Genomic DNA, 40,429 nt, shown 5'->3' on the forward strand with positions numbered 1-40,429 from the left:
ACCAGGGCATCCGGCAATTCCTGGACATCGGTTCGGGGATGCCGACGGTCGGGCACGTGCACGAAGTCGCCCAAGCCGTCGACGCCAACGCGCGCGTCGTCTACGTCGACAACGAGCCGGTCGCCGTCGCGCACAGCGAGATCGTCCTGGAGGACAACGACAACGCGGCCATGGTGCACGCCGACGCCGAGTTCCCTGACGACGTCCTCGAGCACGACATCACCGAGATGATGCTCGACCTGGACCAGCCGGTGATGGTCGTGATGGCGCTGTTCGTGCACTTCATCCCGGACGAGCGCAACCCGGCCGGGCTGATCGCCGCCTACCGCGACGCGCTCGCGCCCGGCAGCTACCTCGCGCTGTCGTCCGCCACCTACGAGCAGCAGAGCGACGACACGGCCCGTGCGGTCGCGATGTACCAGAAGAGCGCGAACCCGGTGACCCCGCGCTCGGCCGACGAGCTCCGGACGCTGGTCGACGGCTTCGAAATCGTCGACCCGGGCATCGTGTTCATCCCCGAGTGGCGGCCGGACAACCCCGCGGAAATGCCCCCCGACCCCACGGAATGCGGTGGACTGGCCCTGGTGGCCCGCAAGAACTAGACGGCGACCAGCTCCGGCGCGGTCCGCGTCCGCGGGACCAGCGCCGCGAGCAGCGCCCCCGCCAGCGCGGCGAACGCGGCCACGGCGAACGTGGCGCGGAAGCCGAACAGCGACGGCACCGGCAGCCCGCCGACGGTGATGGTCAGCTGGGCCAGCATCGCCGCCATCACCGCGCTGGAGACGGCCGTGCCGACCCCGCGCATCAGGGAGTTCAGGCCGTTCGCCGACGCCGTTTCGGTGATCGGCACCGAACCCATGATCAGCGCGGGCATCGCCGCGTACGCGATGCCGACGCCGGCCCCGATGATCACCGACGCCGTGATCAGCTCGGCGGCGTTGTCCATGAGCACGATGGCGAACGCGTACCCGGCGGCGATCACCAGCGAGCCGCTGATCAGCGTCGGGCGCGGGCCGAACCGGGCGATGAGCCGTGCCGAAACCGGCGAGAGCAGCATCATCACCAGGCCGTTCGGGGCCAGCGTGAGGCCGGACTCGACCAGCGTCTGACCCAGCCCGTAGCCGGTCGACGCCGGCGCCTGCAGCAGCTGCGGGAACGACAACGCCATGGCGTACAGGGCGAAGCCGACCATGATCGACGCGAGGTTCGTGAACAACACCGGGCGGCGCGCGGACACCCGCAGGTCGACCAACGGATCCCGGCGGCGCAGCTGGTAGGCGCCCCAACCGAGCAGGACGACCACGGCGGCCGCGGCCAGCCCGAGCGTCGGGGCGCTGGTCCAGCCCCAGGTGCCGCCCTTGACCACCGGCAGCAGCAGGCAGAGCAGCCCGGCGGCCAGGCCGAAGGCGCCGAAGTAGTCGAACGGCGCCGGCGTCCGCACCGGCGACTCGGGCACCACGGTGAGGATCAGCAGCGCGCAGGCCAGCCCGAGCCCGGCGGCGGTCCAGAAGAGCACGTGCCAGTCGGCGTTCTCGGCGACCACGGCCGCGACCGGCAGCCCGATGGCGCCGCCGACCCCGAGCGTCGCGCTCATCAGCGAGATCGCGCCGCCGACGCGTTCGGGCGGCAGTTCGTCGCGCATGATGCTGATGCCGAGCGGGATGACGCCCATCGCGCAGCCCTGCAGCCCGCGGCCGAGGATCTGGAAGGCGAGCGCGCTGGTCGTCGCGGACACGACCGAGCCGGCGATGAGCAGCCCGAGGCTGACGAGGATCATCCGCCGTTTGCCGTAGAGGTCGCCGAGCCGCCCGCTGACGGGGGTGACGACGGACGCGGCCAGCAGCGTCACGGTGACCACCCAGGAGGCATCGGCCGGGGACGCGTGCAGCAGCCGCGGGAAAACCGGGATCAGCGGCACGACCAGCGTCTGCATGAAGGACGCAACGAGCCCGCACGAGGCGAGCACCACGACGATCGCCCGGCCGGAACGGGACACCACCACACCCCCAGTGTGTGTTTAGTACGCGTCATGCAACTTCATGCACTGTACCTACGGGGTGACGGGTTTCCGTACGAGTGGCGGTTTCGTCACAGCCAGGTGCGGACGCCTCCATGGCCGGAGCAGGTGCCCGAGCGGTGCTGGCTGTAGCTGTAGGTGCCGTCCTTGCAGAGGGCCGTGGCGCCGGCCGGGTTGTCACTGGGCCGGTGGACGCAGTTGCCGTCCGAGTTCCGGTAGTAGTCGGCACCGCACTCGGCCGGCTTCGGGGCGGCCTGCGCGGTGGTGCGCGGGGCGGTGGTCCGCGGCGTGGTCGCCTTCGGAGCGGTCACCTTGGGTGCGACCGTCTTCGGCGCCTCCGGGGTCGTGGTGGCCACCGGCGCTTCGGACGTCGTCGGCGCCGACGTCGACGTCTCCGTCGGCGCCGAATACGCCGGGATCGAATACGCCGACGTGGTGGGGGCGACCACCCCGAGGTTCCCGGCGTCCTTGGGCGGCACGGTGCCGGCCCCGCAGCCCGCGACCAGCACACCCGCGACCAGCACCGCACCGAACTTCATCCGCATGCCGACTCCCTTAGCATCACGAAGCAATGCCGAAGAGTCGATCGAACGCGCCCGGTTGTTACGCCGATTCTCCTAAACTCGCCGTATGTCCTGGTTGCGCCGGTTCGCAGTGGAGCTCACGGTCACCGTGACCGTGCTCGCCGGCTCGCTCTTCGCCGTGCTGGGGGACCGTCCAGAGCCCCCGCGCCACGCCGCGCTCGGCTGGGTGCTCACCGTCCTCGCCTGTGCTGCCCTCTTCTTCCGCCGCCCCTTCCCCCTGACCGTCGCCGCGGTCACGCTCGGCTGTTGCGCCCTCTACTACCCGCTCACCGATCCCGACGGCCTCGTCCTGCTCGCCTTCGCCTACGCCCTCTACAACGCCGCCGCGGCCGGGCGGATTCGCGGGGCCGCGCTGCTCGTCGTCGCCGCGATGGCCGGGGTCACCGCCGGGGAAATCGCCTCGCGGACCGGGCGGCACGTCGACAACTTCGCCTTCTTCCTGATGACCGGCTGGTTCGTCGCCCTGGTCGCGGGCGGCGCCGTCGCGCACTACCGCGCCGAAGCCGAGCGCACCAAGGAGGCCGAGGCCCGGGCCCGCGCCACCGACGAACGCCTGCGCATCGCCCGCGAGCTGCACGACGTCCTCGGCCACCACCTCGCGCTGATCAACGTCCAGGCCGGCGCCGCGCTGCACCGCCGTGACCCCGGGCAGGCCGAGGAAGCGCTCGGCGCCATCAAGGACGCCAGCAAGACCGCACTCCAGGAGTTGCGCACGACGCTCGGCATGCTCCGCGCCACCGACGGGCCGAGCCTCCAGCGGGTCGCGGAGCTGGCCGAATCGGTCGGCGCCTCCGGGCTGACCGTGCGCACCGAGATCGACGGGGTCGCCCGGGATCTGCCGCCGGACGTCGAGCACGCCGCGTTCCGGGTGGTCCAGGAGGCGCTGACGAACGTCGCCAAGCACGCCGGCGCGAAGACCGTCGTCGTCCGGCTCGGCTACGGCGCCGACGAGCTGTCCGTGCAGGTCGACGACGACGGCCGCGGCGGCGCGGCGCCGGCGGGCAACGGCATCCACGGGATGGCCGAACGCGCGCGGGCCCTCGGCGGCGAGCTGACCGCGGCGCCGCGCGAAGACGGCGGTTACCGCGTGCGCGCCCGGCTGCCGGTGCGATGATGGGCCGATGATCCGGGTCCTGATCGTCGACGACCAGCGGCTCGTCCGCGCCGGCTTCCGGTCCATTTTGGACGGGGAGGACGACATCTCCGTCGTCGCCGAGGCCGCGGACGGACGCGAGGCATTGCAGGCCGCGCACGACCACCACCCCGACGTCGTGCTGATGGACATCCGGATGCCGGTGCTCGACGGCCTCGCCGCCACCCGGCACCTCCTCGAAGACCCGGGCGTGCGGACCAAGGTCGTCATCCTCACGACGTTCGACCTCGACGAGGACGTCTACGGCGCGCTGCGGGCGGGCGCGAGCGGGTTCCTGGTCAAGGACACCGAGCCCGAGGAGCTGATCCACGCCGTGCGCGTGGTCGCCCGCGGCGACGCGCTGCTGGCGCCGTCGATCACCCGGCGGCTGATCGCGGAGTTCGCCGCACGCGGCACCCGGCCGGCGCCGTCCCCGGCGCTCGACCGGCTCACCGACCGCGAGCGCGAGGTGCTGTCCCTGGTCGCGGCCGGGCTGTCGAACGACGACATCGCGCGCGAGCTCACGCTGAGCCCGGCCACAGCGAAAACGCACGTCAGCCGCATCATGACCAAGACCGGCACGCACGATCGCGCGCAACTGGTCGTCCTCGCCTACGAGTCCGGCGCGGTGACGCCGCGGTGGCTGGCGCCCTGACCCGTACTCCCCCGGGTGTACGGGACCGGCCTTAGGGGACACCGCCGGGAGCACGTGAAGTGTCCTCCGCTGCGCGACGCGCGGTAGGGCCCTGCTCGCGAATCCTTGTCCACCATGGACACCATCACTCGTACCTCCGGGGGCGGCCTGGCGCGGCTGGCCGGCTGGGCGCAGCGCCACCGGTGGCTCGCCGTCGCGCTCTGGGCGCTGGTCCTCATCGGCGTCACGTTCACCTCGCAGCTGGCCGGCAGCGCGTTCCACGACGACAACTCGTTGCCCGGCACCGAATCCCAGCAGGTCGTGGACCTGCTCGAGAACTCCGCGCAGTCCGGCGCGAGCGCGCAGATCGTGCTGAAAGCCGACAGCGGGCTCGCCGCCAACCGGGCGTCGATCGACACCATGCTCGGCGAAGTCCGGTCCCTGCCGCACGTGCGGTCGGTGACCGAGACGACGCTCTCGCCCGACGGACGGATCGGTTACGCCACCGTCACTTTCGACGCGGCGTCGACCGATCTCCCCTACGACGACATCGTGAAGTTCGCCGACACCGCCAAGCGGGCCGGGCCGGTCGAGGTCGCGCTCGCCGGGGACCCGATCGAGCGGATCTCCGGAGGCGGCGGTCCCGCGGAGGGGGTCGGCTTGCTCGCCGCGCTGGTCATCCTCGTGTTCCTGTTTCGCTCGCTGCTCGCGGCCGGGCTACCGGTCATCACCGCGGTGTTCGCGGTCGGCAGCACGCTGGGCGTGATCACGGTCGTCTCGCACTTCGTCGACATCGCGAGCTACACCTCGCCGCTGATGATGCTGGTCGGGTTCGGCGTCGGCGTCGACTACGCGCTGCTCATCTTTTCCCGCTACCGCACGGAAATCCTCGCCGGCCACGACCGCGAGCCGGCGGCCCGGCGAGCCCTCGACACGGCCGGCCGCTCGGTCCTGTTCGCCGGGACGACGGTGATCATCGCCCTGCTCGGCCTCCTCGCGCTGGGACTCGGCGGGCTGCGCGGGGTCGCGTTGTCCGTCGCGCTGACGGTCCTGATGACGATGCTCGCGTCCGTGACGCTCCTGCCCGCGCTGCTGTCGTTGTTCGGCAAGCGGCTCGAGCGCGGGATCCGCCGGCAGGCTCTTCGGAAGGAGCCCGGCAAGGCGTGGCGACGGCTCGCCGACAGCGTCCAACGGCGTCCGCTGGCGCCACTGGCGCTCGGCTTGATCGTCCTCATCGGACTGTCCATTCCGGCCGCCGGCATGCGGCTCGGGTTCGCCGACGCGAGCACCGACCCGGCCGGTTCCACCACGCGCAAGGCCTACGACCTGCTGGCCGAGGGCTTCGGCCCGGGCTTCACCGGCCCGCTCGCGATCGTGACCGAAGACGGCGACACCGGTGCGCTGCAGCAGAAACTGGCGTCGACACCGGGCATCGCCCAGGTCCTGCCGCCGATGGGCCGGACGGTTCTGGTGTTCCCGACGACGTCACCCCAGGACGAGGCCACCGCCGATCTGGTGACGCGGCTGCGTACCGAAGTCCTCCCGACGCTGCCGGGCCACTACCTCGTCGGCGGTTCGGTCGCGGCGGCGACGGACTTCGCGGACGCCGTCGCGGACCGGCTGCCGCTGTTCGTGCTGGTCGTCGTCGGGTTGTCGGCGTTGCTGCTGATGGTGGTGTTCCGCTCGGTGCTGATCCCGCTCAAGGCGGCGCTGCTGAACTTGCTGAGCATCGGCGCTTCGCTCGGCGTGATGACCTTGGTGTTCGGCGACGGCTGGTTCGGCGCGCAGCCGGGCCCGATCGAGGCGTTCGTCCCGGTGATGATCTTCGCGATCGTCTTCGGGCTGTCGATGGACTACGAGGTGTTCCTGGTGTCCCGCATGCACGAGGAGTGGCGCCGCACGGGCAACGCCCAGTTGGCGGTGCGCGAAGGCCTGGCCTCGACGGGGGCGGTGATCACCGCCGCGGGCGCGATCATGGTCCTGGTGTTCGGAGCGTTCCTGCTCGACCCATCCCGCATGCTGGCCCAGTTCGGCCTCGGCCTGGCGGTCGCGGTCCTGCTGGACGCACTGGTGATCCGCTGCTTGGTCGTCCCGGCGATCATGCGGCTGCTGGGTGCCCGCGCGTGGTGGCTGCCGAAGTGGCTGGATCGGCGGCTGCCGCACTTCGCGCTGGAGCCGTGACGTGGCGCCCCGGCGCCCGGCAATGCGCTCAACAGCTTCGGCCGAACATCTCAAAGATCACTCACAGTGAGTTTACCTTTACGGTGAACAACCGGTTGAGCGGCAGACAACATCGTGCGCCGTCGGGTGAATTGGAGTGGAGGGACGTCCAGGACGAACGGGGAGGGACACCCGCGATGCTCGAAGATCCGTTGGAACAGCTCCGGCAGCAGGCTCACGTGACGATCGAATCCACCCAGGATCTCGCCTGGCGAGTCGAGCGAGCCGCGCACAAGGTGGCCGAAAAGCGGGCTGAGGAAGAGAAGGAGGCGGTTCCCCGCAAACCCGCACTGACGCCGCTTTCGCCTGTTCTGCACCACCGCGGGATGGTCGCCACGCCGTGGGAACTGCTTCACACGCTCGGACGCGCGACCGTACTCGCCGGGCAGACCCCTTCTCGTGGCCTGTCCCAGCATTGGAACTACCTCCGGTATCTGACGACCCTGCAAGCCGACCACCACGGTCGCATGGAGCTCTCCGCCAACGGGAAGCTTCAGCGTTACCACCGCAAAACCGTCCAGGCGCAAGATCTCGGAGCGGCGTTCGCCCTCCGGGCAGCGCGGGAAATCCTCTCCCGGCAGCACCCCGGCCACCACTTCGAAGTCGTCGACGCGGAAGTCGCGCTGGAGGCGGGCTGGGCCCTCCGCGGCAAGGAATCGAAAGGCAGGTACCTCACCCAGACCCGGCCCGGCTACTTCCTCATCGGGAAGAAGCCGGGCAGCCCGCTCCGGCTCGTCGTCGTCGAGTGCCGGGGCACGCACGGCAAGGCTGGTATGCAGCACGACCAGCTGGCTCGGGCCGCGGAACGGGTGCAGGCCTTCGCGCTCGACGGTGCACCGGCGCCCAGCCTGCTGATGTCGACGGCGCTTGCCGGGGACGGCGGTATCGGGCTGGGACTGCTCGACCCACCCGGTGACGGAGTGCTCCAGGAGCCTGGCGCCGGGCTCCCGGATCCGACCGGGCCGGCGGAGCAGCTGAATCTGTTCCCACAGATTCCTCAGGTCATGGAAGACGACACCGCCGGTACTCGGCCGGGGTTCAACGTCCGTGCGGTCGATTACGAATGGTTCTCCCGCGTACTGGTGAGGACCGCGGCAGCCGCGGTCCTCACCTTCGTCGGCGACCGGGAGAGCGCCGCTCACTACCTGACCCCGCGGCAGCAGATCCGGCTTGGTGACGACTACTCCCAGCACGCCACGAACGCCGAATGCGATGTCCGCGTCGACCTCGGCGGTGTGGAGCTCGTCGGCACCGACCACGTCTTCCGCCTCGATCGACGGCGGGTCGAAGTCTTCTCGGGCATCCCCGAGGTGCTTCACACGCTCCTCGCCCGGGACAAGGATCTGGGGTCCTACCTCGTGGAAGCTCCGCGGATGTTCGCGCGGTGGGCCGGGCGTTCCGCCGCTGCGGAAGGGGACTGGGGCGGAGTCGTCTCGATGGACGGAGACGGCACCGTCTTGGCGCTCCGCTGGCTCGGCGAAGGGCGGCGAGAACTCCGATCCACCTGACCCCGGACACGTTGAAGGGCCGCCACCGGAATCCGATGGCGGCCCTCTCCACGTCAGCCGTTATTCGTAGATCTCGCCCTTGGCGGCCTTCTCCACCAGCGACGCCGGCGGCTCGAAGTGGTCGCCGTACCGGGCGGCCAGCTCACGGGCTCGGTCGACGAAGCCCTGCAGGCCACCCTCGTACTGGTTGATGTACTGGATGACGCCACCGGTCCAGGCCGGGAAGCCGATGCCGAAGATCGAGCCGATGTTGGCGTCGGCCACCGATGTCAGCACGCCCTCGTCGAAGCACTTCACCGTCTCGAGGGCCTCGGCGAAGAGCATCCGCTCCTTGAGGTCCTCGAACGGCACCTCGGCCGAGCCCGACTTGAACGCGTCACGCAGCCCCGGCCACAGGCCGACGCGCTTGCCTTCGGCGTCGTACTCGTAGAAGCCCGCGCCGGTCGAACGGCCCTTGCGGTCGAACTCCTCGACCATCCGGTCGATCACGGTCTCCGACGCGTGCGCCTTCCATGTGCCGCCCGCGGCCTCGACCGCTTCGCGAGTCTCCTTGCGGATCTTGCGCGGCAGGGTCAGCGTCAGCTCGTCCATCAGCTGCAGCGGCGGCGCCGGGTAGCCGGCCTGCGAACCCGCCTGCTCGATCGACGCCGGCTCGACGCCCTCGCCCAGCGCGGCGACGGCCTCGTTGATGAACGTGCCGATCACGCGCGAGGTGAAGAAGCCGCGGCTGTCGTTGACGACGATCGGGGTCTTCTTGATCTGCAGCGTGTAGTCGAAGACCTTGGCCAGCGTCGCCGGCGACGTCTTCTCGCCGCAGATGATCTCGACCAGCGGCATCTTGTCCACCGGCGAGAAGAAGTGGATCCCGATGAAGTCCTCGGTGCGCTGCACGCCCTCGGCGAGGGTGGTGATCGGCAGCGTCGAGGTGTTCGAGCCCAGCACGGCGTCGGCGTTGACGATGCCCTCGATCTCGCCGAACACCTTGTGCTTCAGCTCGACGCTCTCGAACACGGCCTCGATGACGAAGTCGACGCCCGCGAAGTCGGCCGGGTCGGCGGTCGGCTTGATCTTGGCCAGCAGCGCGTCCGACTTCTCCTGCGTGGTCTTGCCGCGCGAGAGGGCCTTCTGCTCCAGTTTCTCCGCGTAACCCTTGCCCTTTTCGGCCGCCTCCTGCGAGACGTCCTTGAGGACGACGTCGATGCCGGCCTTCGCCGACACGTACGCGATCGCGGCGCCCATCATGCCCGCGCCCAGGACGCCCACCTTGCGAGCCGTGTACTTCTCGAAGCCGTCCGGCCGCGAGCCGCCGGAGTTGATGGTCTGCAGGTCGAAGAAGAACGCCTTCGTCATGTTCTTCGAGACCTGGCCGGTGGCGAGGTGGATGAAGTAGCGCGTCTCGATCTGGATCGCGGTGTCGAAGTCGACCTGCGCGCCCTCGATCGCGGCGGCCAGGATCGCCCGCGGCGCCGGCATGTTCGCGCCCTTGATCTGCTTGCGCAGGTTCGCCGGGAACGCCGGGAGGTTGGCCGCGAAGCTCGGGTTCGACGGGGTGCCGCCCGGGATCTTGTAGCCCTTGACGTCCCACGGCTGCACGCCGCCCTCGGGGTTCGCCTTGATCCACGCCTTCGCGGCGGGGACGAGCTCCTCGACCGTGCCGACGAGCTCGTGCACCAGGCCAAGCTCCAGCGCCTTGGCCGGCCGGTGCCGCTGGCCCTGGAGCAGGACGTTCAGCAGCGCGCTCTGGATGCCGAGCAGGCGCACGGTGCGGACCACGCCACCGCCGCCGGGCAGCAGGCCCAGCGTCACCTCGGGCAGGCCGATCTGGCTGCCCTTGACGTCGGCGGCGATGCGGTGGTGCGTCGCCAGCGCGATCTCCAGGCCGCCGCCGAGCGCGGCGCCGTTGATCGCCGCGACGACCGGCTTGCCGAGCTGCTCGATGCGGCGCATCTGCCCCTTCATCAGGGTGCTGCCCTCGGTCAGCTCGACGGCGTGCTCGGGCTTGGCCTGGATGAGGTCGTTGAGGTCGCCGCCGGCGAAGAACGTCTTCTTGGCGGACGTGATGACAACACCGGTGATGTTGTCCTTCTCCGTTTCGAGGCGGTCGACCGTGACACCGAGCGACTCGCGGAAGTCGGCGTTCATCGTGTTCGCCGACTGGTTCGGGTCGTCCAGGGTCAGGGTGACGATGCCGTCTTCGTCCTGCTCCCAGCGGATGGTCTTGCTTTCAGCCATTTCGGTCCTCACACCCGCTCGATGATGGTCGCGACGCCCATGCCGCCGCCGATGCACAGGGTCACCAGGGCGCGGCGCGCCTGGCGGCGTTCCAGCTCGTCGACCACGGTGCCGACCAGCATCGCGCCGGTGGCGCCGAGCGGGTGGCCCATGGCGATCGCGCCGCCGTTGACGTTGACCTTCTCCTCGTCGAGGTGCAGGTCCTTGATCCACTTGAGCACGACGGAGGCGAACGCCTCGTTGAGCTCCCACAGGTCGATGTCCTCGGGCTTGAGACCCGCGGTCTTCAGCACCTTCTCGGTGGCCGGGGTGGGCCCGGTGAGCATGATCGTCGGCTCGGAGCCGATCGACGCGGTGGCCACGATCCGGGCGCGCGGGGTCAGCCCGAAGGTCTTGCCGACCTGCTCGGAGCCGACGAGCACCAGCGCGGCGCCGTCGACGATGCCGGAGGAGTTGCCGCCGGTGTGGACGTGGTTGATCTTCTCGACCGAGTGGTACTTCTGCAGCGCGACGGCGTCGAAGCCGCCCAGCTCGCCGATGCCGGCGAAGGCGGGCTTGAGCTTGCCGAGGCTCTCGACGGTGGAGCCGGGACGGCGGTGCTCGTCGTGGTCGAGGACGGTGACGCCGTTGATGTCCTTGACCGGCACGACGGACTTCGCGAAGTAGCCGCCGGACCAGGCGGCCTCGGCGCGGTCCTGCGAGCGGACGGCCCAGCGGTCGACGTCCTCGCGGGAGAAGCCCTCGATGGTCGCGATCAGGTCGGCGCCGGTGCCCTGCGGGACGATGTAGTTGTCGTAGGCGGTGGCCGGGTCCATGAACAGCGCGCCGCCGTCGGAACCCATCGGCACGCGCGACATCGACTCGACGCCGCCGGCGATGATCAGGTTGTCCCAGCCGGAGCGCACCTTCTGCGCGGCGGTGTTGGTGGCCTCGAGGCCGGAGGCGCAGAAGCGGTTGAGCTGCACGCCGGCGACGGTCTCGGGCAGGCCCGCGTTGAGGGCGGCGGTGCGCGCGATGACGGCGCCCTGCTCACCGACGGGCGAGACGACGCCGAGGACGATGTCGTCGATCGCCTGCGGATCGAGGTTCGGGTGGCGGACCTTGAGTTCGTTGATCAGGCCGACCACCAGGTCGACCGGCTTGGTGCCGTGCAGGGCACCGCCCTTGTTCTTGCCGCGAGGCGTGCGGATCGCCTCGTAGATGTAGGCCTCGCTACTCACAGAACAACTCCTCGCGAGCGTGTGGACGTCGTCGTGCCATGGCCGATGATACCGGCCAGTAGGGCTAATGGCCATTAACATATCGCCGGATAACCCCATGGTGTCAATGGGTTGCAGGTGTGCCGTTAACCGCTATCGTTCACTCACCATGACCGACTCAGTGCGTAGCGCGCGCCCCCGCGACCGCAAGGCCCAGCTGGCCGCGGTGGCGGCGGAGCTGTTCCGCGCCCGGGGCTTCCCCGGAGTCGGCATCAAGGACATAGCGGACGCGGCGGGCGTAACGGGGCCGGCGTTGTACCGCCACTTCGCGGACAAGCAGGCAATCCTGGCGTACGTGGTCCTGAGCGGCTTCGACGACATGGAAGCGGCGACGGCGGAGGCCCTGTCGGACTCGGTCCCCCCGGCTGACCAGCTCCATTCCCTCCTCGACCGGCTCGCCGCCCAGGCGGTCGAGCGGCGCGAGATCGCGGCCTTGTGGCGCTGGGAGGGCCGTCACCTGCCGAAGGAGGACCAGCGCGAGATCGCCCGCCGATCAGCGCTGGCCTTGGCGGCGTGGTCGAAGGCCCTCCAGGCCCAGCGTCCGGAGCTGCCGGCCGAGGACGCCGAGCTCCTGTGCTGGGCGGCCCTGTCGGTGTTCGGCAGCGTGTCGGTCCACCACACATCAGTGGCGCGTCGCCGCTTCGCTGCGTTGTTGGTCGAGCTGGCCTGGGATGTGCTGAACACCACACTCCCCGAACCGTCGTCTCCTCCTCCCGCGGTCGCATCGAGCCTGGGCAAGCCCTCCCGCCGCGAGCAGGTGTTGGCGGAGGCAACGGCCCTGTTCGCCCAGAGGGGCTTCCACGACGTGAGCATGGAGGACATCGGAGCGGCGGCGGGCATAGCGGGGCCTAGCGTGTACCGCCACTTCCCCAGCAAGGCGGCTTTGATGGTGGCAATCGGCCACCGAGCGGCGGACAGGCTGGCCCTGGCGGCGGAGCTGGCGTTGCAGACTTCGGACGAGCGCTCGGCCTTGCGCCGCCTGGCGGCGTCGTATGTACACACGATCTTGCACACGCCGGAGCTGCTGGTGTCGTTCTCGGCGGACCGCGTGACGATGCCAGACCGGGACAAGGTTGACCTCCTGCGGGTGCAGCGGGACTACGTGGCCCAGTGGGTGACGCTGCTGTCAGCGGTGCGGCCGGAGCTGCCGCCGAGGGAAGCAAAGATCACGGTCCACGCGGCGCTGACCATTGCCAACGACCTGGCACGCACCCGCCGGGTGGCGTCGAGGCCGAGCTTCGAGCCGGAGCTGACCGCATTGCTCCACACCGTTCTCGGTGTCCCCTGATCGGCGCACAGCATCGGTCCCTGTCGCAACCGCCGGAAATGCGGGACAATCAAGCCGGGCCGGCGGGGTCCGCTCTCCATGCGAGAGGGGAAATGGTGGAGCAACGAGGAAACGGGATCCGGATTCCACACACCCGTCCGGCTTTTGCGCCCGTCCACCCCGACGTTCGGCGCCGTGCAGTGCGACATCCGGCGCAACCGCGTTCGTGAGCACTGCGCACCCGCCGCCGATCCGGAAACGAACCACCATCGGCCACGAGGAGCAATCATGCAGGCACGACACCGCACCGAGGAACCGGCGGTCGAATCGGAGCTCGTCGACCTCGGCGGAGTGTCGCTGATCGAGCTTCGCACTCTCGGGGGACCGAGACTCCGGAGTTCCTTGCGGCATGCCGTGGAACGGGCCTCACACATCCGGGTGACCGCCAGCGGCAGCGGCAACAACGCGCAGCGCGTCGACTGACCACGATGGTGACGGGACCGAGCACCTGCGGAGAACTCCCTACGCATCACTTTTCGTGGGCGGATTTCGACGCTCTGGCCCGAGCGGAAAGCACCCCGTCGCAGATTCCGAATCTGCGCGCGGCTGAACGGAGCAGACGGCTGCTCCTGATTCGTGGAATCATCGACGAAGCCACAAAGGCGCCAGAGCTGTACGAACCGCTGGCGTCACCCGACTCCGCCTGGGAATTACTGGCCAAGACCGAGCAGGCTGCTCCCGCGGCATTGGAAGCGATCCTGGCCCATCCCTACACCGGTAGCTGGGCGGGGTACACGATCCGGCTGTGCCGGCACGACGTCAGCGGTGTCTTCCCGTTCTGGGTGCACTTGGGCCACCTCCACAGCCTGGCCGCGGCGGCCGCCATCCGCGCGGGCATCACGTTCGAGACGTCCGTCCCCTGCTGGCAGGGCAATGTATTCCTGCCGACGCTGGGCATGGCCGGGCTGAGATCCGCGCAACCGTTCGGTGTCGCGCACATCCGCGGCCGAGACGGCGCTTTCGAGGTGTGGAACAGCGCAGCCCGGGTCCGCGTGCCGTCCGCACGCACTCCGGACACCGAACACTGGTCGGGCATTCGGGAAGCGGTGACGTGGGCGGGCGAGCGGCGGCTGGCGGTCAAGCTCGACGACGTCGACCCCTACCGGGGACTCTACGGGCCGATACCGCCCCAGCGGCTCGACGCCGCCACCCTCGAGTCGTGGCGGACCGTGCTCGACGACGCCTGGCGGCTGCTGGCCGGCCGCGTGCCGGAGTTCGCCGAGGCGATTCAGGGAGGGCTCGACTCATTGGTGCCGGATCCGCCGGTGCCGTTCCGGCTGCCGAGCGCGTCGACCGGTGAAGCCTTCGGAAGCGCCATAATGGCGTATGGCGCCGATCCCGCTCAGCTAGCCGCGGCACTGGTGCACGAGTTCCAGCACATCCGGCTCGGCGGCCTGCTGCATCTCGTCCCCCTGACCGTGGACGATCCCCGCGAACGGCTTTACGCGCCGTGGCGGCCCGATCCCCGGCCCATCGGCGGTGTCATCCACGGCATCTACGCCTTCTTCGGCGTGACGGCGTTCTGGCGTGCCGTCGCCGCCGACGATCCGGAGAATCCGCTCGCCTCGTTCGAGTTCGCGCTTTGGCGTGCTCAGACCTGGCGGACGGTCAGGGCGGTCCGGGCCGACGAAAGCCTCACGCCGGCGGGCCGTCGCTTCCTCGGGTGCGTCGCCACCCGGCTCTCGCCGTGGCAGCACGAGCCGATCCACCACCACAGCGCCTTCCTCGCCGGCTTGGCCGCCCAGGATCACTATGCAGCTTGGCGCGCACGCCACCTGCGGCCGGATCCACAGCTCGTGGCCTCATTCGCCGATGCCTGGGTCGGACGGCGTCCGCCCTCGTTCGCGGGCCCGCTTCCCGAGCCGGGGCCGCCGACCCCGGTGCCGGACGGCACGTGGCCCGACGCGCGCACCGACCTGCTCCGGATCCGCTTCGGACCTGGCGGTGGCTCCGCTTTGCCGGCGAGGGGTCCGACGGTGCCGGGAGCGACGTCGGCGGACGTGCTGTTCGCGAGCGGCCGCTATTTCGAGGCCGCCGACAGCTACCGGCAACTCCTTGCCGCGAATCCGGATGACCCCTCCGCCCTGGTCGGATTGGGCCTCGCAATGGCCGCGAGAAGCACCGGACCGGCCACGCGCGCCCTGCTGCACCACCCGGAGCTGGTCCGGGCGGTGCACCGGCTGGTGCGCGCGGCAGTCACCGTGCCACCTTCGGTCGAAGCGGTCGCCGGCTGGCTGGGCAAGGTGGTCTACTGACCCCTCAAAGCGGCATCGGATCGATGTCGCAGTCCGCTCGGGTCTTCTTCGACGCTGCGATCGTGCCCGGGTGGGTCTCACCGAGCACCAGGCGGTAACGGGTCATGACGTCTTCGTAGAGCTCCCCCGCCTCCACCTCCCGTCCGAGGGCGATCAGGTCGAGAACGCGGTTGAGCTGAACGGCCAGCGTAGTCGGATGGTCGGCGCCGAGCACGCGGCGGGACCGCTCGAGCAGTTCCGCGTCGAGCTCCGCCGCCTCTTCCACCCGATCGAGCGCGGCCCAGTCGCTCGCGACATCGATGGCGCACACGATGGTGTGCGGGTGGTCTTCGCCCAGCGCGGCACGGAATTGCTCGAGCGCGCGCTCGTCGAGCACCCTGGCCGCGGCGGGGTCGCCGCCGAGCCGCAGCGTCACGCCGAGGTCGAGGGCCGCCGAAAGCGTGTGGGGATGGTTCTCGCCCAGATTCTGGCGATAGAGGTTGAAGACCTCTTCGCCGCGCTTTTTCGCCTCAGTCAACATCCGGGCGTGCCTCAAGTCGATGGAATGTCCCAGCGCGCAAGCCATCGCGTTCGGGTGGTCGTTGCCGTAGCGAGTCCGGAACCGCTCCAGAGCATCGCCGGAAAGGGCCAATGCGGCTTCGTGATCACCGTCTTTGCGACACGCCACCGACTGGAAGTACCGGCGCCGCAGCGTCCCGACGCTGTCCCCGCCGTACATCTGCTCCGCGCGCTCGGCGATGCGCTCCTGCTCGATCCGGGCCCACGGATAGTCGCCGAGCTCCCGCCGGGCGAGCACCAGCAGCACCTGGGTGGCGATCGGACCGACGTTGTCATAGCCGAAGACCTCGACGCTGCGAGCGTAGATCTCTTCGGCGAGGTCGCGCGCAGCGCGGTAGTCGCCGACGAGCAGCAAGGCCACCACGAGGTCGTGGCCGGCGCTGATCGTCGTCGGGTCGTCCTCGCCGAACAGGCCGCGGCTCTTGGTGTAGACGTCTTGGTTGAACTCCCGGGCCTCGGCGAACTCACCGCGCGCCTTGAGGATCATCGCGAACGTCCGCTGGGCGTTCAGCGCTTCCTCGCTGTTGGGTCCCCTGGTCTCCCGGTACCAGTCGAGGGTGCGCCGGCTGACCTCGGCGGCCTCTGAGTAATGCCCGACCGTCCAGAGGTAGAAGCCGAGCCGTTCGGACGCCTCCATCTCGAGCGCAGGCACTTCCTCCAACGGCTCCTCGCCGCGGGCTTCCCGCTCCTTCCGGTCGCGCTGCCACGCTTCGACCGCGCGTTCCGCCAAGGTGAGCGCGCCCTGGTGGTCACCCCACGAATACAGGAACCGCATGAGGTTGAGCACCAGCTGCCGCACCCACAGATCGGTGCACTCGAGCAGTTCTGCGTCGTAGATGTGCGGCAGGATTTCCTGGTACCGCGGCCATTGCCGCGACGAAGCCGGGTCGTTCGGGTCCAGCCTCGCGAGCAGGAGGTGAGCGCCGTGGCGCATCTCCCGCCGGTGCTGTTCACTCATCCGATTGCGAAGGACGAGCTGAACCAGCCGGTGCAGGAGCAGTGTGTCGCTGCGGTGGTCGATCTTCGCGAGACCGTAGCGGTTGATGTCGCGAACGGCACGGCCGAGCCGCATCGGGTCGCGGAGTGCCGAATCGAGCTCCGGTGACACCGAGATACCGCGCACGCCGGTGAACAAGCTCCGGGAAATGGGCTCAGGGGCGAAGAAAGCGCATACTTGCAGGAGCTGGTGCGCGGCCGGATTGCTCGAGCTCAGCTGGTCGAAGGATACGTTCCACGCCGCAGCCACGGAAAGCTCGTAGTCGGTCGGAGAGGAAGTGTCCAGGATTTCGTTCACCTTTTCGTCGAATAGCCGAAGGTATTCGACGGCGGGCATTCCGGTCTCGGCCAGCCAGGCCGCAGCCTGATCGATACCCAAGGGCAGGTCGCCCAATTTTTCGGCAATTCGATCGGCGTCTTCTTCGGACAACGCCAGCCTGCGCATGGTGAGCAGCTTTCGGCTTTCCTCGCGCCGGAACACAGCCACTTCCAGAGGCCGAGCAATACCAGCCCAGCTGGGGTTTCGCGAAGTCACCAAGATCTGCCCGGGACCGTCGACCGGGAAGAACGGCCGTACCATTTCAGGGTCTTCGGCCGAGTCGAAAACAAGCAACCAGCGCCGGTAGGGCCGCCCCAGCCGCAGCGCTTCACGAACGGCGGGAACCGCGGTGATCGACTCTTCCGCGCCGGGTAGCCGGAGGTGCTGTGCCAGTTCGGTGAGCGAGGTTCGAATCTGAGTGGCCCGGGTGGCCTGGATCCACCACACCACGTCGTAATCTTGCAGATGACGGTAGATGTACTCGACCGCCATCTGCGTTTTGCCGATACCACCCATCCCGTGCAGCGCGGCCGGGAGCACGGCGGTCGTCCCGGCTCCCAGCCGCTGACTCAGCTGGTCCAGCAGCTCGTGTCTGCCGGTGAAATTCGGATTCTTCGGCGGGATGGACCCCCAGATCGGCGGAGCCTCGTCGCCGGTCCGCCGCTCGTACCGTGCGGTAGCTTCGGCTACCGTTGCCACAACCCGAGATCGCACGTTCGGGGGTATATCGTCCACTGGCGGGTGAGTGTCGACTACTTTTTCCTCGACCCCTTCAGAAGCCGGAGTCTTGAGTCCTTCCGACATGGTGTCACTCGCCATTGTGTTCGATTTTTCCTTACCAGGATCCGGAGTTGTTCCCGTTGAGGGCAGACGATGTTCAAGCCTACTAGCTCGAGAGAGATAAGGACCCGACAGGGCTCGCATGAGATCACGCTCGAGAGCAATATCCGAGGGGGTTGCGGTCGGCAGCACCGGATCGGGTGTCGAATCGGGCGCCGCCAGTGCGGCCCGCAGCCGTGCCAACACCGGTAACCGGTCACCGAACTGCCGCGAGGCGGCCAGCACAGCGTGCGCCGTTTCGGACCGCCGCGCCCCGCGCAGCAATGTCTCCCTGACCTGGCCGGAGAATTCCCATTGCGTGCGATCCCACGACGTCTCGCCCCGCACCTGTTCGAGCAGACCGCTCGTGAACACCTCGGCCAGGTCATCGGGACCGGACTCCGGAACCAGCTCCGCCTGCAGCGCGCGGGCGATCCCGATGTCCACCGGTACTGCCGCGAGCAACGTGGCCAGGCGGAACGCGGACGGCGACGCCGAACTGTGGAAGTTCCTGACGCGCTCGGTCGCGGAGCGCTCCCCGAGCGCGGCGTCGGGGTCGACCGGCCTGGGCTCGTCCCGGGCGAGTACGACGGTGGCTTTTCGCGGCGCGGTCCCCGTTCCGGTGACGAGATTCGCCCACCAGCGCAACCACCGATCCCCGAGCTCCAGCACCGGAACCGCCACTGCCCCGGCGGTCAGCTCGGCAGCCTCTTCGCGGTCGAGCAGGGGATCCGCTGGGCGGACGTGGTAGTAGCGGTTGGGCCGGAGAGGCCCCGGCGGAGTCAGGATCGTCTGGTGCACGGCGACGCCTCCGCGCGCCCACAGCCGCTGCGGTAGGAGGTGCACGATCGCGGTCGGCATCGCGCGGGCCCACTGCGCGAGCATCGGGGACACGAGGTCTCGGCGCCAGGCATCGCTGATCCCATCGGTCACCAAGAGCACCAGGCTCCGGCGCGAGGATCCGATCACCTCCCGCGGTCCGCGGGACGGCGCCTCCGAGGTGCCACCGCGCAGCACCGGGCCGAGGACTGCCCCGCCCTCGGCAGTTCCCGTCTTGCCCGTCTCGAGCAATCGGACGCGCAGCGAGCGAAAAGCGCCGAGCCGCTCGATGAGCTGGACGAACGCGTTCACCGTAGGAGTCCACAACACGGTCGAAGGGCTCGAATCGATGACCACGGTCAGATCGAGCCAGCGGCTGCGGCCGGGCCGGGTGACCGGTAACCACGTCCCGGTCTGGGCGGCCCGCTCGGCCGTCCGTTCCTCATCGAGTTCCACGTCGTCAGGATCGGTCGTTCGCACCTTGCGCTTGAACGGGCGCAATGCACGGAGCATCGCGGCCGCACCGGGCAGCACGGGCGTCGAGGAGACACCGAGCGTCGCAGCCTCGCCCACCGGACTCCCGGCCGGCTCGACGACCGACGGTGCAGGAAACCCACCGGGCTCGCCGCCCGGCCCGGCTGAGACCGGACGCTCTTCTTCCCGTGAGACCTTCCCCGAGCCGGCGGCCGGCCATTCCGGCGGCTGCGTGGTTCCGGATTCGGGGTTCGGTTCACCGACGCGGCCTGGATGTCCCGGCGAGTGCGGACGCTCGGGTTCCGCAGCCGACTCCGGCGCACGAGTGGGTGAACGCGCCTCGATCGCTGCCATCAGCCAGAGGCCGTCCCCGAGCTCCGACCAGGTCAGATCGTGGTCGCCCGGGATGGGCTCCGGCCGCGCGACCATGTCACGACACCTGCGAGTCGAGCTGGCGCCAAAGCGAGTCGACCAGCCGCGGCCAGTATTCGTCGTCCGGCTGGTAGGCGCCCGAAGTCGCCAGGAAAACCGCGTCCAGCAGCTTGTCCGCGGGCAGGCCGCCGACAGCCGCGCTGCGCGCGACGAAGTCCTCGATCAGCCCTTCGCGCATTTCCGAACCATCGATGGCGTGGGCCGCCACCATCGCCGCGAGCTGGTGGACGTCGGGCTCCTGGGTCTCCAACCGCAGGCAACGCCGGAGGAAGGCCGGGGGAAACTCTCGTTCCCCGTTGCTGGTGATGACGACGACCGGGAACGCCGAACACCGGACGCGCCCTTCGCGGATCTCCGCAGTGAAACCGGGATCCGCGGTGAACACCGTCGCTCGTTCTTGGTGCCGGACGTCGCGGGCCAGCTCGGGAATGGTGAATTCCCCGTCTTCGAACAACCCGAGCAGGTCGTGGGGAAGGTCGGACTCGGACTTGTCGAGCTCGTCGACCAGCAGCACGCGGGGCAGCCGGCGCGGCAGGAAGGCGGTACCCAGCTCTCCGAGCCGGAGGAACTCGCCGACCGGCGCGTCCCCCGGTGTCTGCTTCCGAGGTTCGGCAGCGGCGAGTTCCTTGCGAGCGGCCGCCGCCTGCACCCGGCCGATCGCGTCGTAGTCATACAGACCCGACTTGTACGTCGTGTGAGAAGTGATCGGCCAGCGCAGGACCCGGCCCAATCCCAGTTCCCGGGAAATGCGGTACGCGAGGCTCGACTTCCCGCTGCCCGGCCGCCCGGTGACCAGCAGTGGGCGGCGCAGGTAGAGCGCCGCGTTGACCATCTCCACTTCGTGCCGGTCGACGTGCCGCGTCGAATAGCTCAGCACCGTGCCGAGCTTTCGGTCGATTTCTCCGTCATCGGCGGGGAAGACGTCCCGTTCCGGCAGTTCAGCCCCTCGGAAGGTGCGCCAGGGGGGAGGCGGCGGCAGCAGGTCGGCGAGCCGGACGTCGTGGAGCGGACGGCCGGTGCCACGGTAGATCCACCAGTCCGGAGGGCTGTCCGGATGGGGCCCGCTTCGGGCGGTGTGGTCAGGAAGCTCACTCACGCTCGTCGGCACCTCCCTCGGGCGGCCCGATGATCCCGGTTTCGCCGACGGGAAGCAAGCGGTTCGGGTCGTCCCATAGCACCACCAGGTCTTTGACGACACCGTCGCCTTTAGACGCCTCCGGATTCCGGAACGCGTCCAGCCGTGACTTCCTCGTCAGGGTGGGCAAATCCCCCAGTCCCCCACTGCACCAGGCCAGCCAGACTACCACTTCGCGAACGGCTTCCGCAGGGGCCGAAGGGTGCCAAGCGATGACCGGCACGCCAGCACGCAGTGCCGGCAGAAGTTCATCGTGCTCGGAAATGGTGCTGACCGGCGGCGATTCGGTCAGCACGGCCATACCGTATTGCGCATCGCTCAAGCGTGCCTCGAGCCGATAGCGATCCTCGCGGTCACCAGGCTGACAAAAATACACCCGTTCGAAGGAATGATCGCGTACCCACGATGCCCACCGTCGGCGCCACGCCCGATGCCAGCGCGGCGACGCCATCCGTTCGAGCGGCCGGACGATCGTGAGATAACTGAAACACAGCGGTTTCGGAGAACCCGACGCACGGTCGGCGGACCAGTAGTGCACCGGGAGGTCGAGGAGACGCCGGGGGAGCACGAATTCGATCACGACGTCCGCAGCCTTGCCTGCCCATGCCTCCTCGGCCGCAGCGACCACCCGGTCGACGTACGACTCGAGTTCCGCGCAGCGGACCATCCAGGTTTCCCCGAGCGGCGGTGGCCAGACGCCCGCGTCGTCCTGCCGCCAGTAAGAAAGGCGGTACAGGTCGTCGTCGATGGCGTCCGGCCACACGACGATCATGAGGTGGAGGCGGCCCGGATCCGCCGTGTCCGGCTCCGGTTCCGCCCGGAGTTCCGCCAGCGCGTCTTCGAGCCGCAGCCGCCGGACCTGCCCCGCGAGCCACTCGCGGAGCTCCGCGGCGAGGTCCGGGCTGCTCTGGCGCGCAATCGCCTCGACGAAGATCAAGGGTGGCGGTAGCTCTCCCGGCGCGGCGTTGAAGTCCGCCAATCCGTAAAACGCTTCCGCGGCGTCCTGGTACTTCGGGACCGGGAACACGTACCTGGCCGCCCGCCGGACGGCTTCCCCCAGCCCGGGCGGCGCGAAACCGGCCAGCCGCTGAATCAGCCGCTCTTGTTCCGCCTCGGGCACCACCTCGTGCACCCGGAAGGCGGCCATCAATTCCCGCACCTCGGCACTTTCCCTGCTGCCGGGCCGGAGGAAGTCGAGTACGTCGGCCAGGCCGGCCAGCCCGCCCGCGAGCCGAGCGCACGCCGAGACGATTTCGATCAACTGATCGCGCCCCGCGAGCTGGTCCGAGAAGGTGAACGGGTGATCGAGCACTTCCCGCAGTTCGGCCACCATGAGGATGCGGATCGACTTGTCATCGGCGAAGCCGGCCGTCACGAGCACATCCACGAGCGCCCTGCGCAGGGCCAATCCGGGTCCGAGTTGCTCCTGCCTCGCCACCGGACGCACCACCTGCCCACCCCCGAGAAGCGCACTGAAGATCGTGAGTCTACCTGCCGAGGATGGCCGTGGCAGGGCAAAAGGTGGACACACCACCCCGGGCCGACCCGGCCGGTGAGCCATTGCTTCAGCCTTTCGTGAATCCCGAAGTAAACAATTTTCCGGCTAGCAGCGGAACGGCCACGAAAGCCCGCTCCCGGCTTCGTTGCGTAAACCCCGATGTGACGGAGAGAAGTCATCCGAAACTCCAAACGCGAGCCCGCAACCGGCGTAGGATGACGAGACCGTCGTGACGAAACCTCCGCTCACCAGGCGAAACGGTAAAAAGCCACCACCCGAGGAGACAACTACGAGGCGTGATATTTTCTCTGCCTCCCGTCCAGAGAGGACGGTCATGTGAGAGGGGACCAGCTCGATGCGATCGCCGGTGGGCGCCGGGCAACCGGGGGTCGAATCCAAACTCCTGGACCTGAGCTCGACACCACTGTCCGTACTTCGGACACTGGATTCAACATCCCTGCACCGGTCGGTCCGGCACGCCGTCGAGCGCACTGCACACATCCCGGTGACCGCGAGCGGGAGTGCCGGTGCCCAACGGGTCGAATAGCCCGGCACCAGGAGCACTGACCGTGCCCAGCACGGATGATGTCCCTCACGGCCCGGCGCACCACTGGCTTTCCTGGCAAGAGTTCGATCTCCTTGCGCGTTCCTCCGGCGGACCCGAGGCAGTCCGGCGGTTGCGGGCGGCCGAGCGCAGCCGCCGCCTGCTCCTGTTGCGCGGATTGATCGACGACACCGCGGCGAACCCGGAGCTGCACGCACCCCTGCCTTCGCCGAAGCTGGCATGGGAACTCCTGGAACGCGCAGAAGAAGCGGATCCGAGCGCCCTGGACGCCGTGCTTGTCCACCCCTACACGGGGAGCTGGGCCGGTCTGATCACTCGTGTCCTGCGCAACCCCGGAATCGACCCGCGACCCGTTTGGCTGCTTCTGGGCCACGTCCACTCGCTCGCCGCGGCGGCTGCGTTGCGAGCCGGCCTCGATTCCTTCCGCATTGCCGTGCCGGTGTGGAACGGCGACGTCGCACTGCCGACGCTGGGGGTCGCGCGGCTGCCCCGCACCGGGGAGTTCACCACCGCGGAGGTCTGTGTCCGGGAGGGGGAGATCGTGGTGACCGACGGGGTCGCGACGGTGCGGATCCCGTCGGAACCGGTCACCGATACACCGGGTTGGCTCGGACTGAGGACGTTCGAGCTGGTATCGGGCGGAAAACAGCTCACCCTGCGGCTCGACGACGTCGACCCCTATCGGGGGTTGTTCCGCCCGCTCGCGCCCGAGCGGCTGAGCGACGGCGATCTGAGCCATTGGCACGGCATGCTCTCCGAGGCCTGGCGTCTGCTGGTGACCCACGCTCCCGGGTTCGCCGACGCCTTGCCCATCGGTCTCGATTCGATCGTCCCCGAGCCGTCCTTCCCCTTCAGGTTGCCGAGTGCGTCGAGCGGCGAGGCGTTCGGCAGTGCGGTGATCTGTCGTCCCGACGATCCGGCCGCGCTCGCGGCGACGCTGTTGCACGAGTTCCAGCACATTCGGCTGGGTGGCCTGCTCCAGCTCGTCCGGCTGCACGACGACGACCGCAGGCAACGCATCTACGCGCCGTGGCGGGACGATCCCCGGCCGCTGGGCGGAGTGATTCACGGCATCTACGCCTTCTTCGGGGTCACGGCCTTCTACCGGGCCCTCAGTGCCGCTTGTCCCGACGACGACTTGGCCGCCTTCGAGTTCGCCCACTGGCGGCACCAGGTTTGGCACACGCTCGACGGGATCCGCAAGGACGACGCACTCACGGAGGCGGGCGACCGCTTCCTGGGCCAGGTAGCCGAAGCCGTACTGCCCTGGTTGGACGAGCCCGTGTCCCCAATGGCCGCACACTGGGCGGCGTGGGCCGCCATGGAACACCACGGCGGCTGGCGGTTGCGCCACTTCCGACCCGATTCCGGCTATGTCGCCGAACTGGCCGCGGCCTGGCGCTCCGGTCTTTCCTGTCCCGCACTCGCCTCCGCAGAACCCTCGCTGGTCACCGACCCCGACGGCGAGTGGTCCGAAGCGAGGATCGATCTGCTGCGCGTGCGGCTCGGGCCGGACGGCGAACGACGCGCGCGAGAGGTGTGGACCCAGGTGCCCGGACTGTCCGAGGCCGACTTCGCCTTGATCGACGGACGCGCCGAAGACGCAATCACCGAGTACCGCGCCGATCTACGGCGGGATCCGGACGCGCCCGGCTCGCTGATCGGACTGGGCTTGGCTCTGCGGCACGCCGGACAGCACCGGACCGCCGAGGTCCTCCTCGAGCGACCGGAACTGGTTCGCGCGGTGCATCGGATTCTGCGGGACGGGCCGCGGCCGTCGCCGTCACCGGAAGACGTCGCGCGCTGGATCGGCGCCTGACCGCTGGATCACAGGGGCGTAGGGTCGATGTCGCATTCGGCTCGAACCGATTCTTCGGCCGAGATGGTCGCGGAATGATCGGCCCGCAGCACCCGGCGATAGCGCGCGACGACGTCCTGGTGCTGGGCGTTCGCTTCCCGGTGTCGGCCCAGCCTGCGCAAGTCCAGAGCGCGGTTGAGGTGGACGGCCAGCGTCACCGGATGGTCTTCGCCGAGGATCCGGCGGGCCCGGGCCAGAGTCCGGGTGTCCTGGTCGAAGATCCGCTCCGAAGTCGCCCGACCTTCGCCGAGTGCAGCCCGGTTGTTCACGAGGTCGACCGCGGCCGCGATGGTTTGCGGGTGATCGGCACCGAGGATTGCCCGCAGGTCCTTGAACGCACGTTCGTCCCGCTTCTTCGCCTCCGCGGCGGCTCCGAGCCGGCGGAGCGTGACGCCGAGATCGATCTCCGCGATCAACGTGTGCGGGTGCTGCCCGCCGAGGCTCGCCCGGTAGAGCTCGACCGCCTGCCGGCCGAGCGCCCGTGCGCCCTCCAGATCGCCCGCGTACCGGAGGTCGATCGAATGCGCCAGCGCGCAGGGCAGTGTGCTCGGGTGCCGCGGCCCGTACCGGACCCGGAACCGGTCCAGTGCGCGTCGGGACAGCGCCAGCGCGGACGCGTGCAGTCCGTCTTTGCGCTGGGCGACCGCGAGGTGGTACTCGCGTCTGACCACGCCGGCGTTGTCTTCGCGGACGAGACGACGGACTCGTTCGACGACCTTCTGGAGTTCGACACGCGCCAGCGCGTAGTCCCCGCTCTCCCGCCGGCAGATCGCGAGGATGTTCAGAGTGCGGATGGTGGCGGCGTTGTCCGGGCCCAGAAGGTCGGCACAACGCTCGTAGGTGTCTTCACCGATTCGCCGCGCTTCGTCGTACTCTCCCGTCAGCAGGAGTGACACCACCAGATCGTGCGCGGCGGTCAGCGTCTTCGGATCGTTCACGCCCAGCAGAGACACCGCCTCGTTATAGGTCGCCAGGTTGAGCTGGCGGGCTCCGGCGAAGTCCCCGCGTGCCTTGAGCACCACCGCGACCGAAAGCTGGGCGTTCAGTGTCTGCACCGACCGCTGCCCGGCCGCCTCCTTCTGCTGATACAGGAGCAGAGTCCGGTTGTTGATGACCTCGGCCTCCTCGTATCGCCCGAGCACCCACAGGAAGTAGCCGAGCCGCTCCGATGCCTCCAACGTCAGCGGGTCACCTTCGCCGAACCGCTCCGTCCAAGCCTGGACAACCTCCTGGGCCAGCCGGGTCGCGCCCGCGTGGTCACCCCAGTAGTAGAGGAATTTGAGGAGGTTGATGACCAGCTCGCGGACCCAGTCGTCGTCGCAACCGATGACGTCGGCGGCTTCTATGTGCGGCAGCACGGCGTGGTACTGAGGCCAAAGTCGTGCGGCAGCCGGATCGCCGGGGTCGTGGTTGGCCAGCAGCAGGTGGGCGCTGTGCTGGATCTGCATCCGGTCCTCAGCGGAGATCCGGTTCCGCAGGACCAGCTGCACCAGCCAGTGCAGGTGCAGGTCGAGGGTGTCGCTGCGGTGGTCCACCTTGGCGAGCCCCCACCGGTTGATTTCCCGCAGTGCCTCGTCCAGCAGTGTCGGGTCGCGCATCGCGCGGTCCAGCTCCGGCGCGATCGAAACCCGCCGCACACCGGTGAACAGTCGGCGCGATATGGGCTCGGGAGCGAAGAACGCGCAAACCTGGAGCAGCTGGTGAGCGGCGGGATTGCGAATGCCGAGTTCGTCGAACGAGACGTTCCACGCCGCAGCGATCGGCACCTCGTACTCGGTCGGTGCGGAGGCGCTGACGATTTCGGTGACCTTCTCGTCGAACAGCCGCAGGTATTCGGCGACCGGCATACCGGTTTCCGCGCGCAGGGCTGCCGCCTGGGCCAGCGCCAGTGGCAGATCGCCGAGCCGGGACGCCAGCTGCTCGGCCTGGTCCGCGGTGAGCAGGGGATCGCGTCGTCGCAGCAGCTCTTCGCTTTCGCCGCGCGCGAACAGGCCGATGCCGATCGTGTGCGGCACTTCTTCGCGCCACACGGTGTCGCGGGTGGTGACGAGGATGCCGCCGGGTCCGTCGACGGGCAGGAACTGCCGGGTCGACTCCGGCGAGCCTGCCGAGTCGAAGACGAGAAGCCATCGGCGGTACGGTTCACCACGCCGGAGGGCGTCGATGACGGCGGGGACCGCGGTGAGCGTTTCCTCCGCACCCGGCAGATCGAGCTGCCGAGCCAGTTCGGTGAGCGAAGCCCGGATTTGCGTTTCCTGGGCAGCGCTGACCCACCACACCAGGTCGTAGTCATCCAGGTGGAGGTAGATGAACTCGGTGGCGACCTGGCTCTTGCCGAGACCACCCACCCCGAGCACCACCGCTCGGCCGTCTTCGGCGAGATCCGCCGACACGGCCCGGAGCAGGTCCCGTCTGCCGATGAATTCCGGGTTCCGCGCCGGCACCGCACCCCAGACGGCGGGTGCGTCAGTGGTCAGTTGTTTGACCCGGCGCAGCGAGTCCGCAGCTTCGTCTCGGACGTGGGCGACCATCGCGTCACCCGACGTGGCAGCTTCCCCATCGCCGGCGGTGCCGTCCGGCGCTGCACCGGCCGCGCGTTCGGTCTCGATCAGATTCAAGCGCTCGGCTCGGACCGTGTACGGCCCGGACAGAGCTTGCATGATCGCCCGCTCGAGCACGATGTCGGCCAGTTCCGTGCCGGCTTCGGGAATCGGTGTGTTATCCGGATCGTCGAGTGCGTTGACAATCCGACGCAGCACCGGATACCGGTCGCCGAACCGCCGGGTCGTGGCGAGCACGACCTCCGCGGTCTCCGACCGACGCCCGGCCGCCAGCAGTTCCGCCCGGATTTCGCCGGGGAAGTCGAACACTGTGCCTGCTTCGGGTTCGGCGGTCGCCGCCGCCTCGAGCAATCCGCTGGCGAACACCTCGGCCAGGTCCGCCGTCACCGCCTCGGGAACCAGCTCCGCCTGCACGAAACGCACGATCGGCAGGCTGACCGGTACGGCGGCGAGCAAAGTGCCCAACCGGAAGGCCACGCCTGACGCGGCCCCCCGGAACTGGCGGACACGTTCCCGGGCGGACGGCTTGGGCTCCGGCTCCTCCTCCCACCACGCCTCCGGCTGAGGCTCGCTGCGCGCCAGCAGAACCACCGCTTGCACTGGATCCGGCCTCGCCCTGGTCACCAGCCCGGTCCACCAGCCGAGCCAGCGAGCGTCCAGCTCGACCACCGGGACCGGAACTGCGCCCGCGCCCGCGGTCTCCGGGTCTTCGCCTGTCAGCCATGCGTCCGGCAGTTCGAGACCGTAGCGGCGGTTCGGTCGCATCGGCCCCGGCGTCGTGAGCCGCGCTTGGTGCAGCTGCGGTCCCGTGCGGCCCCATAGCCGTTGCGGAAGCAGGTGGACGATCGACACGGGCATCGAGCGTCCCCACTGCGCGAGGAGTGGCGACACCAGGTCGTGACGCCAGGCGTTCCCCATTCCGTCGGTCAGCACCATGAGCAACCGATGCCCCGACGGATCCAGCAGCTCGGCGGGGCGGCGCTCGGGCGCTCCCGGCGTGGCGCCGCGCAGGACGGGCCCACGGAACTCGTCGGCGATCCAGCCATCAGTCTCCAGCCGGCGGATTTGGACGCTGCGGAACGCCCCCAGCTGGTTCAGTACGGTCAAGAACGCGTTCACGGTCGGTTGCCACAGTGGCATGGACGGACTCGAGTCGACGACGACCGTCAGGTCGAACCCGCGGACCAGTGCCGGTTTCGTGGTAGGAAGCCAGAGCCGGTCCTGTGCTGCATTCTCCGCGGTCCGCTCCTCGTCGAGGACCAGGTCGTCGTGGTGGCGGGAGGGGCGGGTCTGTTTCAGGGGCCGCAGCGCACGGAGGATGCCGGCCGAGTCGGGAAGAGCTCTGGACGGTCCCGCGAGTGCCCGGCCGCCGGACGCGCGGAAGATCTCCGCGCTCTTGGCGAATCCCGCCACCAGGCGGTCGCCGGTCAGGTCGAGCGGAGGTATTGCCGGTCCGGCAGGCTCCTCGGGTGGGTCGAGCGGACCGTCGGCCGGTCCGGATTCGTCCGGCGCCGTCCCGGCCGGCTCGAACTCGGGATGGCTCCGTGGCTCCGCCTCACCGATCGCCATGGCGAGCCAGACCGCGTCGCCGAGTTCGCTCCAGTTCAGGTCGGCGACGGCCGGAACCTCCGGCGGTTCCGGCGCCACCTCAAGGCACCACTGAGCTGAGTTGCCGCCACAACGCTTCCACGAGCCGCGGCCAGGCCTCGTCCCCGGGCCGGTAGGCGCCGGACGTCGCCAGGTAGACCGCCTCGAGCAGCTTGTCGACCGGCAGGCCACCGAAAGCTTCGCTGCGGCTCACGAAATCCTCGATGATCCCGGCCCAGTCTTCGCCGTCGGCGTCAGCGAGGTGCGCCGCCACCATGGCCGCCAGCTGCTCGGCATCCGGCTCCTTCGTCTCGTACCTCAGGCACCGCCGCAGGAAAGCGGGTGGAAAGTCCCGCTCGCCGTTGCTGGTGATCACAACGATCGGGAACGCGTGGCACCGCACGCGGCCGCCCGAGATCATCGCGGTCGCGTCGGGATCGGCAGTGAACACTTCGACCACCGGCGTCCGCCGCGCCGCGCGGACCAGCTCGGGTATCTCGAACTCGCCGTCTTCGAAAACGCTCAGGAGATCGTTGGGCAAGTCGGCCTCGGACTTGTCCAGCTCGTCGATGAGCAGCACCCGCGGCAGTTTCCGCGGCAGGAACGCCGTTCCCAGCTCACCGAGCCTGACGAACTCCCCGATCGGCGGTTCTTCGGCCCCGCCGGCACCCGCCGCCGCCGCCCGTGCACCCGCCGCCTGCGCACGACCGATCGCGTCGTATCCGTACTGCCCGTTCTTGACGGTTGTCTGCGAAGTGATCGGCCAGCGCAATACCCGGCCCAGACATAGTTCCCTGGCGATGCGGAAGGCGAGGCTCGACTTGCCGCTGCCCGGTCGGCCGGTCACGAGCAGGGGACGGCGGAGGTATAGGGCGGCGTTCACCATGTCGATTTCGTGGACGTCGGCCCTCGGCACGGACGCCACCCGGCCGAGCCGCCGTTTGGTCTCCCCGTCGTCGGCCTCGACGACGGTCTCGTCCGGCGCCGGCATACCGTCGAACTTGCGCCACGGCGGAGGTTTCGGCAGCCGCAGGGCCGAATGCGGATCCGGCACGCCGGTGCCGCGGTAGACCCACCAGTCCGGCGGACTTTCAGGGACTACGATCTCGTTCATCGGCAATCACCGCCGACGAAGCCGGACCGAATTTCGGGGCGTCGAGAAAAACCAGTCTGCTCGGATCGTCCCAAAGCACGACGAGATTCTTCGCCAAGCTCAAGTCCAGCGGGACGGTGACTTTCCGGAACGCCGCTCGTCGGGATTTCTGCACCCGGAGGGGAAGATCGCTGAGACCACCGCTGTCGACCAGCCACGTGACCACCTCTCGCAAAAGATCGAGCGAAGCCTCGGGGTGCCATAGTAGTGCCGGCAGACCGGACCGCAATCCTGCGGCGAGGCCGTCTTCTCCGGGCCGTGGCCGCGAGGCAGGCGCCTCCGCGAGCACGAGGACCACCCATTGCTCATCACTGAGGATGGCGTCCAGCCGGTGCGGTTCCCCGGTGTCTTCGGAAGTGCAGAAATACACCCGATCGGCCGAAGGATCGGCCATCAACGCTTCCCAGCGCACCCGCCAGGCGCGGTGCCACTGCCGGGAACGCATCCGTTCCAGGGACCGCACGACGATCGGGTAATCGAGGAACAGCGGCCGTGGATCACCGGAATCGTGTTCTTTGCACCAGAGATGGACCGGAAGCGTGAGCAGCGCACGGGGCAGGACGAATTCCAGGGCGACCTCACCGCGGTGCTCCGACCACGCTTGTTCGGCCTCCACCACCAACCCGTCGACGTGTCGTTCGAGCTGGTCGTTCGCGACCGTTTCGATACCCCCACGGGCGGGGGGCCATTCGGCTGAATCCTCCTGCCGCCAGTACGAAACAAGGTGACGGCCGGGGTCGATACCATCCGGTTGGACGACGATCATCAGGTGCAGCCGCGCTTTCTCCTGCGACTCGGGTTCGGGCTGCGCGCGCAGAACGGCCAGCCGCTCCTCCGCTTGGAGCCGCCGTGCCTGGCCGGTGTTCCAGCGCCGCAGCTCGTCCCCGAGTCCCCGAGTGCACTTGGCCGCGATCAGTTCGACAAACGCCAGCGCGGGCGGCAGGCCGTCGGCTGGAGCATTCAGGTCGGACAGCGCGGCGAAAGCGCTCCAAGCGTCCCGGGTTTCGGCCGGAGCTTCGGCCGAGCCCGCGGCCCGCCGCACCAGAGTGGCGAGATTCGGCGGGACCAGTCCCGACAGAGCCGACCGGAGCCACACCAGCTCGTTGTCCGGCAGCAGGTCGTGCATGCGCGGCTGGCGCACCAGCCGCCACACGGCGTCGGTTTCCGGCGAGTCGGGCCGCATCATCCTGACCGCGCCGGCGAGTGCCTCCAAGCCACCATCGACTTTCGCGCACGCGTTCACGACCTCGATGAGGTGGTCGCGTCCGGTCGCCTGCTCGGGAACCGTCAACGGGAAACCGAGGTCGGCACAGATCAGGTCGAGCAGCAATGCGCGTCCCGCTGGATCAACAGCCAGGCCGGCCGTCGCCAATTCGTTCACGATTGCTTCGCGGACCGCGATCCGGGTGCCCGGCCGGGCTCGGAACTCGGGGCCGTAGGCCCGTTCACCGGCCGACACTCGACGAACCCCCTCTCGCCGGCACCTGCCGAGAATGGGGAGTCTACCCAGCAGGCTCAGCAGGAAAAGGGGCAAAAGCTGGACAACAACCAGCCGGTCAGCGATCCGGCCACGCGTCGATGATCGCTGCCAGCGCCGCGACCTGCGGGGAGTCCGGCTCGATAGTCCGGACCGCTCCGAGGAGGTCGGCCAGCCCGTCGTCGAAGCGCTGGCACGTCCGAACCAAGGCGATGACGTGCAGGCGATCTTCGGCGTGGTACGGCACCACGTCGGCGATTTCCCGGCGGCCGAACAGTTCGAGCAGCAGTCGCCGGCTTTCGGGCTTGCGCACGCACGGCACCGCCAGCAGTGCTTCGACCAACGCCGCGAGCGCTTCGTGCTTGGTCATCTTCGGCGCGGCCACCACCGCGCCGTTGACGGTGCCGAGGAGACGCAACCACGCCCACGCGGCGTTCTCCCCGGGTTTGACCTTGACCGGAATGCGGCGGTAGGCCTTCGGGTCGGCGGCCGGGTCGTGGCACACCACCTCTTGGTACATCAGCTCCGAGGCGATCAGTGCCAGGTCCGCCTTCGACTCCTTCTGGGCCCCTTTCGCCTCCGGGGCGTCGAGGATGCGGAACGTGAAACTCACCGCCCGGCTCACCGATCCGTGGCTGCCCTGGGCCACTTCGCCCGCGTGCAACGCCATGCGGAGGTGGATCTGCGCCTCGGGTGCGCGCAGGTGGTTGTAGCGGCACAGCTCGTCACGCATCCGCGAAGGCAGCTGGGCGACCAGGTCCGCCTTCGCGATCTCCGGAGGCAGCAGGATCATCGCGCCGTCGCCGGTGTTCTCCACGAAACACACGTCCCACGGCAAGCCGGTCTCCGCGAACGTCGTGCGCAGGACCCGCCACAAGCCGTCGTGGACCTCGCGCAGGTGCGCCATGGTCCGGTTCGGGTTGTTGTAACCGGCGATGTCGACAGCCATGATCGTCCGGTGTAGCGCGGCCGCATAGGAATGCACGACCCACCTCCCCACGTCCGCCGCTCATTGTCCCAGACCCATGCACGCTCGGCCATGTTCGCGCTGGGCGTTACGCGGAAACCGGACCTTCTTGACCTTGTTTCGTCCATAATTCGGCGTGCCCACGAGACGCCTGCACCTGGTGAGCGCGGATGAGGACCACCGCGTCTCGACCATCGAGCTCTTCTTCGACCTGGTCTTCGTCTACGCCATCACCCAGACCACCCAGCTGATGGCCGACCACCTGAGCCCCACCGGGGTGGTGCAGGGGGTGGCCATGCTCGCGGTGCTGTGGTGGTGCTGGTGCAGCTATGCGTGGCTCGGGAACACCATCCACGTCGACCACGGGATCGCGCGGCTGGCCATGTTCGGCGCGATGGCGGTGATGTTCCTGGTGTCGCTGACCATCCCCGAAGCCTTCGTCGACCACCCCGGCGGGTTGTTCGCACCCGTGCTGTTCGTCGTCTGCTACGCGCTCGTGCGGCTGCTGCACCTCGTTGCCTACCTGGGTGCCGCGAAGCACGATCCGGGGTTGCGGCGGGTGCTGCTCAAGATGTTCGTCGGGCTGCTGCCCAGCGTCGTCCTGCTCGGCGTGGCCGCGTTCCTGAGCGGGCCCTGGCAGCTGGGGTTGTGGGTCGTGGCGCTGCTGGTCGACTACCTCAACGTCTACCTCGCCGGGCCGGACGGGTGGCGGCTGAACTCGCCCGCGCACTTCGCCGAGCGGTTCGGGCTCATCGTGATCATCGCGCTCGGCGAGTCGATCGTCGCCATCGGGATCGGGATCGGGGCGCTGCCGATGTCGTGGCTGATCACCGGGGCCGCCGTGTGCGGGCTGGGGCTGGCGGCCGGGATGTGGTGGACCTACTTCGACGTCGTCGCGCGCGTCTCCGAGCACCGGCTCACCCAGGCCACCGGGACCGAGCGCACGAAGCTCGCCACCGACTCCTACACCTTCCTGCACCTGCCGCTCATCGCCGGCATCGTGCTGGTCGCCCTCGGGCTGAAGAAGGCGTTCCTCTACATCGCCGACACCGAGCACCACACGCCCGGCGAAGCGCTGCACGGCGTGCCGATCTGGACGCTGACCGGTGGCCTCGCGCTCTACCTGATCGCGCTGAGCGCCCTGCGCAAGCGCAACCTCGGCAGCTGGAACGTCCAGCGGGTGGTCCTCGGGGTACTGCTGGTCGCGGCGACGCCGTTGCTGGAGCACGTGCCCGCCGCGGCGCTGCTGCTGCTCGTGGCCGCCGCGGTGCTCGGGCTCATCACCTTCGAGCGGCTCCGCTTCGGCGAGTGGCGGCGGAAGGTGCACGCCGAACACTCATAGCAACTGCGGGCCGACGACCGACAGCAGCTGTAGCTTCTCCGCGTCCTCGCTGCCGGGCGTGGCGGTGAACACCAGCAGTACCTGCGCGAGGTCGTCGGTGAAGAGCAGCTGGCAGTCGAGCGCGATCTCGCCGAGGCTCGGGTGCACGATCGTCTTCCGCCGCTCGGACGGTACCGCGACTTCGTGCGCTTCCCACAGCTGCGCGAACTCCGCGCTCTTCGCCGTGAGCAGCCCGGCCAGCTCGGTGGCCCGGCGGTCGGTCGCGCTCGCGGCGCGCAGGCTCGCCACCAGGAACCGGGCGTGGCCGGGGCGCGCGGGCTCCGGGTAGATCCGCTGCTCGGCGGGGTCGGTGAACCACCGGTAGACCGCACTGCGCGCCGGACCGCGGTGCTGGGTTTCGTTGCCGAGCAGCGCCTCGGCCGGCCGGTTCTGCACGAGCGTCTCGCCGAGGTTCGACATCACCTGCGCCGGCGTGTCGTGCAGCCGGTCCAGCACACGCATCAGCGGCGGGCTGACGTGGTCCGTTCGCGACAGGCGGGCCGGCGCGGTGTGCCCGGCCAGCCGGAACAGGTGGTCGCGCTCGTCCAGGGTGAGCCGCAGCCCGCGGGCGATCGCCGCGAGCATCTGCTCCGACGGCCGCGGCCCGCGCTCCTGCTCGAGCCGCGTGTAGTAGTCGGCCGACATGCCCGAAAGCGTCGCGACCTCCTCGCGGCGCAGCCCGGCCGTGCGGCGGCGCTGCCCCGGCGGCAGCCCGACGTCGTCCGGGCGCAGGGCTTCCCGGCGGCGGCGCAGGAAGTCGGCGAGCGCGGTGCGGTCCACGTCGTCGATTATCGGCGTCCGCCCGGCCGGTGCCAGGGATCGCCGATCCCCCGATCGGCGCGCTCTGCCGCACCCCGGCCGGCGCGGTGACGCTGGGCGCATGACCACCTACCTCGTCACCGGGGCCGGCAGCGGCCTCGGCGCCATCGTCGCCCGCGAACTCGCCGCCACCGGGGCCCGTGTCGTGCTGGCCGTCCGTGACCCCGCCCGCGTCACGCCCCCGCCGGGCGCCACCGAAGTCCGGCGGCTCGACCTCGCCGACCTCGCCTCGGTGCGCGAGTTCGCCACCGGCTGGCGGGGTGAGCTGGACGTCCTGATCAACAACGCGGGCGTGATGGCCGTGCCGTACGCGAAGACCGCCGACGGCTTCGAGACGCACATGGCCGTCAACCACTTCGGCCCGTTCCTGCTGACGAACCTGCTCCGGCCGCACCTCACCGGCCGGGTCGTCACGGTCTCCTCGAACCTGTCCCGGCGCGGGCGGCTGCGGCTCGACGACCTGAACTGGGAGCGCCGCCGGTATTCGCCGCTGGGCGCCTACGCCCAGTCGAAGCTCGCGAACCTGCTGTTCACCCAGGAACTCCAGCGGCAGCTGGCCGAATCCGGCAGCGCGGTCCGGGCCGTCGCCGCCCATCCCGGCGTCGCGCGGACCGGGATCGACCGGCACTTCGGCGGTGTCCAGGCCGTCCTGCTGAAAACGCTTTACCCGCTGATCGCGCAGAAGAAGGCCGAGTACGGCGCCCTCCCCATCCTGTTCGCCGCGACCGGAGACGTCCCCGGCAACGCCTACGTCGGCCCGGGCGGCCGGTCGGGCGGACAGCCCCGGCTCGAACGGCGACGCCCGGCCGTCGGCGCCCGCGAGCTGTGGGAAATCTCGGCCCGGCTGACGCGCGTCTGAACCCGCACTGGCGCTATCCCGGCGCGCGGGTTAACCTACTCGCGAGTAGGTAACGGGATGGAGGGCCACATGGCTGCGCCAAGGAAACGGGACGCGATGGGCTGGGGCCTGTCCGCGCTGACCCGGCTGGCCGGGAGCAAGGTCGTCGATCGGGCCGGGCTGCGCAAGCCCCTCGAAGGCCTGGTCACCGCGGGGACACGCAACGGCTTCCGCGTCGCCGGCGCGGCGACCCGGTCGTTCAAGTCGGTGCAGAAGCTGGGCAAGCCCGCCCGGCTCACGCCGGCCGCCGACACCGGGCTGTTCGACCTCACGCCGACCGAGGACCAGCAGCTCATCGTCGAAACGGTGACCGAGTTCGCCGCCGAGCAGCTGCGGCCGGCCGCCGCGGACGCCGACGCCAAGCTCGAGGCGCCCGAAGGCCTGCTGAGCCGGGCCGCCGAGCTGGGCATCAGCCTGGTCGGCATCCCCGAGGAGCTCGGCGGCATCGGCACCGAACGCTCGGTGGTGACCAACGCGCTCGTCGCGGAAGCGCTGGCCCACGGCGACCTCGGCCTGGCCGTGGCCGTGCTGGCGCCGTCCGCGGTGAGCACCGCGCTGGTCAGCTGGGGCGACGAGCAGCAGCAGGCCGACTACCTGCCCGCGTTCACCGGCGAGCACGTCCCGGCCGCGGCGCTGGCCCTGCAGGAGCAGAAAGCGCTCTACGACCCCTTCAAGCCCGCCACGAAGGCGCGCCGCACCCCGAAGGGCTACCAGCTCGACGGCGTCAAGTCGCTGGTCCCGCGGGCGACGCAGGCGGAGCTGTTCGTCGTGTCGGCCGATCTCGAAGGCCGTGGTCCGGCGCTGTTCCTCGTCGAGTCGTCGAACGCCGGGGTGTCCATCGAGGCCGAGCCGGCGATGGGCCTGCGCGGCGCCGCGACCGGCAAGCTGCACCTCGAAGGCGTGCACCTGCCCGCGGGCGCGCTGCTCGGCGGCGGCAAGGCGGACGTCTTCGCCGAGGTCGTCCGGCTGTCGCGGCTGGGCTGGGCGGCGCTGGCCGCCGGCACCGCGAAGGCCGTCCTCGACTACGTCGTCCCCTACGTCAACGAGCGGACCGCGTTCGGCGAGCCGATCAGCCACCGGCAGGCGGTGGCGTTCTCGGTCGCCGACATCGCGATCGAGCTGGAGGGCCTGCGGCTGGTGACGCTGCGCGCGGCGGCGCGGGCCGAGCAGGGCAAGTCCTACGCCCGTGAGGTCGCGCTGGCACGGAAGCTGGCCGTGGACAAGGGCATGCAGATCGGCAACGCGGGCGTGCAGCTGCTCGGCGGGCACGGCTTCGTCAAGGAGCACCCGGTCGAGCGCTGGTACCGGGACCTGCGGGCCATCGGCGTCATGGAAGGCGCCGTCCTTCTCTAGGCTTCGGAAAGGCTTTGGACCATGATCAACCTGGAAGTCCCCAAGAAGGCCGGCGCGCTGATCAACCAGGCGTACCAGGCCGCGGCCGAGGTGTTCCGGCCGATCTCGCGCAAGTACGACCGCGCGGAACACACGTACCCGAGCGAGCTCGACATGTTCGCGGCGCTGCTGGACGGCTTGAATTCGTCCGGCGAGGGCGGCGCGGGCGCGGCGGGTGTGCGGCGGTCCGGCAAGGACGATTCGGCCAAGGGAAATCGCAACGGCGCCAACCTGAACGTCGTCCTCGGCACGATCGAGATGTGCTGGGGCGACGTCGGCCTGCTGCTGTCGATGCCGCGTCAGGGCCTCGGCAACGCGGCGATCGGCTCGGTGGCCACGGACGAGCAGCTCGAGCGCTTCTCCGGCATGTGGGCGGCGATGGCGATCACCGAGCCGGCCTTCGGTTCGGACTCGGCGGCGGTCAGCACGACGGCCCGCCTCGACGGCGACCACTACGTGATCAACGGCGAGAAGATCTTCGTGACCTCAGGCGAGCGCGCGGACGCGGTGGTCGTCTGGGCGACGCTGGACAAGAGCAAGGGCCGTGCGGCGATCAAGTCGTTCGTGGTGGAGAAGGGCACGCCGGGCTTCGAGGTGGTGCGCACCGAGCACAAGCTCGGCATCCGCGCTTCGGACACGGCGGTACTGCGCTTCGAGAACTGCCGCGTGCCTCGCGAGAACCTGCTGGGCACCCCGGAAATCGACACGGCCAAGGGTTTCGCGGGCGTCATGCAGACGTTCGACAACACCCGCCCCCTGGTGGCGGCGATGGCGATCGGCGTCGCCCGCGCGGCCCTCGACGAGACGCGCGAGATCCTCACGTCCGCCGGCATCACCATCGACTACGACCGCCCGGCGAACAGCCAGCACGCGGCCGCGGCGGAATTCCTCCGCCTGGAGGCGGACTACGAGTCGGCGTACCTGCTGACGCTGGAATCGGCGTGGATGGCGGACAACCGCCAGCCGAACTCACTCCAGGCGTCGATGGCCAAGGCCAAGGCGGGGCGCTCGGTGGTGGAGATCGCGCTGAAGTGCGTCGAGCTCACCGGGGCGTACAGCGAAGAGTCGCTGCTCGAGAAGTGGGCTCGGGACGCGAAGATTCTGGACATCTTCGAGGGGACGCAGCAGATTCAGCAGCTGATCGTGGCGCGTCGGATCCTCGGGAAGTCTTCGGCTGAGCTGAAGTAAGCGGCAGGGCCGCCCCGGCAATCGGGGCGGCCCTGCCGACATCTCAAGCGATCTGGTCGTCCAGGAACTCGTCCAGATACCGCCACGTCGTTCCCCGGGCCTTCCGCCCCGTCAGGACGCCCAGATGCCCGCCCGGCGCCGTCTTGAAGCGGACCTCGGGGGCCTTGTCCAGCAGCTCCACCACGCGCTCCACCGATGGCCTCGGCGCGATCGTGTCGTTCTCGCCCGCCACCACCATGGTCGGCACCCGGACCGAGGACAGCGAAATGATCCGGCCGTTCAGGTCCACCTTGCCCTCCGCCAGGTCGTTCGTGCGGAACAGGCGGTGGTACAGCTGGCCGAACGTGCGGCCCGGGTACGCGTACATGTTGCTCATGAAATGGTCGACGGCCTCGATCTGGGCCAGGTAGTCGCGGTCGTCGAGGTGGGACAGGATCGCCAGGGGCTTGGTGATTTCCTTGCTGATGCCCGTCGCGCGGAACACGCGGCTGACCAAATAGGACGGTGCGCCGCCGAAGACGCGGTAGATGGGCGTTAGCAGGTGGCCGCCGGTCAGGTCCACCAGGGGGCGGAACGGTGCCACGATCGGGATGGCCGTGAAGTCGACCGGGGAGCCGATCGCCGTGATCGAGGCGATCGGGAGGTCCGGCTGGTCGGCGTTCACCAGCAGCGAGAAGATCCCGCCCAGCGACCACGACACCAGGTGCACGTCCTGGCCGCCGGCGTCCGCGCTCACGCGGCGGATCGCGCGCGGGAGGACCTCGTCGATCCAGTGCTCGATGCCCAGGCGGCGGTCCGAGAACGCCACCATGCCGTAGTCGACGAGGTAGGTGTTGCGGCCGCCGTCGATCAGGTGCTCGATGAGGCTGCAGCCGCGACGCAGGTCGAAGCAGATCGCCGGAGCCGCCAGCGGGGGCACCAGGAGGATCGGCGGCCCGGACACCGTGCCGCCGCTGTGGGTCATCCGGTATAGCGAGCGGTTGGGTCCCTGGTCGATCAGCACCCGCGGCATCGGGCGCAGGTCGGCGACGCCGCCGTGCAGCACCTTGCTGACCACGTTCGACGCCGCGGCGGCCAGCCGTGCGGGTGGTGAAATCATCTGCTCGTGCCTCCCGAAACCGATCCGGGGCAATCTTGCCGGGCCGGGCGGGCGGACTCAACATCGGCACACCCGCAAGCACCCGGCAAGCACGTCCAATTCGGACGGTCGCTAGTCCGTCCGAGTTACCCCGGGCCCGCTCTCCGCGGCGCGGGCTTCGTACGCCGCGCGGGCCGGGGAATGGGCTGCTGAAGCCAAAAGCCGATCCGCCTTCAACGCCCGCGAGAACGCTTCGCCCGCCCGCCGCGGCAGCAGCCGCGTGAGCTTGCCCATAGTGCCCAGCGAGCGGGGCACGAAAACGTCGAAACGAGGTTTGCGCAGCGCGGATACGATGGCGTCCGCCACATCTTCCGGCCGCACGGACTTGAAGAACTTCGCCTCGGCGAGGCCGCTCGCCAGCTCCGTCCGCACGATGCCCGGCATCACGCACGAGACGTGGACACCGCTGCCGTGCAGCTCCAGGTGCACCGCCTCGGACAGCCCGACGACGGCGTGCTTGGTGGCGCAGTAGGTCGCCGCGCCGGGGAAGCCGGCCTTGCCCGCGAACGACGCGATGTTGACGATGTGCCCGGACCGCCGCGGCCGCATCCGCCGCACCGCCTCGCGCGTGCCGTGGATGACGGCGTGCAGGTTGATCTCCAGCTGACGCCGGGTCGTCGCGTCGCTCTCCGTCTCGAGGTCGCCGAGCGGCATGATGCCGGCGTTGTTGATCAGCACGTCGATTCGGCCGTGGCGGCGTTCGACCTCGTCGAGGAACGCGGTGAAGCCGCCGAGGTCGGTGACGTCCAGCGGCAGCGCGTCGGCGCCCAGCTCGCCGGCGGTCTTCTCGGCCCGGACCTGGTCGACGTCGCCGATCACCACCTTCGCGCCCAGCCGGGCCAGCGCCGACGCGGTCGCCGCGCCGATCCCCTGCCCGCCCCCGGTGATCACCACGACCTTGCCCGCGAGTTCCATGCCGACTCCTTCGTCTGTTGGCACCGCGTCAACAGTGTCGCCCCTGAAGCGGGACGGCGCCACTCCCCGGGGCAATTTCAGTGGGATTCCCGAGGCGACGACCGGTCCGCCGTTCCTAGCCTGGCGACATCCGAACCGCAAAGGAGACGGACATGCGCTTGTCCCACATTTTCGCGGCCACGGCACTGGGGATTTCCACCGTGGCGGTGGCGCCGGCCGCTGGCGAAGGAACTGCCCGCGTACATGCTGCCGCGGCGGGTCGAGGTGCTGCCGAAGCTGCCCCGGTCGGTCAACGGCAAGTTCGACCGCGTC

Annotated in this window: 27 protein-coding genes; 13 read left to right on the forward strand and 14 right to left on the reverse strand. The window is 69.5% G+C overall.

Annotated features, from left to right (window positions below; genetic code table 11):
- On the forward strand, positions 1-602 hold a 602-nt coding region (locus ACWDN5_RS29585; RefSeq protein ID WP_449678586.1), incomplete at its 5' end, for an SAM-dependent methyltransferase.
- Here ACWDN5_RS29585 and ACWDN5_RS29590 read toward each other — a convergent pair.
- Together ACWDN5_RS29590 and ACWDN5_RS29595 are read right to left on the reverse strand one after the other, a co-directional pair.
- Positions 599-2,002 carry an MFS transporter gene (locus tag ACWDN5_RS29590; protein WP_310973297.1) on the reverse strand — a complete coding sequence of 468 codons (1,404 nt, stop codon included), beginning with the start codon at positions 2,000-2,002 and terminating at the stop codon, positions 599-601. The two genes, ACWDN5_RS29585 and ACWDN5_RS29590, sit on opposite strands and share 4 nt — an antisense overlap.
- 86 nt (positions 2,003-2,088) lie before the next feature.
- Complete coding sequence (locus ACWDN5_RS29595; protein WP_449678587.1) at positions 2,089-2,562, reverse strand: DUF3761 domain-containing protein; 474 nt, start codon at positions 2,560-2,562, stop codon at positions 2,089-2,091.
- Between the two features lie 85 nt (positions 2,563-2,647).
- On the opposite strand from ACWDN5_RS29595, the gene ACWDN5_RS29600 reads away from it, so the two are divergent.
- The 4 genes from ACWDN5_RS29600 to ACWDN5_RS29615 all read left to right on the forward strand — a co-directional run bounded on the left by ACWDN5_RS29600 (position 2,648) and on the right by ACWDN5_RS29615 (position 8,095).
- The gene (locus ACWDN5_RS29600; protein ID WP_449678588.1) at positions 2,648-3,715 is read left to right on the forward strand and encodes a sensor histidine kinase; all 1,068 of its coding nucleotides are present in this window, start codon (positions 2,648-2,650) and stop codon (positions 3,713-3,715) included.
- Between the two features lie 7 nt (positions 3,716-3,722).
- Entirely contained in the window at positions 3,723-4,388 is a 666-nt protein-coding gene (locus ACWDN5_RS29605; RefSeq protein ID WP_449678589.1) for a response regulator, read from the forward strand.
- Between the two features lie 114 nt (positions 4,389-4,502).
- Entirely contained in the window at positions 4,503-6,548 is a 2,046-nt protein-coding gene (locus ACWDN5_RS29610) for an MMPL family transporter (protein ID WP_449678590.1), read from the forward strand.
- A gap of 176 nt (positions 6,549-6,724) precedes the next feature.
- Complete coding sequence (locus ACWDN5_RS29615) at positions 6,725-8,095, forward strand: hypothetical protein (RefSeq protein WP_449678591.1); 1,371 nt, start codon at positions 6,725-6,727, stop codon at positions 8,093-8,095.
- 60 nt (positions 8,096-8,155) lie between these two features.
- Here the strand turns inward: ACWDN5_RS29615 and ACWDN5_RS29620 are convergent, their stop codons facing one another.
- Positions 8,156-10,327 carry a 3-hydroxyacyl-CoA dehydrogenase NAD-binding domain-containing protein gene (locus ACWDN5_RS29620; protein ID WP_449678592.1) on the reverse strand — a complete coding sequence of 724 codons (2,172 nt, stop codon included), beginning with the start codon at positions 10,325-10,327 and terminating at the stop codon, positions 8,156-8,158.
- A gap of 8 nt (positions 10,328-10,335) precedes the next feature.
- The gene (locus ACWDN5_RS29625; RefSeq protein WP_449678593.1) at positions 10,336-11,547 is read right to left on the reverse strand and encodes an acetyl-CoA C-acetyltransferase; all 1,212 of its coding nucleotides are present in this window, start codon (positions 11,545-11,547) and stop codon (positions 10,336-10,338) included.
- 148 nt (positions 11,548-11,695) lie between these two features.
- On the opposite strand from ACWDN5_RS29625, the gene ACWDN5_RS29630 reads away from it, so the two are divergent.
- The 3 genes from ACWDN5_RS29630 (at position 11,696) to ACWDN5_RS29640 (ending at position 15,168) form a co-directional block, all read left to right on the forward strand.
- Positions 11,696-12,874: a TetR/AcrR family transcriptional regulator gene (locus ACWDN5_RS29630; protein ID WP_449678594.1), complete on the forward strand. Its 1,179-nt coding sequence runs from the start codon at positions 11,696-11,698 to the stop codon at positions 12,872-12,874.
- A gap of 267 nt (positions 12,875-13,141) precedes the next feature.
- A complete protein-coding gene (locus ACWDN5_RS29635; protein WP_449678595.1) occupies positions 13,142-13,336 on the forward strand; it encodes a hypothetical protein in 195 nt (64 codons plus the stop codon).
- A gap of 5 nt (positions 13,337-13,341) precedes the next feature.
- Positions 13,342-15,168 (forward strand): aKG-HExxH-type peptide beta-hydroxylase, encoded by a 1,827-nt coding sequence (locus ACWDN5_RS29640; RefSeq protein ID WP_449678596.1) that lies wholly within the window; start codon positions 13,342-13,344, stop codon positions 15,166-15,168.
- A gap of 4 nt (positions 15,169-15,172) precedes the next feature.
- Here the strand turns inward: ACWDN5_RS29640 and fxsT (ACWDN5_RS29645) are convergent, their stop codons facing one another.
- Genes fxsT (ACWDN5_RS29645) through ACWDN5_RS29655 form a run of 3 tightly spaced genes read right to left on the reverse strand, consistent with a single transcriptional unit; the run spans position 15,173 to position 22,158 of the window.
- Positions 15,173-19,582 (reverse strand): FxSxx-COOH system tetratricopeptide repeat protein, encoded by a 4,410-nt coding sequence (gene fxsT / locus ACWDN5_RS29645; protein WP_449678597.1) that lies wholly within the window; start codon positions 19,580-19,582, stop codon positions 15,173-15,175.
- A gap of 1 nt (position 19,583) precedes the next feature.
- Complete coding sequence (locus ACWDN5_RS29650; RefSeq protein ID WP_449678598.1) at positions 19,584-20,681, reverse strand: AAA family ATPase; 1,098 nt, start codon at positions 20,679-20,681, stop codon at positions 19,584-19,586.
- Complete coding sequence (locus tag ACWDN5_RS29655) at positions 20,674-22,158, reverse strand: VMAP-C domain-containing protein (RefSeq protein WP_449678599.1); 1,485 nt, start codon at positions 22,156-22,158, stop codon at positions 20,674-20,676. Before ACWDN5_RS29655 ends, ACWDN5_RS29650 begins: the two co-directional genes overlap by 8 nt.
- Before the next feature lie 629 nt (positions 22,159-22,787).
- Here ACWDN5_RS29655 and ACWDN5_RS29660 point away from each other — a divergent pair.
- Entirely contained in the window at positions 22,788-24,602 is a 1,815-nt protein-coding gene (locus ACWDN5_RS29660) for an aKG-HExxH-type peptide beta-hydroxylase (protein WP_449678600.1), read from the forward strand.
- 8 nt (positions 24,603-24,610) lie between these two features.
- On the opposite strand, the gene fxsT (ACWDN5_RS29665) is transcribed toward ACWDN5_RS29660, so the two are convergent.
- The 4 genes from fxsT (ACWDN5_RS29665) to ACWDN5_RS29680 form a co-directional block, all read right to left on the reverse strand.
- Positions 24,611-28,849 (reverse strand): FxSxx-COOH system tetratricopeptide repeat protein, encoded by a 4,239-nt coding sequence (gene fxsT / locus ACWDN5_RS29665; RefSeq protein ID WP_449678609.1) that lies wholly within the window; start codon positions 28,847-28,849, stop codon positions 24,611-24,613.
- Between the two features lies 1 nt (position 28,850).
- A complete protein-coding gene (locus ACWDN5_RS29670; protein WP_449678601.1) occupies positions 28,851-29,903 on the reverse strand; it encodes an AAA family ATPase in 1,053 nt (350 codons plus the stop codon).
- Positions 29,881-31,323: a VMAP-C domain-containing protein gene (locus ACWDN5_RS29675; protein WP_449678602.1), complete on the reverse strand. Its 1,443-nt coding sequence runs from the start codon at positions 31,321-31,323 to the stop codon at positions 29,881-29,883. Before ACWDN5_RS29675 ends, ACWDN5_RS29670 begins: the two co-directional genes overlap by 23 nt.
- Positions 31,324-31,498: 175 nt before the next feature.
- Positions 31,499-32,368, reverse strand: coding sequence for an effector-associated domain 2-containing protein (locus ACWDN5_RS29680; RefSeq protein WP_449678603.1), 870 nt, complete (start codon positions 32,366-32,368; stop codon positions 31,499-31,501).
- Between the two features lie 154 nt (positions 32,369-32,522).
- Between ACWDN5_RS29680 and ACWDN5_RS29685 the strand changes: the two genes are divergently transcribed.
- Positions 32,523-33,728 carry a low temperature requirement protein A gene (locus ACWDN5_RS29685; RefSeq protein WP_449678604.1) on the forward strand — a complete coding sequence of 402 codons (1,206 nt, stop codon included), beginning with the start codon at positions 32,523-32,525 and terminating at the stop codon, positions 33,726-33,728.
- Here ACWDN5_RS29685 and ACWDN5_RS29690 read toward each other — a convergent pair.
- Positions 33,723-34,547: a helix-turn-helix transcriptional regulator gene (locus ACWDN5_RS29690; protein ID WP_310973326.1), complete on the reverse strand. Its 825-nt coding sequence runs from the start codon at positions 34,545-34,547 to the stop codon at positions 33,723-33,725. The genes ACWDN5_RS29685 and ACWDN5_RS29690 overlap by 6 nt on opposite strands.
- Before the next feature lie 100 nt (positions 34,548-34,647).
- Between ACWDN5_RS29690 and ACWDN5_RS29695 the strand changes: the two genes are divergently transcribed.
- The 3 genes from ACWDN5_RS29695 to ACWDN5_RS29705 all read left to right on the forward strand — a co-directional run bounded on the left by ACWDN5_RS29695 (position 34,648) and on the right by ACWDN5_RS29705 (position 38,064).
- Positions 34,648-35,445 (forward strand): SDR family NAD(P)-dependent oxidoreductase, encoded by a 798-nt coding sequence (locus tag ACWDN5_RS29695; protein ID WP_449678605.1) that lies wholly within the window; start codon positions 34,648-34,650, stop codon positions 35,443-35,445.
- 96 nt (positions 35,446-35,541) lie between these two features.
- Complete coding sequence (locus ACWDN5_RS29700; protein WP_310974160.1) at positions 35,542-36,837, forward strand: acyl-CoA dehydrogenase family protein; 1,296 nt, start codon at positions 35,542-35,544, stop codon at positions 36,835-36,837.
- A gap of 21 nt (positions 36,838-36,858) precedes the next feature.
- Positions 36,859-38,064, forward strand: coding sequence for an acyl-CoA dehydrogenase family protein (locus tag ACWDN5_RS29705; protein ID WP_449678606.1), 1,206 nt, complete (start codon positions 36,859-36,861; stop codon positions 38,062-38,064).
- 43 nt (positions 38,065-38,107) lie between these two features.
- Here ACWDN5_RS29705 and ACWDN5_RS29710 read toward each other — a convergent pair whose 3' ends face one another.
- Together ACWDN5_RS29710 and ACWDN5_RS29715 are read right to left on the reverse strand one after the other, a co-directional pair.
- The gene (locus tag ACWDN5_RS29710; protein WP_449678607.1) at positions 38,108-39,163 is read right to left on the reverse strand and encodes an alpha/beta hydrolase; all 1,056 of its coding nucleotides are present in this window, start codon (positions 39,161-39,163) and stop codon (positions 38,108-38,110) included.
- Positions 39,164-39,274: 111 nt separating this feature from the next.
- Positions 39,275-40,117, reverse strand: coding sequence for an SDR family oxidoreductase (locus ACWDN5_RS29715; protein WP_449678608.1), 843 nt, complete (start codon positions 40,115-40,117; stop codon positions 39,275-39,277).
- Between the last annotated feature and the right edge of the window lie 312 nt (positions 40,118-40,429).

This window comes from Amycolatopsis sp. NPDC003731 (assembly GCF_053586895.1).

What these genes read in the sequence shown, in the direction of transcription:
- ACWDN5_RS29605 (WP_449678589.1), top strand. Translation starts at nt 3,723, where the DNA reads ATGATCCGGGTCCTGATCGTCGACGACCAGCGGCTCGTCCGCGCCGGC.
- ACWDN5_RS29695 (WP_449678605.1), top strand. Translation starts at nt 34,648, where the DNA reads ATGACCACCTACCTCGTCACCGGGGCCGGCAGCGGCCTCGGCGCCATC.
- ACWDN5_RS29705 (WP_449678606.1), top strand. Translation starts at nt 36,859, where the DNA reads ATGATCAACCTGGAAGTCCCCAAGAAGGCCGGCGCGCTGATCAACCAG.
- ACWDN5_RS29635 (WP_449678595.1), top strand. Translation starts at nt 13,142, where the DNA reads ATGCAGGCACGACACCGCACCGAGGAACCGGCGGTCGAATCGGAGCTC.
- ACWDN5_RS29700 (WP_310974160.1), top strand. Translation starts at nt 35,542, where the DNA reads ATGGGCTGGGGCCTGTCCGCGCTGACCCGGCTGGCCGGGAGCAAGGTC.
- ACWDN5_RS29600 (WP_449678588.1), top strand. Translation starts at nt 2,648, where the DNA reads ATGTCCTGGTTGCGCCGGTTCGCAGTGGAGCTCACGGTCACCGTGACC.
- ACWDN5_RS29610 (WP_449678590.1), top strand. Translation starts at nt 4,503, where the DNA reads ATGGACACCATCACTCGTACCTCCGGGGGCGGCCTGGCGCGGCTGGCC.
- fxsT (WP_449678597.1), bottom strand. Translation starts at nt 19,582, where the DNA reads ATGGTCGCGCGGCCGGAGCCCATCCCGGGCGACCACGATCTGACCTGG.
- ACWDN5_RS29615 (WP_449678591.1), top strand. Translation starts at nt 6,725, where the DNA reads ATGCTCGAAGATCCGTTGGAACAGCTCCGGCAGCAGGCTCACGTGACG.
- ACWDN5_RS29670 (WP_449678601.1), bottom strand. Translation starts at nt 29,903, where the DNA reads ATGAACGAGATCGTAGTCCCTGAAAGTCCGCCGGACTGGTGGGTCTAC.
- ACWDN5_RS29595 (WP_449678587.1), bottom strand. Translation starts at nt 2,562, where the DNA reads ATGCGGATGAAGTTCGGTGCGGTGCTGGTCGCGGGTGTGCTGGTCGCG.
- ACWDN5_RS29710 (WP_449678607.1), bottom strand. Translation starts at nt 39,163, where the DNA reads ATGATTTCACCACCCGCACGGCTGGCCGCCGCGGCGTCGAACGTGGTC.
- ACWDN5_RS29640 (WP_449678596.1), top strand. Translation starts at nt 13,342, where the DNA reads ATGGTGACGGGACCGAGCACCTGCGGAGAACTCCCTACGCATCACTTT.
- ACWDN5_RS29620 (WP_449678592.1), bottom strand. Translation starts at nt 10,327, where the DNA reads ATGGCTGAAAGCAAGACCATCCGCTGGGAGCAGGACGAAGACGGCATC.
- ACWDN5_RS29630 (WP_449678594.1), top strand. Translation starts at nt 11,696, where the DNA reads ATGACCGACTCAGTGCGTAGCGCGCGCCCCCGCGACCGCAAGGCCCAG.
- ACWDN5_RS29680 (WP_449678603.1), bottom strand. Translation starts at nt 32,368, where the DNA reads ATGGCTGTCGACATCGCCGGTTACAACAACCCGAACCGGACCATGGCG.
- ACWDN5_RS29715 (WP_449678608.1), bottom strand. Translation starts at nt 40,117, where the DNA reads ATGGAACTCGCGGGCAAGGTCGTGGTGATCACCGGGGGCGGGCAGGGG.